Origin of the sequence: Rhodococcus sp. C3V (genome assembly GCF_029269915.1) — a bacterium.
Taxonomy (GTDB): domain Bacteria; phylum Actinomycetota; class Actinomycetes; order Mycobacteriales; family Mycobacteriaceae; genus Rhodococcus_F; species Rhodococcus_F qingshengii.
Genome location: NZ_JARJBE010000008.1, coordinates 283,231 through 340,407, shown reverse-complemented (window position 1 = coordinate 340,407; position 57,177 = coordinate 283,231). Strand labels below are relative to the sequence as shown.

At 62.1% G+C, this 57,177-nt stretch carries 54 protein-coding genes (2 of these 54 cut by a window edge); 23 read left to right on the top strand and 31 right to left on the bottom strand.

Annotated features, from left to right (window positions below):
• A protein-coding gene (locus P3G66_RS21900; protein WP_276117100.1) for a DUF2804 domain-containing protein crosses the window boundary here: on the top strand, positions 1 to 96 show its final stretch. The gene continues 924 nt to the left of window position 1, outside the view; the window shows 96 of its 1,020 coding nt (coding positions 925-1,020); the start codon falls outside the window, past its left edge; the stop codon is at positions 94 to 96.
• 88 nt (positions 97 to 184) lie between these two features.
• Here the strand turns inward: P3G66_RS21900 and P3G66_RS21895 are convergent, their stop codons facing one another.
• Positions 185 to 1,423 carry an HNH endonuclease signature motif containing protein gene (locus tag P3G66_RS21895; RefSeq protein WP_276117099.1) on the bottom strand — a complete coding sequence of 413 codons (1,239 nt, stop codon included), beginning with the start codon at positions 1,421 to 1,423 and terminating at the stop codon, positions 185 to 187.
• Between the two features lie 198 nt (positions 1,424 to 1,621).
• On the opposite strand from P3G66_RS21895, the gene P3G66_RS21890 reads away from it, so the two are divergent.
• Positions 1,622 to 1,774 (top strand): hypothetical protein, encoded by a 153-nt coding sequence (locus P3G66_RS21890; RefSeq protein WP_007733703.1) that lies wholly within the window; start codon positions 1,622 to 1,624, stop codon positions 1,772 to 1,774.
• Positions 1,775 to 1,856: 82 nt separating this feature from the next.
• On the opposite strand, the gene P3G66_RS21885 is transcribed toward P3G66_RS21890, so the two are convergent.
• The 7 genes from P3G66_RS21885 to P3G66_RS21855 all read right to left on the bottom strand — a co-directional run bounded on the left by P3G66_RS21885 (position 1,857) and on the right by P3G66_RS21855 (position 9,330).
• Positions 1,857 to 3,479 carry an amidohydrolase gene (locus P3G66_RS21885; protein ID WP_276117098.1) on the bottom strand — a complete coding sequence of 541 codons (1,623 nt, stop codon included), beginning with the start codon at positions 3,477 to 3,479 and terminating at the stop codon, positions 1,857 to 1,859.
• A gap of 9 nt (positions 3,480 to 3,488) precedes the next feature.
• The gene (locus P3G66_RS21880) at positions 3,489 to 5,666 is read right to left on the bottom strand and encodes an AAA family ATPase (RefSeq protein WP_276117097.1); all 2,178 of its coding nucleotides are present in this window, start codon (positions 5,664 to 5,666) and stop codon (positions 3,489 to 3,491) included.
• A gap of 21 nt (positions 5,667 to 5,687) precedes the next feature.
• Positions 5,688 to 6,518, bottom strand: a complete 831-nt coding sequence (locus tag P3G66_RS21875; RefSeq protein ID WP_029254795.1) for a phosphatidylcholine/phosphatidylserine synthase — start codon at positions 6,516 to 6,518, stop codon at positions 5,688 to 5,690.
• Positions 6,519 to 6,577: 59 nt separating this feature from the next.
• The gene (locus P3G66_RS21870) at positions 6,578 to 7,291 is read right to left on the bottom strand and encodes a phosphatidylserine decarboxylase (protein ID WP_276117096.1); all 714 of its coding nucleotides are present in this window, start codon (positions 7,289 to 7,291) and stop codon (positions 6,578 to 6,580) included.
• 72 nt (positions 7,292 to 7,363) lie between these two features.
• A complete protein-coding gene (locus P3G66_RS21865; RefSeq protein WP_007733712.1) occupies positions 7,364 to 8,383 on the bottom strand; it encodes a MerR family transcriptional regulator in 1,020 nt (339 codons plus the stop codon).
• Positions 8,373 to 8,825, bottom strand: a complete 453-nt coding sequence (locus P3G66_RS21860; RefSeq protein WP_007733713.1) for a hypothetical protein — start codon at positions 8,823 to 8,825, stop codon at positions 8,373 to 8,375. The genes P3G66_RS21865 and P3G66_RS21860 overlap by 11 nt, the downstream gene beginning before the upstream one ends.
• A 34-nt stretch (positions 8,826 to 8,859) precedes the next feature.
• Positions 8,860 to 9,330, bottom strand: a complete 471-nt coding sequence (locus P3G66_RS21855; protein ID WP_003941500.1) for an SRPBCC family protein — start codon at positions 9,328 to 9,330, stop codon at positions 8,860 to 8,862.
• A gap of 189 nt (positions 9,331 to 9,519) precedes the next feature.
• On the opposite strand from P3G66_RS21855, the gene P3G66_RS21850 reads away from it, so the two are divergent.
• Complete coding sequence (locus P3G66_RS21850; protein ID WP_007733714.1) at positions 9,520 to 10,911, top strand: amino acid permease; 1,392 nt, start codon at positions 9,520 to 9,522, stop codon at positions 10,909 to 10,911.
• Here the strand turns inward: P3G66_RS21850 and P3G66_RS21845 are convergent.
• The gene (locus P3G66_RS21845) at positions 10,883 to 12,136 is read right to left on the bottom strand and encodes an FAD-dependent oxidoreductase (RefSeq protein ID WP_007733715.1); all 1,254 of its coding nucleotides are present in this window, start codon (positions 12,134 to 12,136) and stop codon (positions 10,883 to 10,885) included. The genes P3G66_RS21850 and P3G66_RS21845 overlap by 29 nt on opposite strands.
• 786 nt (positions 12,137 to 12,922) lie before the next feature.
• On the opposite strand from P3G66_RS21845, the gene P3G66_RS21840 reads away from it, so the two are divergent.
• On the top strand, positions 12,923 to 13,630 hold the full coding sequence (locus P3G66_RS21840; protein ID WP_125050456.1) for a hypothetical protein: 708 nt from the start codon (positions 12,923 to 12,925) through the stop codon (positions 13,628 to 13,630).
• Positions 13,631 to 13,842: 212 nt separating this feature from the next.
• On the opposite strand, the gene P3G66_RS21835 is transcribed toward P3G66_RS21840, so the two are convergent.
• Both P3G66_RS21835 and P3G66_RS21830 read right to left on the bottom strand, forming a co-directional pair.
• Positions 13,843 to 15,303 carry a wax ester/triacylglycerol synthase domain-containing protein gene (locus tag P3G66_RS21835; RefSeq protein ID WP_007733717.1) on the bottom strand — a complete coding sequence of 487 codons (1,461 nt, stop codon included), beginning with the start codon at positions 15,301 to 15,303 and terminating at the stop codon, positions 13,843 to 13,845.
• 1,428 nt (positions 15,304 to 16,731) lie between these two features.
• Positions 16,732 to 17,880: a PucR family transcriptional regulator gene (locus P3G66_RS21830; RefSeq protein WP_007733721.1), complete on the bottom strand. Its 1,149-nt coding sequence runs from the start codon at positions 17,878 to 17,880 to the stop codon at positions 16,732 to 16,734.
• Between the two features lie 82 nt (positions 17,881 to 17,962).
• Here P3G66_RS21830 and P3G66_RS21825 point away from each other — a divergent pair, with 82 nt between their 5' ends.
• From P3G66_RS21825 to P3G66_RS21810, 4 genes are all read left to right on the top strand, one after another.
• On the top strand, positions 17,963 to 18,748 hold the full coding sequence (locus P3G66_RS21825) for an HAD-IIA family hydrolase (protein ID WP_003941506.1): 786 nt from the start codon (positions 17,963 to 17,965) through the stop codon (positions 18,746 to 18,748).
• Between the two features lie 80 nt (positions 18,749 to 18,828).
• A complete protein-coding gene (locus tag P3G66_RS21820) occupies positions 18,829 to 19,386 on the top strand; it encodes a DUF6764 family protein (protein WP_039973364.1) in 558 nt (185 codons plus the stop codon).
• A gap of 273 nt (positions 19,387 to 19,659) precedes the next feature.
• Positions 19,660 to 21,285, top strand: coding sequence for a chaperonin GroEL (gene groL, locus P3G66_RS21815; RefSeq protein ID WP_003941476.1), 1,626 nt, complete (start codon positions 19,660 to 19,662; stop codon positions 21,283 to 21,285).
• A gap of 282 nt (positions 21,286 to 21,567) precedes the next feature.
• The gene (locus P3G66_RS21810) at positions 21,568 to 23,013 is read left to right on the top strand and encodes a wax ester/triacylglycerol synthase domain-containing protein (protein ID WP_007733729.1); all 1,446 of its coding nucleotides are present in this window, start codon (positions 21,568 to 21,570) and stop codon (positions 23,011 to 23,013) included.
• Positions 23,014 to 23,284: 271 nt separating this feature from the next.
• On the opposite strand, the gene P3G66_RS21805 is transcribed toward P3G66_RS21810, so the two are convergent.
• On the bottom strand, positions 23,285 to 23,488 hold the full coding sequence (locus P3G66_RS21805; RefSeq protein ID WP_003941534.1) for a PspC domain-containing protein: 204 nt from the start codon (positions 23,486 to 23,488) through the stop codon (positions 23,285 to 23,287).
• A 145-nt stretch (positions 23,489 to 23,633) separates the two neighbouring features.
• Here P3G66_RS21805 and ppk2 point away from each other — a divergent pair, with 145 nt between their 5' ends.
• Both ppk2 and P3G66_RS21795 read left to right on the top strand, forming a co-directional pair.
• Complete coding sequence (gene ppk2 / locus P3G66_RS21800; RefSeq protein ID WP_007733731.1) at positions 23,634 to 24,548, top strand: polyphosphate kinase 2; 915 nt, start codon at positions 23,634 to 23,636, stop codon at positions 24,546 to 24,548.
• Between the two features lie 51 nt (positions 24,549 to 24,599).
• Entirely contained in the window at positions 24,600 to 25,433 is an 834-nt protein-coding gene (locus tag P3G66_RS21795) for an alpha/beta fold hydrolase (protein ID WP_042450422.1), read from the top strand.
• 4 nt (positions 25,434 to 25,437) lie between these two features.
• Here P3G66_RS21795 and P3G66_RS21790 read toward each other — a convergent pair whose 3' ends face one another.
• The 3 genes from P3G66_RS21790 to P3G66_RS21780 form a co-directional block, all read right to left on the bottom strand.
• The gene (locus P3G66_RS21790) at positions 25,438 to 27,489 is read right to left on the bottom strand and encodes a prolyl oligopeptidase family serine peptidase (protein ID WP_047268841.1); all 2,052 of its coding nucleotides are present in this window, start codon (positions 27,487 to 27,489) and stop codon (positions 25,438 to 25,440) included.
• Between the two features lie 84 nt (positions 27,490 to 27,573).
• Positions 27,574 to 28,590 carry an alpha/beta hydrolase family protein gene (locus tag P3G66_RS21785; RefSeq protein ID WP_003941485.1) on the bottom strand — a complete coding sequence of 339 codons (1,017 nt, stop codon included), beginning with the start codon at positions 28,588 to 28,590 and terminating at the stop codon, positions 27,574 to 27,576.
• A gap of 255 nt (positions 28,591 to 28,845) precedes the next feature.
• Positions 28,846 to 29,895, bottom strand: coding sequence for an alpha/beta hydrolase family protein (locus P3G66_RS21780; RefSeq protein WP_276117106.1), 1,050 nt, complete (start codon positions 29,893 to 29,895; stop codon positions 28,846 to 28,848).
• Positions 29,896 to 30,128: 233 nt separating this feature from the next.
• Between P3G66_RS21780 and P3G66_RS21775 the strand changes: the two genes are divergently transcribed.
• The 3 genes from P3G66_RS21775 (at position 30,129) to P3G66_RS21765 (ending at position 33,744) form a co-directional block, all read left to right on the top strand.
• Positions 30,129 to 31,115, top strand: coding sequence for a membrane dipeptidase (locus tag P3G66_RS21775; RefSeq protein WP_042450417.1), 987 nt, complete (start codon positions 30,129 to 30,131; stop codon positions 31,113 to 31,115).
• Positions 31,116 to 31,164: 49 nt separating this feature from the next.
• A complete protein-coding gene (gene lpdA / locus P3G66_RS21770) occupies positions 31,165 to 32,568 on the top strand; it encodes a dihydrolipoyl dehydrogenase (RefSeq protein WP_276117095.1) in 1,404 nt (467 codons plus the stop codon).
• Positions 32,569 to 32,751: 183 nt separating this feature from the next.
• Positions 32,752 to 33,744, top strand: coding sequence for an iron-siderophore ABC transporter substrate-binding protein (locus tag P3G66_RS21765; protein ID WP_019744462.1), 993 nt, complete (start codon positions 32,752 to 32,754; stop codon positions 33,742 to 33,744).
• Here the strand turns inward: P3G66_RS21765 and P3G66_RS21760 are convergent.
• A complete protein-coding gene (locus P3G66_RS21760; RefSeq protein ID WP_007735410.1) occupies positions 33,720 to 34,169 on the bottom strand; it encodes a helix-turn-helix domain-containing protein in 450 nt (149 codons plus the stop codon). The two genes, P3G66_RS21765 and P3G66_RS21760, sit on opposite strands and share 25 nt — an antisense overlap.
• Positions 34,170 to 34,287: 118 nt before the next feature.
• Between P3G66_RS21760 and P3G66_RS21755 the strand changes: the two genes are divergently transcribed.
• The gene (locus P3G66_RS21755) at positions 34,288 to 35,139 is read left to right on the top strand and encodes an SDR family oxidoreductase (protein WP_276117094.1); all 852 of its coding nucleotides are present in this window, start codon (positions 34,288 to 34,290) and stop codon (positions 35,137 to 35,139) included.
• 51 nt (positions 35,140 to 35,190) lie between these two features.
• Here the strand turns inward: P3G66_RS21755 and P3G66_RS21750 are convergent, their stop codons facing one another.
• On the bottom strand, positions 35,191 to 36,792 hold the full coding sequence (locus P3G66_RS21750; protein ID WP_003941517.1) for an MFS transporter: 1,602 nt from the start codon (positions 36,790 to 36,792) through the stop codon (positions 35,191 to 35,193).
• Positions 36,793 to 36,860: 68 nt separating this feature from the next.
• On the opposite strand from P3G66_RS21750, the gene P3G66_RS21745 reads away from it, so the two are divergent.
• Complete coding sequence (locus P3G66_RS21745) at positions 36,861 to 37,436, top strand: TetR family transcriptional regulator (protein ID WP_003941498.1); 576 nt, start codon at positions 36,861 to 36,863, stop codon at positions 37,434 to 37,436.
• A 3-nt stretch (positions 37,437 to 37,439) separates the two neighbouring features.
• Here P3G66_RS21745 and atzF read toward each other — a convergent pair whose 3' ends face one another.
• From atzF to P3G66_RS21715, 6 genes are all read right to left on the bottom strand, one after another.
• Positions 37,440 to 39,149 carry an allophanate hydrolase gene (gene atzF / locus P3G66_RS21740; protein ID WP_276117093.1) on the bottom strand — a complete coding sequence of 570 codons (1,710 nt, stop codon included), beginning with the start codon at positions 39,147 to 39,149 and terminating at the stop codon, positions 37,440 to 37,442.
• A 17-nt stretch (positions 39,150 to 39,166) separates the two neighbouring features.
• Positions 39,167 to 39,868, bottom strand: a complete 702-nt coding sequence (locus tag P3G66_RS21735) for a GntR family transcriptional regulator (RefSeq protein ID WP_019744458.1) — start codon at positions 39,866 to 39,868, stop codon at positions 39,167 to 39,169.
• Positions 39,869 to 39,944: 76 nt separating this feature from the next.
• Entirely contained in the window at positions 39,945 to 40,478 is a 534-nt protein-coding gene (locus P3G66_RS21730; RefSeq protein ID WP_192712089.1) for a carboxymuconolactone decarboxylase family protein, read from the bottom strand.
• Positions 40,475 to 41,281: an SDR family NAD(P)-dependent oxidoreductase gene (locus P3G66_RS21725; RefSeq protein ID WP_276117092.1), complete on the bottom strand. Its 807-nt coding sequence runs from the start codon at positions 41,279 to 41,281 to the stop codon at positions 40,475 to 40,477. Before P3G66_RS21725 ends, P3G66_RS21730 begins: the two co-directional genes overlap by 4 nt.
• A 97-nt stretch (positions 41,282 to 41,378) precedes the next feature.
• The gene (locus tag P3G66_RS21720; protein ID WP_276117091.1) at positions 41,379 to 42,599 is read right to left on the bottom strand and encodes an MFS transporter; all 1,221 of its coding nucleotides are present in this window, start codon (positions 42,597 to 42,599) and stop codon (positions 41,379 to 41,381) included.
• Between the two features lie 9 nt (positions 42,600 to 42,608).
• Positions 42,609 to 43,598: an LLM class flavin-dependent oxidoreductase gene (locus P3G66_RS21715; protein WP_039973481.1), complete on the bottom strand. Its 990-nt coding sequence runs from the start codon at positions 43,596 to 43,598 to the stop codon at positions 42,609 to 42,611.
• 227 nt (positions 43,599 to 43,825) lie between these two features.
• Between P3G66_RS21715 and P3G66_RS21710 the strand changes: the two genes are divergently transcribed.
• The 3 genes from P3G66_RS21710 to P3G66_RS21700 are packed head-to-tail and all read left to right on the top strand — an operon-like array spanning position 43,826 to position 45,699.
• On the top strand, positions 43,826 to 44,455 hold the full coding sequence (locus tag P3G66_RS21710; protein WP_007735401.1) for a SipW-dependent-type signal peptide-containing protein: 630 nt from the start codon (positions 43,826 to 43,828) through the stop codon (positions 44,453 to 44,455).
• A gap of 7 nt (positions 44,456 to 44,462) precedes the next feature.
• Complete coding sequence (locus tag P3G66_RS21705; protein WP_230359616.1) at positions 44,463 to 45,080, top strand: hypothetical protein; 618 nt, start codon at positions 44,463 to 44,465, stop codon at positions 45,078 to 45,080.
• Positions 45,081 to 45,090: 10 nt separating this feature from the next.
• Positions 45,091 to 45,699, top strand: a complete 609-nt coding sequence (locus tag P3G66_RS21700) for a signal peptidase I (RefSeq protein WP_276117090.1) — start codon at positions 45,091 to 45,093, stop codon at positions 45,697 to 45,699.
• Between the two features lie 352 nt (positions 45,700 to 46,051).
• On the opposite strand, the gene P3G66_RS21695 is transcribed toward P3G66_RS21700, so the two are convergent.
• From P3G66_RS21695 to urtA, 8 genes are all read right to left on the bottom strand, one after another.
• The gene (locus P3G66_RS21695) at positions 46,052 to 46,273 is read right to left on the bottom strand and encodes a hypothetical protein (protein WP_042923314.1); all 222 of its coding nucleotides are present in this window, start codon (positions 46,271 to 46,273) and stop codon (positions 46,052 to 46,054) included.
• A gap of 114 nt (positions 46,274 to 46,387) precedes the next feature.
• Positions 46,388 to 46,918: a hypothetical protein gene (locus tag P3G66_RS21690; protein ID WP_076949135.1), complete on the bottom strand. Its 531-nt coding sequence runs from the start codon at positions 46,916 to 46,918 to the stop codon at positions 46,388 to 46,390.
• A gap of 190 nt (positions 46,919 to 47,108) precedes the next feature.
• Positions 47,109 to 47,798, bottom strand: coding sequence for a GntR family transcriptional regulator (locus P3G66_RS21685; RefSeq protein ID WP_209907976.1), 690 nt, complete (start codon positions 47,796 to 47,798; stop codon positions 47,109 to 47,111).
• Between the two features lies 1 nt (position 47,799).
• Positions 47,800 to 48,492, bottom strand: coding sequence for an urea ABC transporter ATP-binding subunit UrtE (gene urtE / locus P3G66_RS21680; RefSeq protein WP_276117089.1), 693 nt, complete (start codon positions 48,490 to 48,492; stop codon positions 47,800 to 47,802).
• 3 nt (positions 48,493 to 48,495) lie between these two features.
• A complete protein-coding gene (gene urtD / locus P3G66_RS21675) occupies positions 48,496 to 49,332 on the bottom strand; it encodes an urea ABC transporter ATP-binding protein UrtD (protein WP_003941545.1) in 837 nt (278 codons plus the stop codon).
• A complete protein-coding gene (gene urtC, locus P3G66_RS21670; protein WP_007735392.1) occupies positions 49,329 to 50,435 on the bottom strand; it encodes an urea ABC transporter permease subunit UrtC in 1,107 nt (368 codons plus the stop codon). Before urtC ends, urtD begins: the two co-directional genes overlap by 4 nt.
• The gene (gene urtB, locus P3G66_RS21665) at positions 50,432 to 51,316 is read right to left on the bottom strand and encodes an urea ABC transporter permease subunit UrtB (RefSeq protein ID WP_003941514.1); all 885 of its coding nucleotides are present in this window, start codon (positions 51,314 to 51,316) and stop codon (positions 50,432 to 50,434) included. Before urtB ends, urtC begins: the two co-directional genes overlap by 4 nt.
• Before the next feature lie 54 nt (positions 51,317 to 51,370).
• The gene (gene urtA, locus P3G66_RS21660; RefSeq protein WP_007735391.1) at positions 51,371 to 52,627 is read right to left on the bottom strand and encodes an urea ABC transporter substrate-binding protein; all 1,257 of its coding nucleotides are present in this window, start codon (positions 52,625 to 52,627) and stop codon (positions 51,371 to 51,373) included.
• A 267-nt stretch (positions 52,628 to 52,894) separates the two neighbouring features.
• On the opposite strand from urtA, the gene P3G66_RS21655 reads away from it, so the two are divergent.
• The 5 genes from P3G66_RS21655 to P3G66_RS21635 form a co-directional block, all read left to right on the top strand.
• On the top strand, positions 52,895 to 53,635 hold the full coding sequence (locus P3G66_RS21655) for a TetR/AcrR family transcriptional regulator (protein ID WP_003941474.1): 741 nt from the start codon (positions 52,895 to 52,897) through the stop codon (positions 53,633 to 53,635).
• A 126-nt stretch (positions 53,636 to 53,761) separates the two neighbouring features.
• Positions 53,762 to 54,946: an ABC transporter substrate-binding protein gene (locus tag P3G66_RS21650; protein ID WP_064074216.1), complete on the top strand. Its 1,185-nt coding sequence runs from the start codon at positions 53,762 to 53,764 to the stop codon at positions 54,944 to 54,946.
• Positions 54,947 to 54,961: 15 nt separating this feature from the next.
• Positions 54,962 to 55,837 (top strand): branched-chain amino acid ABC transporter permease, encoded by an 876-nt coding sequence (locus tag P3G66_RS21645; protein WP_020906730.1) that lies wholly within the window; start codon positions 54,962 to 54,964, stop codon positions 55,835 to 55,837.
• Positions 55,837 to 56,865 (top strand): branched-chain amino acid ABC transporter permease, encoded by a 1,029-nt coding sequence (locus tag P3G66_RS21640; RefSeq protein ID WP_054781648.1) that lies wholly within the window; start codon positions 55,837 to 55,839, stop codon positions 56,863 to 56,865. The genes P3G66_RS21645 and P3G66_RS21640 overlap by 1 nt, the downstream gene beginning before the upstream one ends.
• Positions 56,862 to 57,177 carry the 5' portion of an ATP-binding cassette domain-containing protein gene (locus P3G66_RS21635; RefSeq protein ID WP_007735383.1) on the top strand. Its footprint extends 458 nt past the window's final position, so only the first 316 of its 774 coding nucleotides appear in the window; the start codon lies at positions 56,862 to 56,864; its stop codon lies off the right edge, out of view. Before P3G66_RS21640 ends, P3G66_RS21635 begins: the two co-directional genes overlap by 4 nt.

Sequence of the window (57,177 nt, the reverse complement as noted above, 5' to 3'; positions counted from 1 at the left end):
GGAAAGTTCTCCGGCACAGTAATCCTCGACGACGGTACCTCCGTGGTGGTTCGAGATCTCCTCGGATTTGCCGAGGAGGTTCGGAACCGCTGGTAGGCCGTACGTCTCCGCGAAGATGGCGGAACGCAGCATGAGCACCGGGGCATGATCGTGCCCCGGTGCTCGCGTCTCGAGTTGTTTCACTTCAGGCTGCTGTCGGTGGGCTGTTCCCGCCGATCGGCTGCTGATACGGATCGATCGACATCGGTGGATAGAACACTGTTTTCCGATCCGGCCCGATCTCCACCCGCCATTCGGTGTGGTGCATCGTCCGGTGGTGATGACCGCACAACAAGATCAGGTTGTCGAGATCCGTTGGGCCACCATCGTTCCAGTGAACAATATGATGGGCATCGCACCACCCCGACGGTGTCCCGCACCCCGGAAACGCACACCCACCATCCCGAACCGCAAGAGCCCGGCGCTGCGGAACCGTCGCCGTTCTCGCTTCCTTACCGCAGTCGAGCGGAACACCATTCGCATCCAACAAGATCCGCGTCACGGTGCAGTCGCACGCCAACATCCGCGCGGTATCGATACTGATCGGGCCCACCCAATCCGCCCACGCAAACCCGAGTTCCTCCGTGGACGGCAGGAGGTCTTTCAACGCCTTGAGGTCGGTCATGTCTTTCGCCGACGCAGTCACCGTGATGTGCGGTTTCACCCCGCCTTCGATCGGACCCAACCCCGCCCGCTCGTACCGCCGCAGTAGTTCGCAGAACCCGTCCGCACGCCGCAGCGCCGGAGTACGGGTGTCCTTCACGCCGTCCTTCTCCGGTATCGGCGCAGACAGGCTCGACAACAACGTGATCAGACGCGCCCCGTTCACCGCATCCAAATCACCCTTCACGGTCACCCGCCCGTACAAGCCTTTCGAGGCGTAGAACTCGTTACGCTCCGAATCCTCACCCACCGGAACGCCGTCCTCACGCTTGCCGTACTGCTTCTCGATCCGCCGGATCGCCGCCCGCACCGCATCGCAATCCACGATGTTCTTCGACGCCAACCCCAACAAGATCCCGCGGGCCTTGTCGACATCCGCCGGCGTCATGTTCTTCGGTGGATGCTGACAAAACGACGCCACCTGACGGGCTTTCAACGCATCAACGTCACCGCGGTGAAACGCATCGCCCACCACGGGTTCGAGCATCAGCAACCGCGCCAACCCGACCAGCAGGCTGCATTCGCCGATCTCCAGATTCGTCGACCCGTGCAACCACTGTGCGATCGCCCGAAAACCCTTCCCGCCGAGAACGTCCCGGGAAAACATTTCGACGATCAGCAACACCATCCGCGACTGCAACTCGTGCCGGGCGCGCACCAGATCCAGAACCTCACTCTTGAGGCCCTCACCATCCAGCTGCCACGCTTCCCGACTGTCCATGCTCAAAGTCTAATCGAACAAAGTTTCGAACACAAGACTTGAATCTCGAAAACTGTTCCTATGCAATAATTTTCGACAATTCCGATTTTTGGGACTTTTCGGATCTTCATTCGATTTGCGGCAGGCAATCTCGACTACCTCATTGCATGGACTCTGCTGACGCCGAGCACTCGGCATACATTCCGGCTTCATGTTGACGTGGACGAGGGCACTTGGACGCGTGGCCGCGCATGGGCTCTGTCGATTGCATTGGTTGCCTTGCCGTACTACCGCGACACGAACGAGCAGATCACGGCCTGGGCGAAACATGCGATTGCCCAGGTCGTTGACGACGTCCACACCGAACTCTGAGACCACCCAGCGTCGTTTCCGTTCTCGCAACGATCCTTGGAACTCGAGCAGGGAGGGCAACAGTCTTGTCCGCGGCGACCGATCAGTCGATCGCGCTCAGGTCCCCGTACACCGTCCGGCCCTCCAGGACGGTGGCGAGCACCGTGATGTCGGCCAGCTCGGCCGGCTCGACGTCGAGGGGATTTGCCGACAGCACAACCAAATCCGCGTAGGCGCCGGGAAAGATGGACCCGATGTGATCTTCGCTGAACAGCTGCCAAGCGGCGTTGACCGTATGGGCGCGCACGGCGGCGTCCACGGGGATCCGTTCCTGGGGTGCGACGACGCGACCGCTGGGCGAAAGCCTGGTGACGGCGTCCTGCATGTTTCGTAGCGGATTGGCGGGGGTGACGGGACCGTCGTTGTGGAAGGTGAACCGTTGCCCGGCCGCGAGTGCAGATCCTGCTGCGGCCCAGACGGATCCGTATTCGGGGCCGAACAGGTCATCCACCAGAACGTCACCCCAGTAGTGCAAGTGGTCGATGAAGATGCTGACCGTGACGCCCAGTTCCGCTGCGCGGGCGAACTGATCCGGACGCATCGCGCCGACATGTTCGAGGCGCAACCGGTGATCGGGCCGGGGGTGCTCCTTCAGAAGCTGCTCCCACGCGTCGAGAACCATGGTGATCGCGTCGTCGCCGTGGGCGTGGCACGCCATCTGCCACCCCTTGGCGAAGTAAGCGGAACTGATGTCGTGGATCTGTTCGCCGGTGTAGTTGGCATGCCCGTGCGTGCAGGCGATCCCGAGCGCACGGGTGGCTTCGGTATCGAGATACGGGAAACTGGTGGCGATGTTGCCGACCCACGGCGAACCGTCGGACCAGACCTTGATGCCGATCTGGCACACCAGGTCGTTTCCGTCGCCCGGCGACGCCTCGGTAGTGCGTGCGTCGTTGGACATCTCGTAGAGCCGCAGGCGGGTGGTGAGGAGTCCGGCGTCGGCTATCGCTGCCAGGGCGGGCCGCATCTTGGGGTCGAACGACAATTCGGCGATGGTGGTGATTCCCGCGGCGTTCAGCCGGGCGCATTCGGCCGCCACCAGTGCGGGGAAGTCGTCACCGATGGTGACTGCGTGGCCCGCGACTGCGAACACCGCAGGCATTTCGTACGCGGCTCCGTCGAGTGCGCCCGTCGCGTCGTGGCCGTACGATCCGCCGATCGGATCGGGGGTATCGCGGGTGATGCCGGCCTGCACTGCTGCCGCCGTGTTGAAATACGCGACGTGTCCCGAGTTGTGCATGATCACGAGGGGGTACTCCGGCGCTACGGAGTCCAGCCAGTCGATGGTCGGGTCGGGTAGGCCCTTCTGCAGCAACGGGTCCCAACCGTTCAGAGAAGCGCCGGCAGCACCTCGCGAACGAACAGTGTCGACGACGGCAGCAACTACGGCGTCCGCCTCGGCGATCGTGACAGGCCGGATGTCGACGACGTCAGGCCCGAGAACGATGGCTTCTTCCAAAGGGTGACCGTGTGGCTCGATGAACCCCGGCAGAACAGCGGCACCTCCGACGTCGACGACGCGGGTATCCGGCCCCACCAGTTTCTCGACGTCCGTGCGCGCGCCGACGGCTGTGATCCGGCCGCCCGTCACGGCGAGCGCCTGGGCGCGTGGTGATTCCTCGTGCATGGTCACGATGTCGCCGTGCAGAACCAGATCAGCAGCCATGGTCAGTCCTTATCGGTTGTCCGCGTACGCCTGTAGGTGTGCCACCTGCTCGGGATCGAGTGAGGGACGTACCTTCTCACGGGCGGTTGCCACGTCCGCGGCCGTCACGTCGGCCGCGTCCATGCTCCGACGCATGGCGGCGAGTGCAGCCTCACGCAGGAGAGCCGAGCAGTCTGCTGCCGAGTATCCCTCGAGATCGACGGCCAGAATGTCCAAATCGACATCTTCGGCGAGCGGTACCGACTTGCCGGAAGCACGCAGAATCGCTTTGCGAGCCTCCGCATCCGGCGGCGGTACGAATACGAGACGTTCGAGTCTGCCGGGGCGCAGGAGAGCCGGGTCGATCAGATCCGGTCGGTTGGTGGCGCCCAACACCACGACGTCGCGTAGCGGTTCGACGCCGTCGAGTTCGGTCAGCAACGCGGCTACGACGCGATCCGACACCCCGGAGTCGGAACTTTGACCACGACGCGGGGCAAGGGCGTCGATTTCGTCGAGGAAGATCAACGAGGGCGCCGAATCGCGTGCGCGCTGGAACAACTCGCGTACGGCCTTTTCGGAGGCGCCGACCCACTTGTCCATCAGCTCCGCACCTTTGACGGCGTGGACGCTGAGGTGACCTGAGCTGGCAAGGGCACGAACGAGATACGTCTTACCGCAGCCGGGAGGGCCGTAGAGGAGCACGCCGCGGGGTGGGTCGACACCGAGGCGTGCGAAGGAGTCGGGGTGCTGTAGCGGCCACAGCACCGCTTCGGTGAGGGCCTGTTTGGTTTCGACCATGTCGCCGACGTCGTCGAGGGTGACGCTGCCGATCGACAGTTCTTCGGTACTCGAACGAGACAGTGGCCGAATCACTTCGAGGGCACCGACAAGATCTTCCTGCGTGATCTCCGGAGAATCACCGGATTTGGACGCCCGCGTCGCCGCTCGCAATGCAGCTTCACGGCAGAGCGCCGCGAGGTCGGCGACCACGAATCCGGGTGCGCGCGAGGCGATGGCGTCGAGTTCGAGGGTTCCGGTGGGCACGCGGCGGAGCAGGAGTTCGAGCAACGCCTTGCGAGTTGCGCCGTCCGGCAGGGTAAGTGCGAGTTCTCGATCGCAGAGATCCTGGCCGCGAAGGCGCGCGTCGACGGTCTCCGGATGGGCGGAGGTCGCGACGAATGCCACGCCCGGGGTTGCGACGGCGCTGCGCAGTTGTTCGAGGATCAGTGCGGACACCGGTTCCGCGGTGGCCGGAAGCAGAGCGTCGATGTCACTGATCAGTAGTACGCCACCGCCGCGCACGGCAGCAACGGCGTCGACGATTCGCTGCAGGCGGGTATTCGCCTCGGTGGCACCGACTCCCGGGCCGTCGAGTTCGACCAGTTTGCGCGAGGACAGGACCGAGCGGGCCAACGTGGCTTTGCCTACGCCGGCGGGGCCCGTGATGAGGACGCCGAGGTGCGGTGAGGCGCCGAGCGTACGGAGCAGTTCTGGTTCGTCGAGTGCCAGGCCGAGCCACTCGGTCAGCTTGGCTGCCTGCGCTTGCGCGCCGACGAGGTGATCCAGCGGAACCGACGGTGCAGGCTCGATCGCGACGGCGGCCGGACTGGAAACAAGCGCACTCGGTGTCAGTGTGCCCGCCGAGCCGGAACCCCAGTTGACTGCCGAATTCGGCTGGACGCTGACCGGACCACCGGCAGGTTCGACGGCCGTGACGGTGAGCAGTTCGGATGTCCACGCGACGCCGAAGGTACGGGAAAGCGCTTGGGTGGCTTCGGAAGTGCTCGTACCCGGACCGAGATCGCGGGGGAGGAGCGAGACCGTGTCGCCGACGCTGACGACCTTGCCCAGAAGAGCTTGTCGCAGAACCGTCGAGCTGATCGAATTTGTCGCCATGGACGAGCCGGTGACGGAGACGGATCGCGCTCCGTACACCGTCACCGGACCGACCACGACGGAAGAGTTCTCGGTCAGGCCGACGTTCGACATGGTGACGTCGTCGAGAAGGATCGTGCCTGCCGGGGTTCCGGTGGATGCACGGCCCGCGACGGTCGCGGTGCCGCGGGCTCCCATGAGTGCGATGGCATCCCATTCGCGGATGCCCAACGCCGCCAACGCTTCGGGGTGCAAGCGCACGACCCCGCGGCGTAGGTCGGCGGCAGAGGTGTTGAGTCGAACGGTGAGGGCGAGTTCCGGCGAAGTCACCTCTCGAGAGTACGTCGTGGACTAGCGGGGTCGCCGCAATCCGAGACGAGCGGCCGAGCGGCGGCCACCGACGTTGGGTTGGCGTCGGATCGCGCGGCGTTCGGAAGGCTTGATGTCCCAGGTTTCGGGACGTGCTGCCACCCACCGCTTCGAGTGCACGGCAAACGGGATGTGCACCAGGTAGATCGCGATGAGAACGATCAGCAGGATGTACGGGTAGGTGATGAGTGCGGCTGCAGCCAACGTCACCAGGACGAGCAGGCCGGCCGCCATGTGCGGCGGCACGGATACCGACTTCATCGCCAGCGTCGGGATGCGGCTGACGATCAGTGCAGCCGAGAAGAGCGTCCACACGATGACGACGAAGTGCGAAGACCACCAGCCGTCACCCCACTGAGCCGTCGCGGCCAGGGGAGTGAGGGCGATGAGTGCGCCGGCCGGAGCCGGAACGCCGACGAAGTACTCACGTGCATACGCGGGGACGTCGTCGTCGTCGAGCAGGGTGTTGAAACGTGCGAGTCGCAACACGATGCTGACCGCGTAGATCAACGCGATGATCCAGCCGATGCTGGTGCCGTCCAGCAAGGTCACGTACAGGACCAGGGCCGGGGCGACGCCGAAGGAGATGGAGTCGGCCAGTGAGTCGAGTTCGGCGCCGATCTTGCTGGTGGCGTCGAGCAGTCGCGCGATGCGGCCGTCGAGTGAATCGAGGACGGCAGCTGCGCCGATCATCGCGAGCGAGGTACCGGGTTGTCCGTCGAGAGCGAATTTGACGGCGGACAGCCCGGCGCACAGCGCCAGGATGGTGATGACGGACGGCAGCAACCGCACCGCCTGGGTGCGTTTGGGCATCTTCGCGCCGGGTTGGGCTGCTCCCGGCTTCTTCACGGCTGACTTCATCTTCGGCGTCTTCACGGCAGTTGCGCGATAACTGTTTCAGCACCGATCGTGCGTTGTCCCGGCTCGACCAGGAGTGTGGTTCCGGCGGGGAAATAGGTGTCGACGCGTGAGCCGAAACGGATCAGTCCGTACGTGTCGCCGATCGGCAGGACGTCACCGACACCGGCGTAGCAGACGATGCGGCGTGCAAGCAGTCCCGCGATCTGGACAACCGCAACCTCGTGACCATCGGCGGTTTCGATCAGCATGCTGTTGCGCTCGTTGACCTCGCTGGCGTCGGCGAGATCTGCGGAGAGGAACTTGCCTGCCTGGTGAACGACCTCTTTGACCGTTCCACCGACAGGGCTGCGCTGGACATGCACGTCGAGAACCGACAGGAAGATGCTGACGCGCGGGCGCGGCTCGCTTCTGAGATTGAGCTCGGCGGGCGGAACGGCGTTGTCGACCAACGCCACCTCGCCGTCGGCGGGTGCGACGACGACGCCGATGCGGTTGGGCGGCACCCGGTGCGGGTGACGGAAGAACGTGGCGCATGCGGCGGCGGTGGTCAGACCGGCTCGGCGCACCCACTTACGGTTGCGGCCCAGAGCTGCAACTCCCAGCGGGGCCAGCACGAACGGCAGGCCGGCGGGATGAAGTGGCGGAATCGCATGGCGAACCAGATCGACGATATGTCCGATCCCGGTGGGTTGCGGGGTTCCGGGGGGTGTGGGTCGGCGTGCCACAGGCTCCTCTAACTACTCGGTAGGTCTTCTGCTGGTCGCACTGACAGTACGGGGTGGTAGAGCATCCATAGATTACGTGAACGCCTTCTCTCCTACAGGCTGTAGTGGCATCAAGTACGAGTAGTACCCGACACAGTCGCCGGTGCGTATCGCCAGCGGGAGCGTCGCACCGCTTACTCGGATCACCAGTTGCCGCCCCGGTTGGGCTGCGGCGGCGTCGCGCAGTCGCTGCCGGTCGACCAGTACTCGGAACTTCTCACGGGGATCCGTTCCGCCCGGATCCACCCGGGCACCACCGTCTTCGCCGACGCTGACGACGGCACTGTCCTCGGTGCCGTTGAGCAGGGCGGCAAGGTGGTCGCCGCTCAGTTCGACGGCGTTGTGGTGCTCGCGCAGGATTCGGTGATCGGGGAACTCTCCGTCCTCGATCAGGGGGCTGGACACCTCACCTCCCGGATACGACGCAGTCACCGTGCGCGCGGAGAAAGTCAGCGTCACGACGCCGGCGACGTCGCGCAACAATCGCGCGAAGGTGACGGGAACGACAGCGGACACCGTCAGAGCGGAGTGAACTTTCACCTCGGCGACCGCGAGCCGGAACTGATCAGTGGTGACAAACGCAGCGACGCCGTCGTGAATGTCGAGGTGGACGCCGCGAAGTATCGGGAACTCCGATTCCTCGTTCACGGCGAACAGCACGGCGTCGAGTGCGCGTCGTAGATCCCACGAGTCGATGTCCACGCCGCCGGAGATAGGTAGCGCGTCGATCAGGCGGTGGATTCGTCCCAGTTCGGCCCGGGCGTCGGCGAGACCGTCCTCGAGGTTGCGCAGATGAGCGTCGAGGCACGAATGGGGTTCCGGTCCGGTCAGGACGGCCATCATGTCGCGGATCGGAACACCGACGCGCCGCATACCGGCGATCACGCGTGCGTCGCGGAGTTGGTCGTCGGTGTACCAGCGGTAACCGGTGTGCGGATCGACGGAATGCGGGACGAGTACGCCTTCCTTGTCGTAGAACCGCAGCGCGCTGATCGGGAGCGCCGACGCCCGGGACATCTCGCCGATCGTCAAGAGGGCGGAACTAGTGGTCACGGATCAATTCTGCCCGCAGTCGCTCGATAGCGCCCCTGATCATCCGGCCGTAACCGTCGTCGGCGAGTGTGCCGACCGACGCCTCGGCCTTCGTCAGATGCTCGACGGCCTCGGCGTCGCGTCCGAGTTTGCGGTAGTCGGCAGCCAGGTTGAGGTGCAGCGATGGATAGAAACCGGCGACCTGCAGCGATGCGTGGTGTTCCTGGGCTCGCGCGTCGGTCAACGAATCGGCAGCGTCGAGGGCGCGCAGGTCCCAGCAGAGCTCTTGAGCCGGATCGTCTTGAACGTCGGCCATGTAGTGCGCGAGGGAGACGATGTGGAGCGCATCGGGGGCGGCGCTGATCTCTTCCCACACCTTCTCGAACGCAGAGCGAGCCCCGGCTCGATCGCCGGAGCTCGCCAATTCTTGTGCCTGCGCTATCTGTGTCATCACGGGATCCATGGAACGGATCCTGATGCCTCGACCAGGTCGAGGGTCAAGCAGAGGTGCGTGCAGCCGCCTCGGCCTCGCTCTTCACACGCTTCAATGTGGCATTCATGCCTTCGACGAGCTCGACCTCGAAGTCGGCGTTTCCGCCCAGGACGGTCTTGACGAGGAACTGCGAGACCTTCGACGTTCCGGTGGGAGCCTCGCGACGCTCGGTCACTTTGGTGCCGGTAGCGGTCGGCTCGAGTTCGTAGGACCAGATCGTGCGGTTCTCCGCGATGCGGAACGCCACCGACTTGTTGGGCTCGAAGCGAACGACCTTCGACGACGTCGGCCAGACCAGCAGGCCCTTACGGTTGACGTTGATCGTCTTGGCACCCTCACGCACGGTCCCGCCGATCACCTTCATGACCTTGCACTGGGGGCTCCATTCGCCCATGCGCTGCAGGTCGGCGACGATTGCCCACACATCCTGCGGTGATGCGTCGATGTCGATGCTTGCTTCGAGGGTGTTGGACACAGTCTCTCCAGTCGAGTTGATGCTACGTAAAGTTACAAACACTTTTGTCGATCGTAAGCGATCCGTCAATGGACCATGTGTGTCAGGTCACTGTACGGCCGTCCAACAGGGTCGTGCGGGAACACGCGCGGTGGTAGCGGACAATGGTTCGCGCACGTATGACGATCCATCCGACTGGAGTACCGAGAAGTGAACAGCGACGCAGCGACGCAGGATGGCCTCAAGCGAGGGCTGACAGCGCGCCATATCCGCTTCATCGCCCTCGGATCAGCCATCGGAACCGGACTGTTCTACGGCAGCGCCGAGGCCATCAAACGAGCCGGCCCGTCGGTGCTCCTGGCCTACCTGATCGGCGGTATCGCGGTCTACCTGGTGTTGCGAGCGCTCGGCGAGATGGCGGTCCGTAACCCGGTTTCCGGTTCGTTCAGCGAGTACGCGAACAAGCACCTCGGACCACTCGCCGGTTTCATGACCGGGTGGACGTACACGTTCGAGATGGTGATCGTGTGCCTCGCCGACGTCACCGCCTTCGGCCTGTACATGCAGTTCTGGTTCCCGGACGTACCGAGATGGATCTGGGTTCTGGCTGTCGTCTTCTTCATCGGCGCGATAAACCTGTTGAGCGTCAAGGTGTTCGGCGAACTGGAATTCTGGTTCACGCTCGTGAAGATCACCGCCATCATCGCGATGATCGCCGGCGGCATCGCGATCATCGTGTTCGGATTCGGCGTTCACGACACCGATGCCGGAATCAGCCACCTCTGGTCGGACGGCGGGTTCTTCGCGACGGGCTTCGGCGGATTCGTCGCGTGTTTCGCGATCGTCATGTTCGCGTTCGGCGGCACCGAGATCATCGGTATCACCGCGGGCGAAGCCGAGGATCCGGCGCAGACCATCAGGAAAGCCGTCAACACGGTGCCGGTGCGCATCATTCTCTTCTACATCTGCACCCTCGCCGTCATCATGGCGATCATTCCGTGGCAGGCCATCAACTCCGACAACAGCCCGTTCGTCCAGATCTTCGAGAACCTCGGATTGGGAACGGCCGCTTCGATCCTCAACATCGTCGTCATCACCGCAGCCCTGTCGGCCATCAACAGCGACGTTTTCGGTGCGGGTCGCATGATGTTCGGAATGTCGCATGCCGGTCAGGCCCCGCAGGTGATGAAGAGAGTCTCCGCCAACGGTGTTCCGTGGATGACCGTTGTCATCATGACCGGTGCCCTGTTGGTGGGAGTCCTGCTCAACTACCTGATCCCGGACCAGGTGTTCCTCGTCATCGCCTCGCTGGCCACCTTCGCCACGATTTTCGTCTGGATCATGATCCTGCTCTCGCAGTTCCGTTCCCGCGCTCAGATGAGTGCAGACGAAACAGCGGCACTGAAGTTTCCAGTGCCGCTGTGGCCGTACGGTCAGATCTTCGCGATCGTGTTCCTGGCTTTTGTCATCGTGTTGCTCGGCGTCATCGCCGATACCCGAGTTGCTTTGCTCGTCGGTGCCGGATGGCTGGTTCTGCTGACGGGCGCGTACTACAAGTGGGTGAAACCGGCTGTCAGCGCAGCGGATCGAAGTGGCGCATGACGGTCGGCGTCTGAGCGCCGGTCATCGAGTCGGCCACCATCTTTCCGGTCAACGGACCCAGGGCGATTCCCCACATCCCGTGACCACCGGCGACGTGCACCCGCGGCGACTTCGTGGCTCCGATCAACGGCAAGCCGTCGGTAGTGCACGGTCGTGATCCCACCCACTCCTCTTCCCGCGCAGTCCAGTCGATGCCGCTGAGCATCGGCTTGGCCGCATCGATGATCGCCTGCACGCGGCGCGGATCCAGCGGCGCGTCAGGGCTGCGGAATTCCATCATTCCGGCCACTCGGAAGCGATCGTGCAACGGAGTGCATGCGACGCGCTGGGTGGGGAAATACACAGGGTTCTTGGGGAGGTGCTCGGGCTTGACACTGAAGCTGTATCCGCGTCCGGCCTGCACCAGTTTGCGCACACCGAACGGTGCTGCGAGCTTGTTCAAGCGGGCACCGCTCGAGATGACCACGGCGTCGCCGTCGCGTGAATCACCGTGTGCACTGCGAACAGTGACTCCGCCGACCCGATCGTCGATCTGCGTGACGTCGAAACCGCTGACGATTTCTCCACCGCGTTCACGAACCGCGTCCGCCAACGAGTTCACGAACAACGGGGGATCGATGAAACGCTGATTACGCAGACGCAAACCGGCTTTCACACCCTGGCCGAGTGAAGGCTCGAGCGAGTGAATCGCGTCGTAGTCGAGGAGGTCGAAGTCGACTTCTCCGCCGGCAGCTTCGACGTGATGGAACTCGTCCACCAAGGTCTGTCGGTCCTTCTCGGACGCAAACGCGGCGAGGAAAGGATCGGCCAGGCGGGTCAGCTCTTTGACGCCACCGTCGGCGAGTTCGTCGTACGCGCCCAAGGCTGTTCGGTTGACCTCGGTGTAGACCGACATCGCTTCCTGCCACTTCGACGGCGTGCAGTGGCGCGCGAACCCGACCAGGAACCGAATCAGCTTCAGATCGGTGGTGAGTGGCACGTACACCGGGGACGACGGGCTGAGCATCGCGCGCAAGCCGTATTGGAGCACTGCGGGTTCGGGCAGCGGAAGCGTCAATGCGGGGGCCAGCCAACCGGCGTTGCCCCAGCTCGCGTCGGCTGCGACGCCGTCGCGATCGACGACGGTGACCTCGACTCCACGTTCCTGCAAGAACCAGGCCGTCGACAATCCGACAACACCCGCACCGACCACGACCACACGATCGGGGCTTTGACGAGTTCCCATGACGCACTCCTTCTACAGACTCTGCTCGAACCGAGACGCCGGTCACATCCGGCTCTTCTCCCAAGCATGAATCGCGGGGGCGGCAAAAGGACTGGCCGTTCGGCCACAGCTTCGGGGAATGCGTTGTGCGAGTGCACAGCCCTCGCTTGGGAAGCGAATCACAGTGAGTCGGTTCGTAAATGCGCTGGAACTTTTGAATTAATACTAAAGTATTAACCGTCTCTCGAATGAGCTGCGTTGTTAATACTTTAGTATTAATGTTTCGCTGAATGTTAGTTCCTTGGTATTAGTCGCGTGCAAATCCTGGATGTAAGTGGGGGCGCCATTTCAAGTTGTCGAGAGATTTCTTTCAAAAACTGTTACAAGTTCTAGTAATTGAGGTATGGTGACGGTCATCACATAAACGGCAAATCGTGAATGGCCTTCAATCGTCGATCAGCTGTTCCAACTTACCGCTCGGTGTGAGCATCCAGTGGAATGGGTGCTACCAAACCAGCTGATTGGAGGTGGTTTCTCACGGTCGGACGTCATCTTTTTCGGAATCGAGACATGATTCCCGGGTGATGTCGTATCGCTAATCTCCGTTGTCAAGATTTCGGTCGTGCATCGGTAGTGAACAAATCCTATCGTGCTGCGCACGGCCTCAAAGACTTCCCCTTCGCCGCGAAAATTCCGGTGATGCGGAGGCTGTCAATGCAGTAGTTCAACTTTACTCGAACTGCGTTTTGGCAGGAAGTGCTATCAACGCTAAAAACCGATCCCGAAAGGGAATGAGGAGTAGAAGATATGCATGTTTCAACGGCAAAACGTACGGTGGCCGCTCTAGCAGTAGCAACTGCTTCGGCGGGCATGGTATTCGCAGCAGTTGCACCGGCGTCGGCAACTGCAGGTACGACGGTGACGAGCTATAACCAGGCGTGCCGCGCTGTAAGTGTTGGGCAGACCGTGGATCAGGTAGTTCCAACCTCGGTCACGGCTAACCACGTCACTGTGAATGCCACGCCCGGGGTAAATTCATACACCCTTCAGCCCGGTTCAGCGACGACGCCCAGCAGTTCTGGCGTCTCGGGTGTCACATTCCTCGGCATTGATGACGTCAGGCTTGTCTACCGCTATGACCCAGCGACGTTCGTCGCAGGATCGGCCGCACTGGTGGCCGGTTCCGGTTCGGGCTACACAGGCACGGTCACTCTCACCGATACCGGATCGCAACTGATCGTGGACGGTGCGGATGTCGGCGTAGGCGTGACATACCAGCTTCCGAAGATTAGTTTCCAAACTCGGAACAGTGCGTTGGACGTGAAGTTCGACACTCAGGGCACCGCGGCCCAGATGTATAACTTCTCGGCGAATTACTTCCGTTTCACATCGAAGGCGTCAGTGCCTATCTTCGGGACAGTCAGTGCGCCGACCTCATGCATTCCCGCCAATGCGGTGGGTGCGACCGGTAGTTACCCGGCACTGAATTCGGGTGCGGGCGTTCTGCATCCATAGTCAATCCGGACCCCGGTGATTAGCAGCGCTGCCTGACACCCCACTCAGGCAGCGCTGTTTTGCGTAGTCTTGTGCGTGAGTGCCAGAAGTGTGTGCCGGGAGGCGCTTCCAGACCATGTGGATGCGAGTTACGTGCAGAATTACCCGCTCGACAAGAATCCCGACCTACCGCAGTGGTAGGCCGGGCTCGTAATGTCTTGGTGAATAAGGGATCAGGATGCGATGACGGTCGAGTTGCTCTCGAGCTCACGCGTCTTTGCGGCTTCCTTCAGTTCCTCGAAACTCGCGCGAAGCAACTCCAGGTAGTGGCCTAGATCTGGCATCGTTGCGGCGTCTGCAATCACGTTGAGCGTTAGGTTGCCGCCACTCGCAGCTACCATGAAGTGCCGCAGCCCGTCACCGTCGACCGGTGCTTGATTAGCGAGTACGGCAGTGCCAGATGCCCCGTTCAGGGTCAGTCCGTTGACCGAGAGCGGAATGTTACTCACCATCGTGTGCTGATACCGCGGCCCATCCGGCTTGTAGTCGTCATGGTGACGTGAATATGCCATCAACCGCGCTATCGGAGCGGGTAGGGTCTCCAACACTGTGCTCATCCGCCGGACCGCTGTGTGGGACGTACGGGCCTTCTCCGAGCGTGCAGACTCTGCGATGAGAGCGAGTCTCTTCAGCGGATCCGTGATCGTGGTGTGCATGTTCACGGACAGATTCACCAATTGGTTTGCGGACTCCCACTCCTCTTGCTTGCGCATGGACCGCGGAACCATCGCGAACAGAGAACCTCGAGGCGCTTCGCTCTTCTCGGTAAGGTATCGCGCCATCGCGCAACCGACCACAGCCAGAAGGACGTCGTTGACAGTCGCTCCGGGGACTGCGTTCTTCACATGCCGAACCTCGTTGCCTGCGAGGATGATCGGCTCCACCAATGCCGACCCGCTTACCTTGCAGTTGAAGCGGGTGCTAGTACTTTCGTAGATGCACTCGTCCCATTCTCCAGCACTCTTCGCCTCGACTACCGCACGGGCAGCAGCCCGATTGCCCGGAATGCTCTTGGCGAACTGGATAAGTTGGCCGGGGAAACTCAGCACTGATCGCGTGAAGAGACGTCCCCGTAGGAACCGTATTGCAGGTGCTGATTTCCTCGGCCGTTGCGCATCCGAAAATATGGCTTCACCCAGCATTCGGATCGCGATTCCGTCGGCCGCGCTGTGATGAGACTTGAGCACAACCGCCGTCAGCCTGCCGGGTAGAGCGTCAAGCCCCTCGATCCCCGTGAAAAAGTGCAGTTCCCAGGGTGGGCGGCTGAGATCCATTCTCGAGGTCAGCAGGGCGCTGAGCATTTCTTGAAATGGTGCCCAACCCGGCTCGGAAATCGCGTTGACCCGCACGTGGTCGCCCACATCCAGGTTGGGGTCTGGAACCCAGTACGGATGGCCGAGTCCCAGTGGCGTGTGCTGGATTCGGTGGGTGAACATGCGATTGTGTCCGAGCCTGGCGGTGACCCAATCGACGGCTTGCGCCTGCGTGAATTCTGCGGCTGGGTGCTGAGATGTTTCGAAGAAGTACACGCCGACCAGATGCTTCAGGTGGCCGGCGGACTCGTTGTAGACGAAGTCCGCGTCTCGCGGATTCACCTGTGTGACAGCCGCATCCAGCAGGTTGGGCAGTCTCATGTCGAACTCCTCACGTGGCGGGTGCCGGATCAAAGTGTCCGTGCCCCGGAACTCTCGTGGCCCGGAACTCTCGTGCCTGGAAAACTCTCGTGCTTGGAACGCGAAATGACCCCCGAGGCGAATTGGAGCCTCGGGGATCATCGAAGTTCAGAGTAGAGAAGTTGCACCAGAGAATTTACTTCTGCAGAATGGTACTTCCCAGGCCGGTCAACTCTATGGTCCCAGTAGCCCAGGCGATCAAACTGGTGATATATCTTTGCAGCATTGTAAATCACCTTTCCTTAGAGCGGCGTCGGCGTGTACGCGGACAGGGTGTTGAGATACTTCGCGAACGTACCTACTAGGTCGATTGAGCCAAATCCCACCAGATCCGACAGATAGCTCATTGAAAGATCGAACATTATTGTCTCCTCTCCCGACTACGGGGCAACGGTCGAGCCGAGGGCGGTCTGAATGCTTCCACCAATACCTGCAGAACCGCTAGCCATTAGGTTGATGGCTGCGGAGATAGACTTGAAGATGCTGTCGACTATTGCCTGCACATAAACGAACGGGGGTAGCAATGATTGCGAATCAATGCTCGTGACTGCGTCGATTATACTTGCTGTATCCACTATGCTAACGCTCCTTGCGGTAGATTTTTATCACGGTAGGAAATTCTGTTGAAGTCAGCCGAGTGGGGGTTGCCAGTCGAAGTCGACTGACGCCATGGAGCCTCTGTATACGAGCAATGAAATGATCTGCAAAATTATCGGTTCCTTGAGGTAAGGCACCATCGATCCTAGATCCATCGTTTACTCCTGTCGTTGGGTGATGTTCTGAAATGGATCAGGGTTGCGATGAGCCGGTCTCGATTAATCCGGCTAGCGAGCCGGTGGCGCCCTCGATGCCGGGCACTAGGGATCCGCTCCATACATTGTCCAGTAATCCGGTGAACAACGCAGCCGTTGCTTGAAGGAACATTGCGATCATATGAAGTTCCATCCTTTCGATAGATCTGGAAGACTTTTTGTACATCGGCGCATGCTTGTTGCATTCCACAAAGAGCAGGTTCGACTAGTGCACGGACCCTTGCGATCGTTCTGCTAAGAGATCCGTGTGGCGTTCGGGGTCTTATGTGGCGTGACGGGAATGAGGTTAGCTCGAGCAAGTCCACTTTGACTAGGAATTTGTAGAACCAAACTGAAACGTGTTTCATTTGTGCTGGTCAGGCAACCAAAATGGCCTATTTGGGCCGTGAGAGGAAGATCTTGCGGAACGCTAACCAGATTGCAAGATTGATGATTGCCGAATTGCTGGGTTTTGGGAATCGTGGCCGGTAATTATGACTTTTGGCGGACTGGTCGTTAATACTTTTGGGTGATATTTTGTCGAATACCCCCCAAAGTGGAGCGGCACGGGAGATGCTCCGATACCTTCTTCGCCGGCTCAGGAACTTCGTAGTTTGAACTGAAGCATCAGGATCAGTCGAGTGTCCGCGTCGCTCAGGTCAACCCCGCACATCTCCTTGCAGCGGCGTAATCGATTGCGGAGAGTGTTGGGGTGAACATGCAATGCTGCGGAGGAACTCGCGACATCACCGCCCTTGTCGAGGAAGGTGTGGGCCGTTGCGACGAGTTCGCTTCCATGTCGACGGTCGTACCCTTCCAGGGCGTGCATAGGTGTGGCGGTGCTCAGTCCGTCGAATATGTCGGCAACATGTAAGGCCAGTACCGACGCCAAGGTGTCGTTCATACCCGCGACAATCCCGCCGGACCGGTTGTGTCGCAGCGCGCCCAGAACATGGTCGGCGTCGGCGCGTGACAAATGGCATTCGCTGGCTGATTTCACGGTGCGGCCCACCGCAACGGCAAGTTGTGCTCGTGTGCGGGCGCGGCTGAGGAAGTCCTCCAACAGTCGGCGGGCGTTCGCTTCGTCAGCGCCGACAACAAGGTACGTCGAGTCGATCAACTGTGCGATCACGGCGTCGACGGCCAGAGTGTCCAGGTACAAGCTCAAGGAGGCGACCAACCCCGCCGGCAGTGGTCCCGTGACGGTTCCGACCGCGACCACCGTGAGCGGACCTGCCAACCGCAAGTCGTCGGCGGCGCGGAATGCGGGTTCGCCACCGCCGATCAGTGCTTGGACGCGCTGGGATTGGCGACGACGTGTGCTGTCGACCCGGTCACGCTCCGAGGCGATTCTCTCGGCCACGACAGATACCGCGGAACGAAGTATCGATTCCTGTGTGGGCGTCGGTGTTCCGGCCAGTGCGACCCAGATCGAGCCGACGGGGTGATCGTTCTCGCGAACTGCGATAACCAGTCGCGGCGTGATCGCGGGGTCTTCGAGGTCGACGTAGATGGGATCGCTCTCTCGGTGAAGCCGATCGAATACTCCTGCATCGGAGAGTAATTGGCGGAATCGGCTGGGTACCTGCCGACCGAGGATCGTGCCGATGCGAGCTTCGTCTACGGCCTGCTCGCCGCCGGAGTACGCGAGAACCGTCGAGTTCTCGTCCTCGATCGTGACGGGAGCGCCGAGCAATTCGGCCAGAGAACCGGCAACGGAGAAGAGGTCGTCGTCGCGCAGGTCCATGGGTGGGAGCCTACTGAGCGATGGACGGATTTCGGGTTTCGACGCCTCGGCAGGACCTCGATGGCGAATATAGGCTGGTGCAATGGCCGACATCGAAGGTGTTCTGTTCGATATCGACGGAGTCCTGCTCACGTCCTGGCAGCCGATCGAGGGAGCAGGGGAAGCAGTACGCGAAGTTCGGCGGCGCGGATTGGCCTGTGGGTTTCTGACCAACACCACCTCGCGCAGTTCGACACTCATCGCGCAGGGGTTGTGCGACGCCGGTATCGAGGTGGAGGCGAGCCAGATAGTTACTGCCGCCAGGCTCACGGGGGAGTACGTGCGGGCGACGTACCCGGACGCGAGGGCGTGGGTACTCAATCACGGTGACGTGTCCGCCGATCTCGAGGGAATCGAGTTCGACGACGCCGATCCCGAGGTCGTGATTCTCGGCGGCGCCGGCCCGGAGTTCACCCACGAGGCGCTGAGCCGAGTGCTCGAACTATTGCTCGCCGGAGTGCCCGTCGTCGCGATGCACCGCGGGATGATGTGGGAGACCGTAGACGGCCTTCGGATCGACACCGGAACGTACTTGCCCGGCTTCGAGGAAGTGGCGGGTGTAAACATCGCCGCAGTGGGTAAACCGTCTCTCACGGGGTTCCTGACAGCCACGGAGTTGATGCATGTCGAACCTGAGGCGACGGTGATGGTCGGCGACGATCTGATCGGGGACGTCCTCTCCTCGCAGCGGGTCGGCCTGACCGGAGTTCTGGTGCGCACAGGCAAGTTTCGGCAAACAGTGCTCGACCTCTCGGTTCAGAAGCCCGATCATGTCATCGATTCGGTCGCGGATCTCCCGGCCCTTCTCGGGGTCGTCCTCGAGGCTTGACCAGGCGGGGGTGACGGACTTCACTCGAGCGGGTACTCTCGCGCCCGAATCCAATGAACTTGTTCCACGAAGGAGTTTCTATGCCCTTGATCTCGTCAGTCTGGTTCCGTCGCTCATACTCTCGAGTCAGCGGAATTTCCAGTAGTCGGTTGGGGGGCCGCCTGGCGAGAACAGGGGCTGTGATGACTGTAGGTATGGGGCTCGCCGCCGGGCTGGCGCTGACCGGTGCGGGAGCTGCTTCCGCGGCGCCCGTCGCGTGTGTCTCGCCGCCGTCGGCAAATGACATCCAGGTCTCCGAGACCGCGAGCTGCGGCGCGCAGTCCGTCGGAGCCGGCCGCGCGCAGGCCGGTGCCGCCGAGAGCGGTACGGCAGTGAGCGTCGCCGCCGACAACGGCTACTCCAATTCATATGCCAACGGCTTCGGAACCGCGCTGGGGGCGTCTCGCGGTAACGGTCAGGCGCAGGCATTCGCGCTCGGCGGCGGTATCGCGCGGGCCGGGGCGGCTGACGGAAATGTCACCTTCGCCATCGCCGGTTACGGGGCGGGCGCTACAGCCGATGCCAATGGCGTCGACTGCGTCGGAGTGCTCTCGTTCGCGGTCAATTTGAGTAACGGACAGTTCTGCATCGCGGGCTGAGGCTCAACCTTGCACTCGGCACGCTCGAGTGCTAAAAATGCAGTTGGCACTCGCGAACCGTGAGTGCCAGGTCGAGGCAGTGAGACCGGGAACCATAGACACCCCCGGTCGTCCGTCGCGGGCACTGACTAGACCACAGGCGTAGATGGGTGACCAGGCAAATCGGTCGCCCGTGTAATGAGGTGACCGGTCAAACGGTCGCCTTGTGCCGATGAGGTGACCCGACGAGCGGTCACCTTGTGTGTCACCCCCTATCCGGAGGATCACTTCGCAATGGCAAAGATCATCGCGTTCGACGAAGAGGCACGTCGTGGCCTCGAGCGAGGCCTCAACGCCCTCGCCGACGCTGTCAAGGTGACGTTGGGCCCCAAGGGTCGCAACGTCGTTCTCGAAAAGAAGTGGGGCGCCCCCACGATCACCAACGATGGTGTTTCCATCGCCAAGGAGATCGAACTCGACGACCCGTACGAGAAGATCGGCGCCGAGCTCGTCAAGGAGGTCGCCAAGAAGACTGACGACGTCGCTGGCGACGGCACCACCACCGCTACCGTTCTCGCACAGGCACTGGTCCGTGAAGGTCTGCGCAACGTCGCAGCCGGCGCGAACCCGCTCGGCCTCAAGCGCGGCATCGAGAAGGCTGTCGAGGCTGTCACAGCTCGCCTGCTCGAGACCGCCAAGGAGATCGACACCAAGGAGCAGATCGCTGCTACCGCCGGTATTTCCGCCGGCGACCCGTCCATCGGTGAGCTCATCGCCGAGGCTATGGACAAGGTCGGCAAGGAAGGCGTCATCACGGTCGAGGAGTCCAACACCTTCGGCCTGCAGCTCGAGCTCACCGAGGGCATGCGCTTCGACAAGGGCTACATCTCGGCGTACTTCGCCACCGATGCAGAGCGTCAGGAAGCCGTCCTCGAAGACGCGTACATCCTGCTCGTCAGCTCCAAGATCTCCACGGTCAAGGACCTGCTGCCCCTGCTGGAGAAGGTCATCCAGTCCGGCAAGCCGCTCCTGATCATCGCCGAGGACGTCGAGGGCGAAGCTCTCTCCACCCTCGTGGTCAACAAGATCCGTGGCACCTTCAAGTCTGTTGCCGTCAAGGCTCCCGGCTTCGGTGACCGTCGTAAGGCTCAGCTCGCCGACATCGCCATCCTCACCGGTGGCGAGGTCATCAGCGAAGAGGTCGGACTCTCCTTGGAGACCGCAGGCCTCGAGCTCCTCGGCCAGGCACGCAAGGTCGTCATCACCAAGGACGAGACCACCATCGTCGAGGGTGCCGGCGACGCCGACGCAATCGCCGGTCGTGTCAGCCAGATCCGCGCCGAGATCGAGAACAGCGACTCGGATTACGACCGTGAGAAGCTGCAGGAACGTCTGGCCAAGCTGGCCGGCGGCGTTGCAGTCATCAAGGCCGGCGCTGCTACCGAGGTCGAGCTCAAGGAGCGCAAGCACCGCATCGAAGATGCAGTGCGTAACGCAAAGGCAGCCGTCGAAGAGGGCATCGTCGCCGGTGGTGGCGTTGCACTTCTCCAGGCAGCTCCCGCACTGGACGACCTCAAGCTCGAAGGTGACGAGGCAACCGGCGCGAACATCGTTCGCGTTGCACTGTCCGCTCCGCTCAAGCAGATCGCATTCAACGCAGGCCTCGAGCCCGGCGTTGTTGCGGACAAGGTCTCCAACCTGCCCGCAGGTCACGGCCTCAACGCTGCGACCAACGAGTACGGCGACCTGCTCGCTGCAGGCATCAACGACCCGGTCAAGGTCACCCGCTCGGCACTGCAGAACGCAGCGTCCATCGCGGCTCTGTTCCTGACGACCGAAGCCGTTGTCGCTGACAAGCCCGAGAAGGCCGGAGCGCCTGCAGGCGATCCGACCGGCGGCATGGGCGGCATGGACTTCTGAGTCCATCTCCACCTAGCTCCTAGAGCCCGGCCCACCATTCGGTGGGCCGGGCTTTTGCTCGTGCGGGGGAGGCAAGTTTCGATGACTTGGCAGCGGCAGCCGCGATGCAGATTGCGGATTCACCTAACCAAGAGGTTGCCTCCTGATCGATCGGAATCACAGGCACCTTTTCCGATTGCTGGATCCGGTGATACCCAACGATTCCGAGCAGAACCCAGAGGATCGGCATGTCAGCTCGCTACAATTCGGACATTCGTTCAGCGTCGGAATTGAGGGGCATGCATGATCTTTCGGAACTCGTTGCCAGCCGCGGTATCTCAGATGGGGCCGCGAGACGCGGAGTTCGTCTACAACGAGTCCGGCGGACATCTGAGCCACATGGTCTGCGCCTACTTCTTCGACACGACGGGCCATCCGCTCGCAGAGATGACGCACGACGACGCGGTTCGGTGGATCACCGAAAGATTCGGATACTGGCCACTGTTCACGAGTCGACTCCAGCGAGTTCCGCTGGATCTGGACTATCCCTATTGGGTCCCGGCCGATTTCGACGTCGGTGATCACGTGCACGTCCATCGTGCCCCGGTTGCCGGGTGGGCGCCGGTTCGTGAATTGCTCGGGCGCTCGCTCGGTGAGCCGATGGACTTGTCCCGGCCGCCCTGGGAGTTGCACGTCATGACCGGAGTGCACGGGATCGACGAGCTACCGGGCAATCTGACGCTGATCATGCTCAAGACCCACCACGGGGCCGGTGACGGTCTGGCGATCCGCGATCTGACCAACCTTCTGTTCTCCGGTCCGCCGAAGCCGGAGACGAAGCGTGCCGGTTCGGGGCTTTCGTCGCTGAATTTGATCGGGCGCACGGTCGTGGGTTTGCCCGGCCAGGCGATCCGTTTCGGCCGGGGTCTGTCCGTGACAAAGGTTGCGGCCGAGACGGTTCGGGAGGCGGAAGAGGCCGGAGAGCTGCCTACGTACTCGGCCGACCGCCTGCCGACCCGATTCAACGGCATGCTGGGCGGAGACATCACGATCGATTTCCTGACGCTGGACGGCGCAGACATCAAAGCGATCCGAGCGGCCGTTCCGGACGTGACGGTCAACGACATCTTCCTGACCGTCGTCGCCGGCGCTCTCGACGCATACCTGTCGGAGAAGGGCGAGAAATCAGGCAGTGGGTTGGCGGCGATGGTTCCCCGATCGATGCGGCAGATCGCCGAATGGGAATCGGCCAACCAACTGGCGCTGTTGACGGTCGATCTGCACACGGACGTCGAAGATCCGGTCGAGCGGCTGACACGAATCAGGGATTCGGCGCTGATGGCAAAGGGGCGGAGTTTGCACCCAGCCGTCCGTCGATACGGCACACGCATCGAAACGTCGCCCGCGGCTCTGCTCAGACTCACCGGTCTCTCGCGTCGGATCAACAAGCTTGACCCTTCGCACAAGGTCATTCAGAACACGACGATCAGCAATGTCCCGGTATCGGTCGACGGCAATGTCTTCGAAGGTGCGCCGGCGGTGGCAGTTCTCGGCGGGCAGGCGCCGGTCGACGGAGACATTCTGCGCCACTTCCTCATTGCTGCGCGTGGAGGTTCTCTGACGCTCAATGTCATTGTCTCGCGAGAGACGATGCCAGATATCGAGCACTACATCGAATTATTGCGGGTGGGGTTCACGGCGCTTCTGCAGGCAGTTTCCGACCAAAATCGTGAGTTGGTCGAACGATAATCTCTCGACACCTCAGCTTTACGCCGCCTGTCGTTCCCTGAGTTTTCTGATCGGCGTCATTTGCTCGTCCCAAGTGAACCACTGAACATCTTGGTTGGGCAGCGTCAGTGGCCTGGCCGTCAAGGGTCTCGAGGCCCTCGCTGCGCTCAGCGGTGGAGAGTTGAAGGCCGCCAAGTAGATTGTCGATTTCGGGGCCTGCTCGTGTTGGCGCGTAGGCCCCGAAATACCTTTTGTCGGCGCGTAATTCTCGCCATGTCAAGTGCCGGAATTCTCAACCTAACGGCATGAGCATCCAGGCGGCGAGATATACCAAAGCCGCGGTTCCACCCGTGCAAATAGCCGCGATAACGGCGAGTAGACGGACAAGATTTACGTCGGCGCCGAAGTAATCTGCAATTCCGCCGCACACTCCGGCGAACATTTTCTTGTCGTTGGAACGGGTGAAGGGGCGAGGTGTGTTGCTTTCGAATGTCATGCTTCAATTCTGAAGCGAGATCGCATCAGGCACCATCGGGGACGACCCCCATCTGCACCCTGATCTTTTGAGCCCGTCGTGTCATACCCCGGTAGTTCATCCCAGCTTCACCGAACGGTTGCTGCGGGAGACTACCTTGTCGGCGGTGACCGATTTAGCAGAACGCCGACCGTTCCTCAGCGCCTTCGCGGATCTCTCGACCGCCGTCGATCTGGCCGACACCGCCGCCTTCACCGTCGACGACAATGACGACGACGATCCGGTGCTGCTGACGTCGCCGGACGGTTTCGAGGTCGACACCTGGCGGGAGGGCTACCCGTACGACGCACGGATGCCTCGGGACGAGTACGAAATGTCCAAGCGTCTGCTGCAGATCGAACTCCTCAAGCTGCAGAACTGGTCGAAAGAAACCGGCGCACGGCACGCCATCGTGTTCGAAGGACGCGACGCTGCCGGTAAGGGCGGAACGATCAAACGATTCATGGAGCACCTCAATCCTCGTGGCGCTCGCGTCGTCGCGCTGGAGAAGCCGTCGGCTCGCGAGTCGACGCAGTGGTACTTCCAGCGCTACGTGCAGCACCTTCCCGCCGCCGGGGAACTGGTGATGTTCGATCGATCTTGGTACAACCGGGCCGGGGTCGAGCGGGTCATGGGTTTCTGCACCGACGAGGAGCATGAGCGATTTCTGCGCCAGGTGCCGTTGTTCGAGCAGATGCTCGTCGACGACGGCATCAGCTTGATCAAGTTCTGGTTCTCGGTTTCACCGCTGGAGCAGCGCACGCGGTTCGCGATCAGACAGGTCGATCCCGTGCGGCAGTGGAAGCTTTCGCCGATGGACATCGCTTCTCTGGACAAGTGGGATGCGTACACGGCGGCGAAGGAAGAGATGATCCGGTTCACCGATACCGCCACCGCTCCGTGGACCGTCATCAAGAGCAACGACAAGAAACGCGCGCGGATAAACGCGATGCGTCACGTGCTCAGTCAGTTCGATTACGACAACAAGGATTACGAGATCGTGGGTACTCCGGATCCGCTGATCGTGGGCAGCCTCGAATAGTCGGCGCGTGTGCTCTGCCCATCCGCGGCGTGGGTGGTTAGTGTGAGTTGAATGGAGACCGTACCGATCCAACTCCCCGACGGCACCGTGACCCCGATCCGTCTGTTTCCCGGACCGAACGACGACGCACCCGTGGTGGTGATGTTGCCCGGGCTCGGAGTTCCCGCCGGGTTCTACGATCCGGTGGCGCAGGCCCTGGTCGAAGCCGGCTTCAACGCGGCCATCGGTGAACTGCGCGGCCAAGGTGACAGCAAACCGCGCCCGAGCGCGTCGAGTGCTTTCGGATATCAGGAACTGGTCTCGATCGATTGTCCGGCGACGTTCGAGGTAGTGCGCGAGCGGTTCCCGGCCAGCACACCATTTCTGATGGGGCACAGCATGGGCGGCCAGATCGGGGTGATGTACGCGTCGAGGATTCGGGGCCGGCTCGGCGGACTGATCCTGGTTGCCTCCGGATCGCCGTATCACCGCGGATTCCCCGGAATCCGTGCGCCCGGACTCTATCTGGGTTCGTCCGCGATGTCGGTGACAGCCAACATTGCCGGCTTCTGGCCGGGAGACCGGGTCAACGTCGGCGGCTTCGGTCGACAGTCGAAAGTACTGATCACCGATTGGGCCCGGTTCGCCAGGACCGGTCGCATGGAACCCGTCGGTGCGGATATCGACTACGAGGAGCGGATCGCTCGCCTGACCTTGCCGGTTCTGTCGATCACGATCGAAGGGGACGATCTCGCTCCACGCCGGTCGGCAAAGAACCTGGTGGACAAGCTCTCCGGGGCCCAAGTGACGATGACGCACATCGACGAACCACTCGGTCACAACGGTTGGATACGCAATCCCACCGCTGTGAGCGAGCGCGTCGTCGCGTGGTTGCGCGACCGCTGAAAGATCAGGCGAGTTTCTGCCAGAGGAACTCGTAGGTCAGCGCAGTCTTGAAGGCCAGCTGAGCATTGTCCGCGGCGCCGCCGTGGCCACCCTCGATGTTCTCGAAATACAGCACCGGCTTGCCCAGCTCTTCCAGCCGTGCGGCCATCTTGCGGGCATGCGCGGGGTGGACGCGGTCGTCGCGGGTGGACGTCGCGATCAGGATCGGTGGGTACGACGCGGCGGCGTCGATGTTCTGATACGGCGAGTACTCCGAGATGAATGCCCACTCCTCCGGGACATCGGGGTCACCGTATTCGGCCATCCACGAAGCGCCGGCCAGCAGGAGATGGAATCGGCGCATGTCCAGCAGCGGGACCTGACAGACGATGGCGCCGAAGAGCTCGGGGTACTTGGTCAGCATGATGCCCATCAGCAGGCCGCCGTTGCTACCGCCCTGAGCTGCCAGAAGATCCGGGGTCGTGATTCCGCGATCGACGAGGTCTCTCGCGACGGCAGCGAAGTCTTCGTGCACCTTGTGGCGCCCGGCCTTGAGAACCTGTGTGTGCCAACCGGGTCCGTACTCGCCGCCACCACGAATGTTCGCAACCACATAGGTTCCGCCCTGCGTCAGCCAGGCACGGCCCAGAGAACCGCTGTACGACGGTGTCAGCGAGATCTCGAATCCGCCGTACCCGTAGAGCAGGGTAGGGCCGGGCTCGCTACGCGGACTGCGCACCACGAAGTACGGAACTTGGGTGCCGTCGGCAGAGGTGGCGAAGAACTGCTCCGTGGTGATGCCCTCGGCGTCGAAGAACGAGGGAGCCTGCTTGAGGGCAGTGGGTTCGGTTTCGCCGATCACGCCGTGCAAAAGAGTTGCAGGGGAGGTGTATCCACTCGAATTGACGAAGTACTCGTTGCTGACATCAGGGTCGGTGTCGAGAATTTCGATACTGGTCAGTTCTGGAAGCCCTTCGAAAGGTCGATCCTCCCAGCCGTTTTCGCCCGGCGTCAGGATTCGCAGCGTCGTGCGCACGTCGGTCAGGACCACCAGAATCAGATGATCGCGTGTCCAGGTGTAGTGCTCGAGCGAGGAATGTGCGTCGGGTTCGAAGATCGATGTCAGTGCTCGTGAGCCGGCAAGGAAATCGTCGTAACGGATGGCAAGCAGTGCGCCGGTCGGATATTCGGTGTCCTCGACGGCCCACACGGACTTGGTGCGGATCAACAACCACTCGTGGTGAATCGAGATCCCGGCGTCCTCGGGGACGTCCACGAGCACCAGTTCACCGTCGGGGCGAACTTCGAAATGCTGAGAGTTGTAGAAATCGACCGAGCGAGTGACGAAGTCTCGTTCGAATCCGGGCGTCGGATCGTGCGAAGCCGAGATCGCCACGTCCGTGGCCTGGCCCTCGTAGACGGTCTCGGCGCTGGAGAGGGGAGTGCCGCGTTTCCACCGCTGGGCCAGACGGGGATATCCGGAATCGGTGAGCGACCCCGGTCCGATATCCGTTCCGACGTAGACGGTGTCGATGTCGATCCAGTCGATGTCGGTCTTGGCCTCGGGAAGGTAGAAGCCGGGATTCTCGCCCTCGGGAGCGAGGAACTCGCGCTTGTCGATGTCGAACTCGCGAACGACCGCCGCGTCTGCCCCACCGCGGGAGAGACTGATCAATGCACGGTTGCGGTGTGGCCGTAGAAGTTGCGTGCCCTTCCAGACCCAGTTCTCGCCCTCGGCCTCGGCCAGGGCGTCGAGGTCGACGAGGACGTCCCATTCCGGGTCGTCGGTGACGTACTGATCGAACGTCGTGCGTCGCCACAATCCGCGAACGTGGGTGCTGTCGCGCCAGAAGTTGTAGAGGAACTCACCTCGACGGCGGACGTAGGGGATTCGCGCGTCGGTATCGAGGATCTCGCGCACGTCGCTCTGTAGTCGATCGAAGCGCTCGTTGTCGGTGAGCTGCTCCTCGGTCACGGCATTGTGCTGACGGACCCAATCGAGTGCAGACTCACCGGTCACGTCTTCGAGCCAGAGGTAGGGGTCGTCGCCGGTGGTGGGCTGCTGATCGGAAGTCATACGTCCATTCTTACTGCTCGCTCCCGACAGCACTCGACCCCGCTCCCGAAACACTGGAGCGGGGTCGAGTGAGAACGAATCGGGTCAGACGCCCAGGGAGTGAGCGAGCATCGGCCAGGAGTTGTGGAGATCGTCCTGCCAGTAGCCCCACGAGTGGGTGCCGGTCGGCTTGAAGTCGAAGGTGGCCGGGATCTTCAGGTCGCTCAGGCGGTAGGCGAGGTTGTGGGTGCAGTAGTTGACCGCTGCCTCGATGACGCCGCCGACGATTGCCTGGTTGGCGAGCGCACCGACCTGACCGTTGATCGCGGGATTGGCGAGAGTGTCGTGTGGGCCGGGGAGTCCCGAGCCGGTGGAGACGTAGAGTTCGGTGCCGCGGAGCTTCTCGGCGTTGAGGACCGGATCGTTGTCCTTCCATCCCTGACCGTCGAGCGGGCCCCACATGTTGGTGATGTCAGCTCCGCCGCGGGTACCTGTGACAAGTTCGATCGCACTCTGACCGACGGGGGTGCTGGTCTCAGCGCATCCGCTGTACGCCCCGACGCCCTTGTAGAGGCCGGGAGCCGCGATGGCGAGGTTGAGGACCGAGGTCGCGGTCATGGAGATCGCGGAGATCGACTGGACCTTGTTGGTGTTGAACTCGGCGTCGATGACGGGCGGGAGTTCCTTGGTCAGGAACGTCTGCCACTTCTGGCGACCGAGAACCGGATCGTCGTTCACCCAGTCGGTGTAATAGCTGAACGCGCCTTCGAGTGGAGTGACGACGTTGACGTTCTTGTCCTGGAAGAAGTTCATGACGTCGGTCTTGCGTTGCCAGGTCGCCGAGTCTTCGCCGCCGCCTGCACCGTTGAGCAGGTAGAGCGTCGGGCGGGGTTCGCTGCCATCTGCGGGGAGGATGACCTCGAGCGGGATGTTGCGATCCATCGCCGGGGAGAAAACCGAGATGGTGACCTTGCGGTCGCCGGTCTTGGTGTTGCTCACGACGTGCGATCCGGACGTGTCACCGCCCGCAGAAGCTGTCGCCGGACTGATCAGCATCGGCAGCACCGTGGCCACTGCGAGAGCTGCGATCACACTGCCACGCTTGAAAATTCGAGCACGCATACGTTCGGATCCTCCACCTGAATGTCTTCGGATCCGGAACGGATCGAAGTGCCTGTGAGCCCTTACTGGAACAGGTTCACTTTTTGTTATGTGTCAGTAAAGCAGAGCGGGCGCAGAAAGTGACGCGATTCGATTGCCTGACAATTGAATTGGCCCCGGAATTAACCCCCGAATTAACCCCCGAATCGGCCCAGACAAGCACTCGACCCCGCTCCCGGAAGTGCAGGGAGCGGGGTCGAGTCGGAACGATTTCGGTCAGATGCCCATCGAACGAGCGAGCATCGGCCAGGAGTTGTGGAGATCGTCTTCCCAGTAGCCCCACGAGTGGGTGCCGGTCGGCTTGAAGTCGAAGGTGGCCGGGATCTTGAGATCGTTGAGGCGGTAGGCGAGGTTGTGGGTGCAGTAGTTGACTGCTGCCTCGATGACGCCGCCGACGATCACCTGGTTGGCGAGTGTGCCGACCTGTCCGTTGATCGCCTCGTTGTTCAGGGTGTCGTGCGGGCCGGGGAGTCCGGAGCCGGTGGAGATGAAGAGCTCGGTGCCGCGGAGCTTCTCGGCGTTGACGACGGGGTCGTTGTCGATCCAGCCCTGGCCGTCGAGGGGGCCCCACATGTTGGTCACGTCAGCGTCGCCGCGCATGCCCACAACCAGTTCGATGGAGGACTGGCCGACCGGTGTGCTGGTCTCGGCGCATCCGCTGTATGCACCGACGCCCTTGTAGAGGCCCGGAGCTGCGATGGCGAGGTTGAGGACCGAGGTCGCGGTCATCGAGATCGCGGAGATCGACTGGACGCCGTTGGTGTTGAACTCGGCGTCGATGACGGGCGGGAGTTCCTGGGTCAGGAACGTCTGCCACTTCTGACGGCCGAGGGACGGGTCGTCGTTCACCCAGTCGGTGTAGTAGCTGAATGCACCTTCGAGCGGGGTGACGACGTTGACGTTCTTGTCAGCGAAGAACTCGTTGACGTCGGTCTGGCGCTGCCACGTCGCCCGGTCTTCGCCGCCGCCTGCACCGTTGAGCAGGTAGAGGGTCGGGCGGGGCTCGCTGCCGTCTGCCGGGAGGATGACCTCGAGCGGAATATCGCGTTCCATGGAAGGGGAGTACACCTTGATGGTGGCGATGCGCCCGTTGTCCGTGCGGCTCGAGAGCTTGGAACCCGTTGTGTTTGCCTTGGCAACAGTTGCCGTGGTGGTCGCCGGATCTCCGCCTGCGGACGACACTGCAGGGCTGATCAGCATCGGCAGCACGGATACTGCGGCTACAGCGGCGACCAGACGGCCACGCTTGAAAGTGCGAGCACGCATACGTTCAGAAACCTCCACCTAAAATTCCTTCGAATCCGCCCAGGAGTGAACGGTCCTTTGTTGCTGTTCCCGTACGGGAATTCATGCTGGGTACATGCTCTGTCGATAGGTACAGGGCGTGTGAGTCTTGTAAGTTCTACCGCATCGGTGCGTTATCCGCCAGTGAACCAGAGATTTGCTGAACGTACGACCAGTTTCAGGTGAATTTCCCTGATCATCGACGGGATTAGTGAGTGAACCGGACATATCCACTATGGGAACAACATTGTTGCCTACCTCTGCAGTCGAACGCGTCTGTCGAAGATCTTCTCCGATATCAGCGCCCAGCGGGGAGTTACGTTTCGGTGAACGTCGGTTACTCGCCGCAGACTCGCGCGGACTCGACGGCAATCGCCAAGAGTTTCGCGTGGCAGGCGCGGGTCGAGTTCCCGGAGATCACCCCTGTCTTCAGCGTCGACGGCGTCGTCGAGATTCAGGAGTCCGGCGGAATCGCCCTGGCCTTCGACCTGGAGGACTCGAATCCGCTGGAGGGAGACCTGGCCAACGTCTCGTACTTCTACGACCTCGGAGTCCGCTCGATGTTGCCGACGTATAACTACATGAACGCTGCCGGCTGCGGCTGCTTGGACCTGGCGGACACGGGGTTGAGTGGATACGGCCGTGACCTGGTTGCCGAGATGAATCGCGTCGGAATGACGGTCGACGGCTCACATTGTTCGGTACAGACGGGGTTGGACATCTCAGCTATCACCCAGCGAGCAATGATCTACAGCCACTCGAACCTCCGAAGGTTGTGGGAGCATCCGCGCAACATCACCGACGATCAGGCCAGAGCGTGTGCGGAGACCGGCGGCGTCATCGGGGTCAACGGCGTGGGCATATTCCTCGGCGTCAACGGACCGGATGACGACCAGGCTCGGCTGTCCGCGATGGCCGACCACATCGAAGAGGCTGTGGGACTCGTCGGCATCGATCATGTCGGGATCGGCTCCGACTTCTCCTTCGACGCCGACGACTTCCGCGAAGAGATCGAGCAGAACCCGTCGTCGTTCTCCGAGGCGTACACCGCGTGGGGGCCACTGCAGTGGACTCCTCCGGAGGACGTGCTGACACTTGATCAGGTATTGCGTGAGCGGGGCTTCGACGAGCCGTCGATCGAGGCCGTGTACGGCGGAAATTTCGCCCGAGTTGCCCGAGAAGTGTGGGCTACCGACGGGTAATACGACCATCTGGGGACAGCGAAACGATGCAGGACTACCCTGGTGAATCGTGACCTCACACTATGACGTCGTTGTCCTCGGAGCCGGCCCCGGTGGGTACGTCGCTGCTATCCGCGCGGCACAACTGGGCCTGAGCACCGCCATCATCGAGCAGAAGTACTGGGGCGGTGTATGCCTGAATGTCGGCTGCATTCCGTCCAAGGCGCTTCTCCGTAACGCCGAACTCGCGCACATCTTCACGAAAGAAGCGAAGACGTTCGGCATGTCCGGAGACGTGTCCTTCGATTTCGGCTCCGCTTTCGATCGCAGCCGCAAGGTCGCGGACGGGCGAGTCAAGGGCATTCACTTCTTGATGAAGAAGAACAAGATCCCGGAGTACGACGGCAAGGGCACGTTCGTCGACGCCAACACCATCAGCGTGGAGCTGAGCAAGGGTGGCACCGAGACGATCACGTTCGACAACGCGATCATCGCGACCGGTTCGTACACCAAGCTGCTGCCCGGCACCTCGCTGAGCGAGAACGTCGTGACCTACGAAGAGCAGATCCTCACCCGTGACCTTCCGGGTTCGATCCTCATCGTCGGTGCCGGCGCGATCGGCATGGAGTTCGGTTACGTCCTCAAGAACTACGGCGTCGACGTTACGATCGTCGAGTTCCTCGATCGGGCACTGCCCAACGAGGACGCCGACGTCTCGAAGGAAATCGCCAAGCAGTACAAGAAGCTCGGCGTCACCATCAAGACCGGTGCCGCTGTGCAGTCCATCAGCGACGACGGCAGCAAGGTCACCGTCTCGATCAAGGACAACAAGTCCGGCGAGATCGAGACCGTGGTCGTCGACAAGGTTCTGCAGTCCGTCGGCTTCGCACCGCGCGTGGAGGGCTTCGGTCTCGAGAACACCGGTGTCGCGTTGACCGATCGCGGCGCCATCGCGATCGACGACTACATGCGCACCAACGTCCCGCACATCTTCGCCATCGGTGACGTCACCGCCAAGCTGCAGCTCGCGCACGTCGCAGAAGCTCAGGCTGTCGTCGCTGCCGAGACCATCGGCGGCGCGGAGACGCAGACACTCGGTGACTACCGGATGATGCCGCGTGCGACGTTCTGCCAGCCGCAGGTCGCCTCGTTCGGTTTGACCGAGGAGCAGGCCAAGGCCGAGGGCTACGACGTCAAGATCGCGAATTTCCCGTTCGCTGCCAACGGCAAGGCACACGGTCTCGGTGACCCGACCGGTTTCGTCAAGCTGATCGCCGACAAGAAGTACGGCGAACTGCTCGGCGGGCACCTCATCGGACCGGACGTTTCGGAACTGCTGCCCGAGCTGACCTTGGCCCAGAAGTGGGACCTCACGGTCAACGAGTTGGCACGCAACGTCCACACCCACCCCACACTCAGTGAGGCACTGCAGGAAGCGATCCACGGCCTCGCCGGCCACATGATCAACTTCTGACGGCAGGGCCTTCGGCCCCGTGCGCCTTTTCGGTAGTTCGCACTACCGGAAAGGCACACGGGGTTTTTCGTCTTTTGTGTCGAGTTGTGTTGCGAAACCGCCATCTGAGGCCTTCGAGTCGGGGTGTAGGCGCGCAACGCATTAGCGTCCCGAGTCGACCATTCGGCTTTCGAAGGACCACTCATGAAAACTCGTTCCGTACTGCTCGCGGCTTGCGTCGCGCTGACGCTCTCCGCCTGTGGAACCTCAGGTGACTCCGGATCGGACACCGAAGCTTCGGGTGCCGCCGAGGCGGGGGCGTTCCCCGTGACCGTCGACCACGCCTACGGTTCGACGACGATCGACGCGGAGCCTATGCGCATCGTGACCATCGGATGGAGTGGCCAGGATGCGGTGATCGCACTGAACAAGGTTCCGGTCGCCATGGAGAGCTTCTCCGGCGACGGCATCGAGAACAACATCCTGCCCTGGGACGCTTCGCGTCTGAACGGTGCCAAGCCCGTTCTCATGACGACCAATCCCGATATCCCGTTCGAGCAGATCCTCGGGCTCGATCCCGACGTGATCCTCGCCGTCTACTCCGGCATCGACGAGGGCGAGTACAAGCGCCTCAGTGACATCGCGCCGACCGTCGCGTTCCCCGACCAGCCGTGGGATACGGCGTGGGACAAGCAGATGAGCATGATCGGTGCAGCGCTCGGACAGCCGGAGCAGGCTCAGACGCTGATCGACGAGACCGGGGCGTACTTCGAGAAGCAAGCCGCTGATCACCCACAGTTCCAGGGCAAAACCGCAACGTATGCAATGCGCACCGACGAGGGCCTGATCGTCTTCTGCGGCACCGACCCGCGGATCCGTCTTCTCGGCCAGCTCGGGGTGAAGACCTCGCCCGGTGTCGACGCAGTGTGCACTTCCGGCGACAGTTCGGTGTCCGTGGGCATGGAATCCATCGACACACTCGACGCCGACGTCTTCATTCTCGTCGACGCCGACGGCACCAACCTGGACAAGCTCATGTCCTTCGGTCCGTTCGCGAACATGACCTCGGTGTCGAACGGCCGTCTGGTTCGTCTGGTCGGAATGGACTACGCGATGGCTACGTCCGCTCCGACGGTGCTGAGCGTTCCCTACGCATTCGACGAGTTCATCGCTCAGCTCTCGGACAAGTTGAGCTGATTCCGGGCGTCGTACGACGCTTGTGACGCAACGATTTTCGGCACCTGCGATTCGAGTAGTTCGATCAGGGCCGTGATCTTTGCGGCGACGTCGGCGCCGAGTTCGGTCAGGCTGTATTCAACTTTGGGCGGGATGGTTTCGAGTACCTCACGGTGCACGAGGCCATCCCGCTCGAGTGTTTGCAGGGTCTGCGAGAGCATGCGCTCGCTGACTCCGTCGACGCGTCGGCGCAGGGCACTGAACCGGTACGGGCCCTCGTTCAATGCCGCCAGCGCGAGTGCGCCCCAGCGTCCGGTTGCATTCTGCAATGCCGCCCGAGAGTTGCACCCGCGAGCGAAGACGTCAGCCTCGAGCGTTGGGTCCACGACGTCGGCATTCGGATCAGGGGTCTGGGCAGCACGTGAAGGTGAGTCGGTGCTGGTCATGAACCCAGGCTACTACTGCACGATCCCATAGCGCTAACTCGACGTGTTGCACTTACGAAAAATAAGTGCATGATGGTTGCAGAACGCATTTACTCTTCAACCTGGATCGGGAGTTCGCATGAGCATTGCAGTCACCGGCGCAACCGGAAACCTCGGACAACTGGTAGTCGAGTCGTTGATCGAGCGGGGAACCGCCGCGTCCGACATCGTCGCAGTGGTCCGCAATCCACAGAAGGCGGAAAGCCTCGCCGCCCGCGGAGTAGTTTTACGCCAAGCGGACTACGCCGATGCCTCGGCGTTGGAAACCGCATTGGCGGGCGTCGACAAGCTGGTGCTGATCTCGGGAAGTGAAGTGGGGTCACGGCTCGCGCAACACACCAACATCATCGACGCGGCGAAGGCTGCCGGCGTCGGATTCATCGTCTACACGAGCATCTTGAATGCTCAGGACACGCCGATGAAGCTTGCTGCCGAGCACAAGGCGACCGAGGACGTGCTCACTCGGAGCGGTATTCCGTTCGCGCTGTTGCGCAACGGTTGGTACTGGGAGAACTTCACCAACGACCTTGCCGGTGTGATCGAACGCGGCGCACTGGTCGGTGCGGGAGCGGAAGGCAAGATCGCGGCTGCGGCGCGTGCGGATTACGCCGACGCCGCAGCAGTAGTCGCGACCACCGATGGTCACGAAGGTGCAGTGTACGAGTTGGGCGGTGACGAGAGGCTCACCTATGCCGAATTGGCCGAGAAGATCAGCGAGTTTGCCGGCAAGCCCGTCGCGTACCAGTTTGTGGACGCGGAGGCATACGAAGGCATTCTCGAGAGCGTCGGACTGCCTGCACCGGTTGCGCAGATCCTCGCCGATTCCGATGCTGCAATTGCCAAGGGGGCGTTGGACACCGAGTCTGGTGACCTGCAGAAGTTGATCGGCCGCAGCAGCACTCCGGTGACTGAGGTGTTGAAGAAGGCCTGACCTGCTGTGCGCCTTTATTAACCGCGGGCGGTTAATAAAGGCGCACAGGGGTTACCCCATGTGGACTGCACCCTCGGCGGGCAGATCACCCTTCTTGGCGCGGACCAGAACCAGCACTACCGGCGCGATGATCGCCAACAGGATTGCCGCCCAACCGAATGCGGCCGAGTATCCGGATACCTCGGCGCCGAAGAAGTAGTCCGTCATCGAGGCGACGAAGTCCTGCACCGGCTGGGGGAGTAGCGCCAATTGGTCACCAGTCGGGATGGTCGCGTTCGACATGTCGACAGGAATGCCTTCCGGCGGGATCGGCGCCGCGTTGTCGGCGGTGAAGGCCGACTTGGCCGAAGCGTAGATCGTGGTGAACAGTGCGGTTCCGAGTGCGCCGCCGATCTGCAGGGTGGCGTTGACCAGGGCACTGGCAGCGCCGGCGTCGTGGTCGGGGACACCGATCAGTGCGAGGTTCTGCATCGGCACCATCAGCAGACCCAGTCCGAAGCCGAAGATCGCGAGGCCGGGGAACACGTGCGTCCAGTAGGAGCTGTGTACCTCGATCTGGGTCAGCATGAGCAGTCCTACTGCTGCCACCAGCGGGCCGGCGACCATGAGCGGCTTGGGGCCGATCTTGGTGGACAACTGCGCTGCGATGGTCGACGCCAAGACGATGAAAAATGCCATCGGCAGCGATCCGACGCCGGCCATGACCGGGCTGAATCCGAGCACGATCTGCAGGTAGAACGTCAGGTACAACGTGCCGCCGAGCAGGGCGGCGCCCACCAGCATGGAGCCGATCAGAGCAGCGCCGCGATCACGATGCCACGGAACGCTCAGCGGTAGAAGCGGATTCTTGCTGCGGCTCTCGACGACCACGAAGATCGCGAGGAAGACCAGACCCAGTGCGATGAACAGCAAAGTGTCCGCCTGACCCCAGCCGTGCTCGGCGCGTGTGAATCCGTAGACCAGTGAGCCGAGCCCCAGGGCGATGAGGACAGCGCCGGGAAGGTCGTAGCTCGTGTCGCCGTGCGCTTTGGTTTCCTTGACGATCGGGACGGCCGCAGCGATGGCGATCAGCGCGATCGGGATGTTGACGAGCAGGCACCAGCGCCAGTCGACGTACTGCGTCAGCACTCCACCGAGGAGAAGGCCGATAGCAGCGCCACCGCCGGAGATCGCGCCGTAGACGGCAAAAGCCTTGGCGCGCTCCTTCTCTCCGATGAAGGTGGTGGTGAGCATCGACAGCGCGGCGGGCGCGAGCAGTGCTGCGAAGACGCCCTGGCCGGCGCGGGCGATGAACAGTTCGATACCGCTCTGCGCGATGCCGCCGATGCCGGAGGCAACCGCGAAGCCCGCCATGCCGACGATGAAGGAGCGCTTGCGGCCCCAGTAGTCGGCGATACGTCCGCCGAGGAGCAGCAGCGCACCGAACGCCAAGGCGTACGACGTGACCACCCACGCGCGGTCAAGGTCGCTGATGCCCAGTTCCTCCTGGGCTGCCGGTAGGGCGATGGAGACGATGGTGCCGTCGAGCACCACCATGAGTTGAGCGAACGCGACGATGCAGAGCACCAGCCAGCGACGTTGATGATTCGGATTCTCGGAGACAGCCGGGATCGGTGGCAGAGTGCCGCCGTCGACGTGGGACGTGGTGGTCATTGGAAAAAGGTATTCCAGCCTTCTCGGGTGAGTCAAACGAAATAGTTCGTTCGGTTACCATCATCACTATGGCTCCCACTGACGTGACCGCGACGAAACAGCGAATCCTCGACGCTGCGCAAGAAGAATTCGGCACCTACGGGCTTGCCGGTGCGCGCATCGATCGGATTGCGAAGAACGGAAACGCCAGTAAGGAGCGCCTCTACGCCTATTTCGGTGACAAGGTCGCGTTGTTCCACGCGGTGCTCGACGTCGACTTCGAGCAGGCGATGGAATCCGTCGAGTTCACCGGTGAAGACATGCCCGCGCATGCTGTCGAACTGTTCGACGCAATGCTCGGCAAACCACAGATTCAACGGATGATGATCTGGGGTCAATTGCAGGGTGAGGCACCACGGATGAAGAAGTTGGCCGAGGAACATTCCAGCTGGGTTCCGCGAATGGCCACGATCCGCAAGGCTCAAGAAGACGGCCTCATCTCGAAGCACTGGGACCCCCAGGACCTGATCACGATGCTGTTCGGCCTCGTGTTCGGCTGGGTGGTGGCCCCCGGTGTGGCCGACAACCAGAACGTCGACGCCGACGAGATCGCGCGCCGCCGTGAAGTGGTGCGCGAGGCCGTCACTCGAATCTGCAAGCCGTGACTGTCAGCGAGAGAGGTACGCGGCCCAACCGCCGTAGTCGGTGATGTCAGCTGCGCCGTTTACGGCGTCATGAGTGCAGCTGAAACCGACTGTCGTTCTGCCGTCGGATAACTCGACGCTCGTGAGCGCCATCGGTGCAGGCAAGGCGGCGAGGAACGTTCCCAGCCCGGCCGGTGAGATTCGGAAGATCTCGCCGACGACCGGTGCGCCGAGTCCAGGGCCACGGCGTACCAGGCCGGGCTTCGGTGGCGTCGTGTCGAGAGCGAAGAGCCGGTAGGCATCCGAGGTCGTGACGGTTTCGACGTACCGCGCGCCGAGGTCGACCAACTGTGTGTTGAGGGGTTGCCCGCGCAGGTGAGCGCCGAATACTGCGAGGTCGATTCCGGTATCGACGAGGGTGGGTGAAGGCACACCGCCGAGTCGCGCAGCGAGGTCGATGGCGATCTGGTCGTCGAAAGCGGGTACGACGAACATGACGCCGAACGGGTGATCTTCGGCAGTGCGGTGTCCGGGCGCCGCGACGGCCGCCATGTCGAGCAGGTTGCAGAAGTTGGTGAAAGTTCCCATCCGGCGGTTGATTCCGAACGGATCCTCGGTCACGGCGGCAATCGTCGGGTGTTCGGTGGTGGTGGGAAGCAGTAGGGCGTCGAACCCGGCGAGGAGTTCCCGGGCGGCAGCCTTGGCGCGGGTGAGAGCATCGAGATCGTCGACTAGCTGGTATCCGGTGGGGTGCTTCGCACCGAGCACGATGTCGGACACCGCGGGATCTGCTCCGGCAGGACGAGTTTCGAGGAACTCGCCGGCAGCGGCGTACCGCTGCGCCACCACGGCGCCGTCGTAGAGCAATCGGGCCGCGTCGAGCAGTCCGGATGTGTCGACGGTCTCGGTCTCGGCGCCGCCGGCTACCAGAGCTGTCACAGTGTCCTGAAATGCTGCTGTATACGACGGGCTCAGTTGAGCGAGATCCTCGATTCGGGGGACGGCGACGCGGGGATTCGGCGCCGCCGCGAGACGAACGTCGGAAGGCCAGACGCGGCTGCGGGGATCCCGAGGTTCGTGGCCGATCATGATTGCCGCTGCCGCGGTTGCCGATTCGAGGTCGTCGGCAAATACCGTCAGAGCGTCGTAGTCCACGCAGGCGGGCACTACTCCGTGGGCGGGGATGACGCCGAGCGAGAGCTTGAGTCCGTAGATCCCGTGGAACGCTGCCGGCACCCGGCCCGAACCGGCAGTGTCGGTGCCGATTCCGATGTCTGCAATTCCCAGCGCGACAGCGACGGCGGATCCGGAGCTACTACCGCCCGAGATCAACTCTTCGTCCCAGGCGCAGCGAACGGCTCCGTACGGACTGCGCGTTCCGACCAGTCCGGTGGCGAACTGGTCCAGATTGGTCTTCCCCAGAACAACAGCCCCGTGCTCGATCAACCGCGCAACGGCACTGGCGGTTTCGTCCGGCGAATACGCGAATTCGGGGCACGCCGCTGTGGTCGGCAGACCGGCGACGTCGACGTTGTCCTTGACGGCGACCAGACGCCCAGCCAGAGGAAGATGCTCGCCCGCGGCGATTCTGGCTTCGACCGAAGCGGCATCGGCAAGCACATCTTCCTTGCGGCGCAACGTGATCCAGACTTCGGGGCGATCTACTTCCTCGATCCGCTGGAATGCCTGCTCGACCCGGGCTGTCGGGGTGAAAACTTCTGCTGCGATGGTCATGGTGTGTACTGCTCCGATCAGTCCGTGATGTTGGCGAGTGAGAGCGCGGTGATCGCGCGGGTCACCCGGTCGAGGACGACGTCGAGAGACTCGCCGATGTGCTGGTGCAAAAGCGTGCGGGCCTCGGGCAGATTGCCGGCACGTAGTTCTTCGAGGATTCGAATGTGCTCCGCGATCGAGGTGTCGATGCGGCCGTTGACCATGAAGTCGTACATCCGAACGTGCCGGATACGGGAATTCACCGACAGCAGCGACGCGACCAGTTCATTGTTTCCCGACGCCCTCAGTACGGCGACGTGGAATTCCTCGTCCAGTTCGACGAACCCCGGTTCCTGAGCGGGCGGATCGAGAGCCAGGGCACGCCACCGCACCAATTCGTCGTCGAGGATTGTTCGGTCGTGCCGGATCGTCGGATCTGCGATCGCCCGGGTAATTCCTTGTAGTTCCAGCGTGATTCGGAGTTCATACAGATCTCGGATCCGCGGGATACTCGGGCGCACGGCGGAGAACCCGTACTCTTCCCGGCGCAGGAGTCCATCGGCGCACAGCATCGTCAACGCTTCCCGTACTGGTGTGCGAGAAATGCCGAAACGCGTGGAGAGTTTCGGTTCCGTCAGGCGCTGATCGAACCCGATAGTCCCGTTGACCAGTTCGGTGCGTAGTTCCCGGTAGACCACCTCACGCAGTGGCTCCGGCGCCGTATTCATCCCTGTCGACATACCTGTATACGCTATTGATCAGGTGTTTCGTCCAGATGTCTTCGGGTTAGAGCTGAGTTACGGCCGCCGCGGAACTTCAGGAGAAGTCGCGCTGAACCCGCAAGGTTCCGATCGTGGTGGCCAGGCCGTCGTACTGAGTGACCAACAAGGTGAATTCGATCAACCGACGATCGTCGAGATGCTGCGAGAGCGTTCCCCACGTGTCGTCGGTGACGTCCTTGGTGGTGACCAACTCGTCGACCGCAGTCAAGATCGCACGGTGACGCGGACTCAACTCGGAAGCGCCAGGGCCCTCGATGATTCGGGACAGTTCTTCTGCGTCGATTCCGGCTTTGCGGCCGAGCCTGATGTGGTGATCCATCTCGTAACCGCAGTCCCGCAGGTGCGCGACCCGCAGGATGATCAGTTCGGTGTCGTGGCGAGAGATCTTGCCGCCGGGCATGAGTGAGCCGGAGTAGTGCAGCCAACCGCGGAAGAGTCCGCCCGTGCGGCCCAAGGTGCTGAACAGATGCGCGTCGGGTGCTCCGGCAGCCTTCGACAGGACACGCCAGATTCCCCAGTTGATCGGACCGAGGTCTTTGAATCGGCCGGGCGGGATGCGGGGGTTCATGCGACTCCACGGATGTGAGAGGGACGGAGGTCGATAGCTCGTTGCGCGATGTGGCGAACCGCGGCGCTGCGGCGGGGCGCGTGTACGCGTGACTTCCGGCCGACGATACCGCGCTCGAACGCGTCGACGGCGTCAGCGACGGTCGTGGTGCCGACGCTGGCGAGGGTTCCGCGTGCTCCGTCGAACGACAGTGCGGTGGTATCGGTGTCGATGTCGCCGATGTACGCGACGCCCACCTTGGTGCCGAGGTGTTTCATTTCCAAGCGCAACGCGTCGCCCAACGCTTCGACGCCGGCGCGCGAAGCACCGAACGGTCCGCGAAACGGATGCTTGGCGGCGCCGTGAGCCGAGGCGACCACCAGGGCGTAACCGTTTTCGTGACTGATGTGGGGACCCGCTGCGCGCAGGGTGTAGTACGTGCCCATGAGGTTGACTTCGACGGCGCGGCGCATGTCTTCGACGTCTCCGCCGAGGATCGACGAGTTCGCCTCGACGCCGGCATTGGCGACGACGACGTCGATGCCTCCCAGCTTCTCAGCGATGTAGTCGACGCCGCGAGATACCTGCTCGGGGTCGGCGACGTCGCACAACTGCCACGGCGCGCGGCCGCAGGAAGTGGCGACTTGCTCGAGAAGTTCCGGCTCGAGGCCGAGCAGTCCCACGGACGCACCACGGTCGTACAGGCGTCTGGCCAGCGAAGAACCGATATTGCGGGCAGCGCCGGTGATCAGGATGCGCCGACCCGTCAGATCGTCGCCACTGCTCTTGGCCGATTCGGCCTTGCCCGCCTCGCTCTTGCCCATGTGCTGTGTCCCTACGCAGTTACCTTCTGGTCCTCCGACGCTAACACCGCCGGGTAGCTGCGACTGCAAGTACCGCCAACTCCGTCCGAACGGGTGTTCAGACCGATGCGGCTTCGAGACGCGGATGTGACGAGGAAGCCTGGGTCGACCGCAATCGACGGAATCGGACCACGGCAACGACGGCGGCAACAGCGGCGAGGATCACCAACGGCAGTGACGGACCCATCGTGGGTTCGATGACAACCAGTAGCACCGGCAGTCCGAATCCGAGATAGGTGCCGACGTAGAAGATCCCGGTCAAAGCGCCCCGCGAGGCCGGGGGAGCCAGCGACTCGAGGTCGAGCAGTCCCTCACGCAGACACAGTCCGTAGGCCGTACCGAGGACGAGCGCGCAGACGATGAACAACCCGAGCGCGGGGTGTGCGCCGCCGACGGCGACCAGGCAGTATCCGAGCGCCGCCAGTGCGGCGCCGACCGTGCCGGCCTGAGGACCCCAATTGCGATGGCGCGCAGCGGTTTGAACCAGGATTCCAGCACCCAGAGTCAGCGCCGCCGCGAAACCCGGAAGGAGAGGACCTGAGTAGCGGTCCCCGAGCCTGGCCGTCATGGTCACGAAAGAGACTGTTGCGCTGGCGAACACCCACGGCGCCAACGGAAGTGCCCAGAGCAGCGCATTTGCGACGGAGCGCTCCGCGCCGTCTGGCGCATTTGCGACGGAGCGCTCCGCGCCGTCTGGGACGGGTGTGATGGTCGCGGCTTCTACGGAAACAGGTGTACGACTCCACACAGCTGCCGCGGTAACCGAACCCACCGACAAGAAGGCCGAGACGACAAAGGGCGTAGCGAGTGGGAAGGCGGCAAATTGTGCCAACAGACCCGAAAACAGTGGTCCCAGTGCGAAACCCGAGGTGAGTACTACGCCCGCCATCACGGTTCCGGACTTGCCGCGAAGGTCAGCCGCCCACGCGGTACCGGCGCCGATTGCCAGACCGGCACCGATACCGACAACGAGGCGCCCGACCATGAGCCCGGGCGCGTCGTGCCAGAGAAGAAGAATCAAGGTTCCGAGCGAGGCTATGAGCGCTCCGGGCAGGACGACTACAGCTCGGCCGACGCGATCCGACAGTGCTCCACCGGTCAACAGGCCGGGTAGAAGTCCGAGCGCGTAGATACCGAAAACACCGTCGAGCACGGTATGCGAAAGGCCCTCGTCCACCCGGAGAACCGGGATGAGCGCAGCAAAGTGGTTGGCGGCCCAACCCGTCGAAAGTAGAACTGCCAGTACCGAGATGAACCCGCGACGGGATGGATCGCCCATACCGGCAGCTTAGGCGGGTACCAGATCGCTCACGTCGGCGAGGAGTTCGAACGTGCGCAACCAAGCCTCGCGGTTGGTGCCGGTCGACACCGTGATCAGCTCGTCGGCCTGTGCATGCTCGGTGAACTCGTCGAGGTAGGCGCGGACCTCCGTGGGCGTGCCGATGGCGCTGTACTTGGTCATCTGCAGAACCTGCTGACCCGCGGGGGAGTCGAGCAGCATGTCCGCTTCGTCGTCCGTGAACTTGCGTCCGCGTCCGAGAAGAAGGCTGACGCGCGAACGCTTGGCCGCGAGGAAGTCCTGCTGAGCCTGCTCATGGGTGTCGGCGGCGATGACGTTGACGCCCGCGATGACGTACGGCTCCGCCAACTGCTCCGACGGCTTGAACTCGCGTCGATAGATCGCGACGGCGTCGCGCAGGGCGTTGGGGGCGAAGTGCGAGGCAAATGCATACGGCAGGCCGAGCATCGCGGCGAGCTTGGCTCCGAACAATGACGATCCGAGAATGTAGAGCGGAACGTGAGTGCCCTTACCGGGAACGGCATTGATTCCGGGGACGCGCGAAGTGTCGCCGAGGTAGCCCTGAAGCTCGAGTACGTCCTGCGGGAAGCTGTCCGAAGAACTCGGGTCGCGTCGCAAAGCCTGCATCGTCTTCTGATCACTACCGGGCGCGCGACCGAGACCGAGATCGATGCGACCCGGGTGCAGAGTCTCGAGGGTGCCGAACTGCTCGGCGATCGTCAGCGGCGCGTGGTTGGGCAGCATGATTCCACCGGCGCCGAGGCGGATTTTGCTGGTGTGCGCGGCGACGTGGCTGATCAGAACGCTGGTGGCCGAAGACGCGATGGAACCCATGTTGTGGTGCTCGGCATACCAGATTCGCTTGTAACCCCACTCCTCGGCACGCTGCGCCAAGGTCACGCTGGCGTCGAAGCTGTCTTTGGCGGTTTCGTTGTCGCCGATGTGGGCGAGATCGAGGATGGAAAGTGGGACGGCCATGAATGTGGTGCCTTTCTCAGCGAATAGAACGCAAACGTCGTTGGAAGGTGCAACCATCTGGCCGGCTTTCCTATTTCCGCCTGGTCAGCGCCCACGGATGGTGGCGAGGCGGACAAGGCGTGAAGTTCTTGTCTCGATTTCGGTCATTTCGGATATTTCGGATGAAATTGGGGGCTAGATTTCCCGAATCGGAGGTTCTTTCGCATTCCAAGTGAATCGAGACCAGCATGGCCACTGATCGGAAGGCTGTAAACAAGCGCAAAGTACGTGCATTACTTGCCGGAGGACTTGTCCTCGGTATCGGCGCCGCTGTCACCTTGGCGGCGTGGACAGACAACGTTTTCGGCGACGCGCAGTTCAAGACGGGAAGTTGGAATCTCCAGGGCAGCTTCGACGGACTGACGACCTGGGGTGAGTATCAAGTGGACGCTTCCGCCGGCCACTTCCAATTCAGCACGGGATTCGACGCACTCTCACCCGGAACGACGGTATACGCGCCGGTAGCGCTTCGGATCGGTCCCACGGCCAGCACTTCCGGCGCGACGGTACAACTACTCGGTGCAACGGGCGGTGATACCGACCTCAAACCCGCCCTGCGGTACTCGGTGTATCGAGGTGTCCCCTCCACGACCTGCACGGCAGCGGGAATTGGAGCAGGAACAGCATGGGTAGGCACGACAGCCAGTCCGGTGGCCTTGACGGCAGGTTCGGGTTCGGATGTCACCTTGCTAGGCACGGGCGTGCCGGTGGAACTGTGCTTCGCGGTCACGCTGCCTGCCGGAGTCGACCCTTCGATCGTGTCGGGCAAGAACACCGGGCGCTTGCTCTGGCAGTTCACCGGCCAGTCCACCCCCTGACGCCTGCGTGGTCACACGGCGAATGCGTCAGGTGTACGCACTGGCGGCCTCGGGACTCGTCCTGGGTATCGGTGCAACCACCGTGGCGGCCAGTTGGGTGGACAGCACGATGGGCGATGCATCGTTTCGCACCGGAACATTCGGAATCGAGTCGAACGTCGGCGGCGGATGGTCGTCGCATTCATCCAGTGCCCCTGGCGTTTTCACGTACACGCCCTCGGCGCTCCTGATTCGCCCTGGTGCGTTCTCGTACGGCCCGATATCTCTTCGAACAGTGCCGGTCTCGCCGGCAGCATCCGTCACTCTGCAGGCGGCCACGGTTGCCGGCGACTCCACTCTGGCGTCGGCGCTGCGGTATCGGGTGGTCAAGTCGACGACCTGTGATGCGTCGGCCTTCTCCACGGGAACACCACAATTCGTGGTGGGAAGTGCGACGGTGTTTCCGTCGCTCTCAACTGGTTCCGCAGTCGGGGCCATCGCGCTACCCACCGGTGGAGCGTCCCCGGGCGCCGCGGTGGCGCTGTGCTTCGAGATTTCGCTGCCCGCAACCTCGGCTAATTGGAGCAACTCGGCGCTGACCGGTAAAACGGCGACTCCCACTTGGCAGTTCAGTGCAACACCCTGAAGGAGCTGCAATGCCAACACATGCCCGGGCAACACATGCCCGGACGAAGAAGCGTTCGGTCCCCACGATCATCGGGGACTGCATCCTTCAGGTTCTTGCAGTCGGTGGGGTCATCTGTATCGCTTTGGTGATCTGTGCCTTCGTTTTCGACATCACACTGATCATGTTCAAGACCGGATCGATGTCGCCGACCATTCCAACCGGATCTCTGGCAGTTGTGCGGGAAGTACCGGCAGATTCCGTCGAGGTGGGCGACGTCGTCACCGTCGATCGGGGAGTGTCCGAACTGCCGGTGACCCACCGGGTCGTCTCCGCTCGTACCCAGGACAACGGCATCACGATTCTCGATCTCAAGGGTGATGCCAACGCTTCGGCTGATCCCGCGGTATACGAGGTCACCACGGTCCGAAAGGTGCTCTGGCACGTTCCGGGATTGGCGCGGGTGATCGTCTACTTCTCGAATCCTCTTGTGCTGTGGGCGATCACGCTGACCATGGCCGCTTTGGTGGTCGCGGTATTCTGGCCGCGCAATACCGATGACGACGATGATGCCGACTCGGCCGACCCGAAAACCGAACCCATTCAGGTTCTTCTACCGCCAGACGGCGGTAGACAATGAAGCGTCGCCACCTGTTTTCAGTCATCGTATTGGCAGTTGCGGTTGTTTTGGGCTCTGGTTTCTCGTCTCACCCACTCCTCGGAGAGACAGAAGCGGCGTGGACAGACTCCGAGTACGTTACCGGCCCGATTTCCACCGGTTCATGGACGACGAGTGGGTACGGCAGAGGCGCCGGCGGGCTCGGGTTGTCCAGTGGCGGAATCGTGATAGATCTTTTCGGCAGTTCGATGTTCGAAGGTGTCTCACAACAGAACACGATTGGAAAGGACCTGGACACAACCAATCTGGTGGTTGCAAAGCTACTGGGCGTCAACTCGTTGTCCCGGACCGGATCGATCTCGTCGTGCGCTGCCTACTCGGTCGGGCAGCCTGCGAGCGGCCGCTGCCAGTCGGCAATTGTTTCGGATACCGATGCGACGTCGACACTCACCTCGATGACCGTGACAGTGAACTTGCTGTCTCTACTGGGGGTTGATCTGGTCAGTGCGCCGATAGTCACTGTGGCATCGCCGATTACGGCAGGGGCTGCGTGCGATACCTCGAACAGGGCATCGGTATCGGCGAGTAGCCCCACGAATCAGGTGACGGTGGGATCTCGCGTCCTCACGATTCCACAGCCTGCCGAGAACGCATCGGTGACGGTAGCAGGGGCGGACGCCACTGTGAACGCCGCTGGCTTGGCGACGATTCAATACACGAACATCAAGCTCGTGAGCACGCGAACGTCCACGGCAACAACGGCGCAATCGACGCTGAGCGTGAGTCTTTCGATGGCAGCTTTTGCGATTCTGGGGGCGCAGATACTGGGCACCACAAACGTGACATTCAATCTTGTAACGGCCCAATGCGGAATTGGCAGCGCGACATACCCGGTCACGCCGCTGAGCCTCCCAACCGGATTTGCTGCGCGTGCGGTCAGCCCGACGTCTACTTCGGTGAGCGAACCCCCGTCATCGACGACTTCTTCGACCACGGCAGCTGAGACCACGGCAGCTGAGAACACGGCAGCTGAGAACACGGCAGGGATGACGACCACCGCGTCTGTGCCGACACCGACAGCAACCCCGACATCGACAGCAACCCCGACATCGACAGCAACCCCGACAACGACAGCCGCACCAACTACGAGCACACCGGCTCCGGCGGATCCAATCGGGACAGCGATCCACGGCCCCGCCGATTCGAGTATCTCCGCCTTCACCACGGAAGACGGACTCACCTGCGACGTTGCTCCTGATGCGGACTACACGAGCGAAGTTGCAGTCGAATGCTCGGACGGCACAACGGGTACGGTGCCCGGTTCTGTACTCGGCCCGAAGCCAACCGTACCGGGGGAGTATCTGCTGGTCCCCCTGACGAGAGACCACGTCACCGAAGTCTTCACCCTGAAGTCAGCGACACGACGCTGATCAGTTCCGCACAGCGTTGGCCATGGCGGCCAACGAGAGGGCCTGCCGAGCGCGGTCGAGGACAACCGCACGAGAGATGTCGATGTGCGACACCAGTGCCTCGTGTGCTTGCGGAATCTTGCCGTCCAGCACCAGTTCGACGACGGAGATATGTTCCTCCACCGTGGCCTTCATACGGTCGGGAGTCAGGTAGTCGAACATCCGCACGGGGCGCAGCTTCGAGTTGACGGCCTGAAGAGCGTCGACCAACGCGTGGTTTCCGGACGAGGCGAGGAGCGCGATGTGGAACTCCTCGTCGAGCGTCACGAAACCGGCGTCCGGTACCGGCATCTGTTTGAGAAATGCGTACCACTTGTCGAGTTCGGAACCGAGCGCGTCTCGATCATGAGCGGGGGCCTCACCGTCGAGTACCCGCCGAAGTCCGTGTACCTCGAGGAGTATGCGCAGCTCGTAGAGGCCACCCAACTCGTCGAGGTGCGGTCGGTACGGAAAGAGGCCGTGTTCGTCGCGCTCGACCAGCCCGTCGGATTCCAACTTTGCGAGCGCTTCGCGCACCGGTGTTCGCGAGACACCGTAGAGATGGGCCAGGCGTTCCTCGCCCAGTCGTTCGGATGGCGCGATCTGACCCGACATCAGATCGCTCCGGATCGACCGATAGACCTGCTCGCGCAGCGGCGGGCGCACACTCATGTCAGATTGCCATCGCTCGACGAACCGCCTCGGTGGACGTGGTGCCGCCCTCACCGGTCGAGGTCACGTGTCCCGCCGCGAGAATGCTGTAATGCTGCGCAGATTGGAGCGCGAAACCGATGTGCTGCTCTACGAGGAGGACACCGAGATCGCCGCGTTCGGTGAGTTCCATGACGGTCCTTTCGATTTCGGCGACCACGTTGGGTTGAATGCCCTCGGTCGGCTCGTCCAGAATGAGGATCTTGGGCTCGGTGATCAGGGCGCGAGCGATGGCAAGCTGTTGTCGCTGCCCACCGGAGAGAAGTCCCGCGCGACGGTCGAGGAGCGTGGTGAGTGCGGGAAACAGATCCAATGCCTCTGCGATGAGTGCCTTTCCGCGTTTGCGCCCGTCGGCGACCACCCGAAGATTCTCGGCAGTTGTCAGTTGTCCGAACGACTGCTGGCCCTGGGGTACGTAGGCAAGTCCGCGAGCGACGCGGGCGCTCGGCCGTAGACCGGTGATGTCCTCACCGTTCAGAAGTACCTTTCCCCGTGTAGGTTTGATCAGACCGACGGCGGCGCGCAGCAAGGTGGTTTTACCCGCACCGTTGTGACCCATGACTGCCGCAACTCCGTCGTTGGGAACCAGCAGGGATACGCCGTGGATCACTTCGGTGCGTCCGTAGCCGGCGCGGATGTCGACGAGCTCGAGCATGATTCAGTCCTCCGGGGTCGGTTCGGTGTCGGCGCCGAGATCGGTTCCGGCAGCGGCTGTGCCGAGGTAGACCTCTTGCACCTTGGGGTCGGCTTGGACCTCCGCCACAGTTCCTTCGGCAAGCACTTTCCCAGCGGCGAGCACTGTGACGGACGTGGCGAAGGATCGCATGAAGTCCATGTCGTGCTCGACTACGACGACGGTTCGCGCACCGCCGATGCGCCGCAGAAGGTTCCCGGTCTCCTCGCGCTCCTCGAGGCTCATGCCTGCGACGGGCTCGTCGAGCAGGAGCACGGAACAGTTCTGTACCAACAACATTCCGATTTCGAGCCACTGCTTCTGTCCGTGCGCCAGAATGCCTGCGGCGGTGTCCCTGAGGTGCTCCAACCCGGTTGTCTCCAGCGCCTCTTCGATCTCGGGAAGCACACCTTTGCGTTTTCTGAGCAGGTTCCACGGTGATCGGCCGGCTCCGGCCGCGATGTCGAGATTCTGCAGCACCGAGAGCTCTTCGAAGACGCTTGCCGTCTGGAAGGTTCGCCCGACGCCGAGGCGGGCGATCTTGTGAACCTTCTTGCCGAGCAGTTGCTCGCCGGACTTCGTGATGGAACCCGTCGCGGGAACGAGTCCGGTGATGGCGTCGACCAACGTTGTCTTTCCAGCCCCGTTCGGGCCGATGAGAAACCTCAGGTCGCCCTGCATGAGGGTCAAGTCGACGCCGTCGACGGCCTTGAAACCGTCGAAGCTGACCGAAAGATTTCGTACTTCGAGGTACTCGGACGACATTCCGGCGTTGCCGCCCAGTGCCGGTGTGGGTTCGCTGGTGGCGGTTGTGTTGGTCATGACGACACCTCCACTGGTTCGGGTTGGGAGACCTTGACCGGTGGGTCGGCCGGGGTCTCACGCTTCTTGCGGTGGCGCATCAGGGCGAACAATCCGGCCACACCTGCCGGGAAGAACCCGACCACGACGATGAACATCAACCCTTGTGCGTAGATCCATCCCGAAGGGAGTTTCTCCGAGAATGTCGACTGCGCCCACGCGACGCCGATCGCACCGAGTACCGGACCCAGAAGCGTTGCGCGGCCACCGATCGCGACCCCGATGAGAAAGGCGATTGACGGAACGATCCCGACGTCGGCGGGGGAGATGATGCCCACGATCGGAACGAACAGCGCACCGGCGATACCGGCGAGGAACGCCGCGGTCACGTAGGCGACCAGTTTGATGTTCGCCGGATCGTATCCGAGGAAACGTACGCGCTCCTCTTGATCGCGGACGGCGACGAGGAGTTCGCCGTATCGGGAGTTCATCAGCTGGCGAATCAGAGCGACCGATGCGAGAAGAACTCCGGCGGCGATGAAGAACAACATCTGCTTGTTCGCCGGATCGTTGAGGTTGAAACCGAAGAACGTGCGAAAGCGGTTGAGGCCGTTGCTGCCACCGATCGACTGCTGGCCGATCAAGAGGATCGCGAAAGCCGCGGCGAGTGCTTGCGAGAGGATCGCGAAGTACGCGCCCTTGACTCTCCGCTTGAACACACCGAGTCCGAGGAGAAAGGCAACAGCGGCCGGCAGGAAAAGGATGGCGAAGATCGCCACGAATGGCGAGGCGAACGGTTGCCAGTATCCCGGCAGTTCGGTCTTGCCGGCGATGGACATGAAGTCCGGGACCGCGTCGCCCTTGAGTTCGGCATCGGCGATCTTGAGGTGCATCGCCATCACGTATGCGCCGATTCCGAAGAAGACGCCCTGGCCGAGCGTGAGCATTCCGCCTCTGCCCCAAGCCAAGCCGATACCGACAGCGACTATGGCGAAGCACAGGAATTTGGCCAACAGTGACAGCCTGAAGTCCGAGAGCACAGCCGGAGCGACGGCGAACAGCACGATCGCGGCAAGTGCGAAACCGCCCCACACCCGAATTCGGGAATTGTTCAGGATGCTCATACGAGGCTCCTCGTCTTGACTGCGAACAGGCCCTGCGGCCGAACTTGAAGGAAGACGACGATGATGACGAACACAATCACCTTCGCGATCGACGCTGTCGTCGAGTACTCGATGAACGAGTTCAAGATGCCGAGGGCGAAGGCTGCGATCACGGCTCCCTTCATCTGACCGAGACCGCCGACGACAACAACCAGGAAGGCGTCGATCAGATAGGACTGGCCGATGGTCGGGCTGGTGGAACCGATGAGCGTCAACGCGACACCCGCGACGCCGGCGAGCCCGGAACCGAGGAAGAAGGTCGTGATGTCCGTACGACGAGAGGAGATTCCGCTCGTCTCGGCCAGATCGCGATTCTGGACGACGGCCCGGATGCGTCTACCCATCGACGACTGCTTCAGTGCGACCGAAAGTGCGATCACCGCTGCGATCGCCAACACCAGAATGAAGATGCGGGTTTTCGGCACCACGGCGCCGAAAATATCGACCCCGCCCGAAAGCCAGCTCGGCGCCGAAACATTGACTGCCGGCGCGCCGAAGATGTCGCGCGCCAACTGCTGAAGGATCAATCCGACGCCGAATGTCACCAACAGGGTGTCGAGGGGTCGGTGGTACATCCGCGATACCAGGACCACTTCGAGCACGACACCCATCAGTCCGCCGACGACGAAACCGACGAGCAGAGAAATGATCAACGATCCCGTTGCATTCGAGATCACTTGCTGCACTACATATGCGGTGTACGAGCCGGCCATGATGAACTCGCCGTGTGCCATGTTGATGACACCCATCTGCCCGAACGTGAGAGACAACCCCAACGCTGCCAACAGGAGAATCGATCCGATACTCAAACCCGTGAACAACTGCCCGATCACAACATCCATGACAGACGCTCCACCTCTCTACTCGTCGATTCCGTCAATTCCGCCTTTTGTCGATCAGCTACCGAGCCCCTCAGCCCAGGGGTAGTTCTTCAGGTACGGATCCGGCTCGATCGGCTGTCCCGAATCCCAGACCGTGTAGATCAGTCCGTCGGAACGGATTTCGCCGATCCGGGCAGTCTTGGTGATGTGGTGGTTGTCGCCGTCGATGGTGACGAGTCCTTCGGGCGCCTGGAAGGTCACACCGTCGGCGTTGTCCTGAATATCCTTGACCGCAAACGAGTTGGCCTTCTCGACGGTGTTCTTCCAGAGGTAGACGGAGGTGTATGCCGCTTCCATCGGATCGGACGTGGGCTTGTCCTGGCCGAACTTTGCCTTGTACGCCGCGACGAACTTCTTGTTCTCGGGGGAGTCGATGGTCTGGTAGTAGTTCCACGCCGTCAGCTGGCCTTCGACGTTCTGGACTCCGATACCACCGACCTCTTCCTCCGCAATGGAGACGGAGACGACGGGCATGTCGGCAGGCTTCAGGCCGACATTCGAGTATTCACGGAAGAACGCAACGTTGGAATCGCCGTTGAGTGTGTTGAACACGGCATCGGCGTCGGCTGTGCGGACCTTGTTCACGATGGTGGAGAAGTCGGTCGAACCCAGAGGCGTGTAATCCTCGCCCTTGATCTCGATGCCGTTCGCTGCCGCGTACGCCTTGATGATGCGGTTGGCGGTCTGCGGGAACACGTAGTCGCTGCCGACCAGATACAGCGACTTGACGCCCTTCTCCTTCAGGTAATCCAGAGCCGGGATGATCTGCTGGTTGGTCGTTGCGCCCGTGTAGAAGATGTTCTTCGAATCTTCCAGTCCCTCGTACTGGACCGGGTAGTAGAGCAAAGAGTTGTTGTCCTCGAACACGGGCAGCATGGCCTTGCGGCTCGAGGAGGTCCAGCCACCGAAAACTGCTGCGACGCAATCGCTGCTGATCAGTTTCTCGGCCTTCTCGGCGAACACTGTCGGCTCCGACGCGCCGTCCTCTGCCACGATCTGGATCTTCTTACCCAGTACACCGCCGGAATCGTTGATCTCCTGCACCGCCAACGAGATGGAGTCGCGGACCGTCACTTCACTGATGGCCATGGTGCCCGAGAGTGAATTCAGGGAACCGACCTTGATCGTGTCCCCCGAGGTGTCGACGCACGACGTAGCCGTCGAATCTCCCGATGCGGTGTCTGTTGCCTTGCTTCCGCAGCCGGTGAGAACCAAGCCCAGCGCGGCGAGAGCGGCCGGCGCGGCAAGGGTGCGCTTCGAGAAGGTTCGCATGTACGGGCCTTTCGTGTCGATGGCTCTGGCAGACAATGGCTCTGACAGATCTGTATCCGGAGTGCGTATACAACGCTGTATTCGTCGAGTGCTCAGAGTAGGTGGAAGTTGTTGCGGTGGAATGACTGTCGGTGACAAGTGTGTGTCCGGTGTTTCGATTGCGTATCCAGGACCTCACACCGCAGGTCAGCGAGGGTGCGGTGTTAGCATCGACGAGAAATTGATCAAGCACTCGCTTGACGATCGGAACGTCGGAAGGATCTTCTCGTGCGCTCGACCCGACGGGACGAAATACTCGCTCATGCGGCCAAGCTGTTCAGTGAGCGGGGAATCGCCGCGACGACCGTGCGAGACATCGCCGACGAAGTCGGGATCCTCTCCGGCAGCCTCTATCACTACTTCGACTCCAAGGATGCGATAGCCAACGAGATCGTCGTCCGGTTCCTCGAAGATCTCAACGTCCGGTACGAAGACTCGATCGAACCGGAAGGTTCGGCTCGAAATCGCCTGGCCACGATGGTGTCGGTGTCTTTTGCCTCGGCGGTGGATCACCCGTATGCCACGGAGGTCTATCAGGGAGAAGCCATACTTTCGTCGCAACCGGCGGACGCGCCCATCACCATCCTGGTTCAGAAGGCACACAGCTACTGGCGATCGGCTATCGCTCGCGGAATTGCCGACGCGGAGTTTCGGGAAGACATCGATCCCGAACAGTTTCACCGTCTCCTGCGTGAATCCGTCTGGTCCACCGTCGCGCAGTATCGCCCGCAGCTTTCCGAATTGGCCGAAGATCTGCAGCGCAATCTGATTTCGGTTTTCCTGGACGGCTTTGCCGCACGTTCCGTCGACGGCGAGCCGGTGGCACGCATTGCGCGGCGCACGGCGAAGAAGGAAGCGCAGACCGAATCTCCCGACTCGGACCTTGCCGAACTCCGCTCTGATGTCGACGAATTGAAGTCCGTCATTCGCGAACTCAGCTCGTCGATCCGGCAGCTGCAGAAGCCGTAACACCGCAGTTCCTGCGCGTGTAGTTCGGATTTTGACTATCAGTGTGACCCAGTGCATACTTCTGTCCACACTCGTAAATCAAGCGCTTGTTTGATTTACCAAGCACAGTTTGGACGGGAGTTCGATGTGAGACTCGGAAAGGCGATCGCCGTCTGCGCGGCAGTGGTCCTCGGGGCGAGCGCGTGCGCATCTGCCGGTGTCATTCCCGAAGACACCATCGTCATCGGTTTGGACGAGGACTCCACCGGGCCCGGTGCGTCGTACAGCACGATCGCCGGCAAGACGGTGCGGATGACCGTCGACCTGATCAACCAGGCGGGCGGAATCAACGGTAAGCAAGTCGAATTGGTTGTCGAGAACGACGAGAGCAGTCCCACCAAAACCCCGTCGATCATTCGGAAGTTGGTCGATCACGGGTCCAGTGCGGTCATCCTCGCCACGGGCAGCGGGTCGGTGCTGCAGGCCAAGTCGATTCTCCAGCAGTCGAAGATTCCTGCGATAGCTCCGGTCGTTCTCAGCGACGCCTTTGCCTCGGCGCCCGACAACGACTTCTCGTTCATGATTCCGAACTCGTTGAAGCAGTACGCCCAGGTGTACTGCGGGGCTTTCGAGAAGATGGGGTACAAGTCCCTGGGAATTCTCGGTGACGCGAGTGCGTCCATCGACGGAATCATCAAGACCCTGCGGCCGGCGCTCGAGAAGTGCGCGAGAGTGACGGGCGTCGAAAAGGCGCCGGTCGATGCCGCGGACATCACCGCACAGGTCTCACGTCTCGCGGAAACCGAACCGGACGCGATTCTGGTCGCCAGTATCGGCGGGCACTTCGAAATCCTCGCGCACAACACCTTGTCGAAGGTCACCCCGCAGACGCAACGCTTCTCACTCGCTTCCATCGGAAACCAGCCCGCATCTTGGGCTTTGGCGGACCCGAAGGCGTTGAGCGGCATGGTGTACATGGGCTCGCTCAGTGAGAACAACCCGAGAACCGCCGAACTGCGTCGCAAGGTGCAGGCGGTGAAGGGGCCTGATTATCAACTGACCGCCTACGACGCACAGGCGTACGACGCCGTCATGATGTTGGCCGAGGCAATCGAAATTGCCGGCGACCACCGAGATCGGACGGCCGTTCGTGATGCTCTTCAACAGGTTTCGGCACTTCCCGCCAGCTTCGGCCAGGACGGATTGACACTGTCGTTCTCCTCGCAGGATCACCTGGCTCCGGACAGCCTCTGCGGACTGGTGCTCGTCGAATTCGGTGAGGACAACAAGCCTGCCCGTCCGTGGGATTCCTACCAGCCCCCGTGCGGATAACCGAGGAGCCTTGACATGACAGACGCACAACTGTGGCTCGCAGCCATCGAGATCGGTGCCTTCTTCTCGCTGATAGCCCTCGGAATGTATCTCGTGGTGGTCGGCGCCGATTTCTTCAACTTTGCGATGGGCCCGTACGCGATGGCTGCGGCCATGGCGTCGAGTTGGGTCGCGATCAATTACGGGCTCGCTCTCTGGATTGCCATGCCGCTGGGGATCGCGGTGGCAGTGGCGTTGTCGATTCTGACGGAAAAGCTTGTGGTCAAACAGGTTCAGAAGCGCTCGGGTCGTGGGGAACTACCGGCGTTGGTGGCGGTGACCGCGGTCCTGTTCGGGATCCAGCAGCTCGCCGGCACTGTCTTCGGCCGAACACCACTTCCCGGGCAGAAGATCTTCGACTTCGATCCGATATCGGTGCTCGGTGCCACCGTCGACAGTTCGACCGTTGTACTCGTCGTCGGAACTGCCGTGATCTTCGTCGGTATCGGACTGTGGCTGAACCGGTCCACCTCGGGCCGTCTACTTCGCGCCGTCGGCGACAGTCCGGATGCCGCCCGCGTCCTGGGCTTGCCGGTGGATCGGGTACGCCTCATCGCGTTCACCCTCGCGGGTGTGATTGCCGCCGTCGCCGGACTTCTGTTCGCTCCCAAGGCCGGTGTTCAGTTCACGAGCGGTCTGTCATGGACGCTGACGGCATTCATCGCACTCGTCATCGGTGGTACCGGCCGAAGTTGGGCTCCGCTGATCGGCGGAATGGTGTTGGGCGTCGTCCAGGTATTCGCCCCGTACTACTTCGGTGCGAGTGCTGCTCAAACCGCGATTCTGTTGATTGCCCTGGTGTTCTTCGCTTTCCGTCCGGAAGGCTTGCTCTCGAGGAAGGTTCGCGTCTGATGGCCTCGCTTTCTACCAGTCCGCTGACGTCAAATCCGCCCACTACATCCGGCCGTTCCCGGACGAGGATGCTCGCCCTGTCACGAGAAGCGCTGATCACCGTGGTCGTGGTTGCTGCCGTGCTGCTGTGGATGGGGCCGAGTCTGTACCGGCAGGATCTGGTGTTCCTCGCTGCGACGTATTCGCTGATCGCACTCGGCATGTACGTGCCATTCGTGCTCGCGGGATCACTGTCGATGGCGTACAGCGCGTATGCGGCGATCGGCGCGTATGCCGTTGCGCTGATCTCGGTTCGGACCGGGTTGTCGATGTGGTGGGGATGGATTCTCGGCGCCCTCGCCGCTGCAGCGGTTGCAGTACTCCTCAGCTTGGCAACACAGAAACTCTCCGGCTTCTACCTTGCCGCGGTGACCTTGTTGTTCGGTATCGCTTTCGAGCACTGGTTGATCGACGGGCCGAGTTTCACCGGCGGGTCGGCCGGGATCTCGGGTGTCGAGACTGTGACGATGTTCGGCTGGGAGCCACCGCGCTATGTGTTGGTCGTGTTCGCGATCTTGTTCGTGTGTCTGATCGCGGTCGCTGTGGATCGACTCCGGAAATCGGTGTGGGGGCTGATGTTGCAAGCTGCCCGCGACAATCGTAATGTCGCACGGTCTTCCGGCGTCAATCCTGCGCACCTGACCGTCGTGGCGCTGGCGATCGGTGCTGCGATCGCGTCGACCGGCGGATCGCTGTTCACCGTGTCGGTGCAGGCTGTCACTCCTGAAACCTTCACTCTCAGTATTGTTTTCCTCGCAATCTTCATGCCGATCATCGGCGGTCGCGGTTCGGCGTGGGGTGCTCCGCTCGGTGCATTGATCGTGGTGATCGTGACGCTGAATATGCCCGGGTACCAGGGAAGTGGCGAACTCCTGCTTGCCGGAGCCGTCCTGGTGATCCTCATCGTCGCGCCTGGTGGGGTGATCGGGTGGAGTCAGAACGTTCTGGGTCGAATGAACCGTCTGTACAAGGAGCGTGGCAATCGATGACTCGGCTACTCGAAGTGAGCGGGCTCCACAAGTCCTACGGAGGCGTCCGCGCTGTCGACGATGTCTCGTTCAGCGTCGGACCGGGAGAGGTGATCGGACTGGTCGGCCCGAACGGGGCAGGCAAGACCACACTGGTGGACTGCATCTTCGGCACTCAGCAAGCAGACTCCGGAACCGTCGCGCTCGCGGGTGCTCCCTTGACCGGGCCGTCGGAGCGCCGTGCACGGCAAGGGCTCTCGCGCACGTTTCAACATCCGCAGCTCGCGGCGGAACTCGACGCCGTCGACAACATCATCCCGGGACTGTACGGGC

Bases quoted from the DNA above. Each gene is read 5' to 3' on its own strand.
- P3G66_RS21895 (WP_276117099.1), bottom strand. From the start codon at position 1,423: ATGGACAGTCGGGAAGCGTGGCAGCTGGATGGTGAGGGCCTCAAGAGT.
- P3G66_RS21885 (WP_276117098.1), bottom strand. From the start codon at position 3,479: ATGGCTGCTGATCTGGTTCTGCACGGCGACATCGTGACCATGCACGAG.
- P3G66_RS21875 (WP_029254795.1), bottom strand. From the start codon at position 6,518: ATGCCCAAACGCACCCAGGCGGTGCGGTTGCTGCCGTCCGTCATCACC.
- P3G66_RS21860 (WP_007733713.1), bottom strand. From the start codon at position 8,825: ATGGATCCCGTGATGACACAGATAGCGCAGGCACAAGAATTGGCGAGC.
- P3G66_RS21845 (WP_007733715.1), bottom strand. From the start codon at position 12,136: ATGGGAACTCGTCAAAGCCCCGATCGTGTGGTCGTGGTCGGTGCGGGT.
- P3G66_RS21840 (WP_125050456.1), top strand. From the start codon at position 12,923: ATGCATGTTTCAACGGCAAAACGTACGGTGGCCGCTCTAGCAGTAGCA.
- P3G66_RS21835 (WP_007733717.1), bottom strand. From the start codon at position 15,303: ATGAGACTGCCCAACCTGCTGGATGCGGCTGTCACACAGGTGAATCCG.
- P3G66_RS21830 (WP_007733721.1), bottom strand. From the start codon at position 17,880: ATGGACCTGCGCGACGACGACCTCTTCTCCGTTGCCGGTTCTCTGGCC.
- P3G66_RS21825 (WP_003941506.1), top strand. From the start codon at position 17,963: ATGGCCGACATCGAAGGTGTTCTGTTCGATATCGACGGAGTCCTGCTC.
- P3G66_RS21820 (WP_039973364.1), top strand. From the start codon at position 18,829: ATGCCCTTGATCTCGTCAGTCTGGTTCCGTCGCTCATACTCTCGAGTC.
- groL (WP_003941476.1), top strand. From the start codon at position 19,660: ATGGCAAAGATCATCGCGTTCGACGAAGAGGCACGTCGTGGCCTCGAG.
- P3G66_RS21810 (WP_007733729.1), top strand. From the start codon at position 21,568: ATGATCTTTCGGAACTCGTTGCCAGCCGCGGTATCTCAGATGGGGCCG.
- P3G66_RS21805 (WP_003941534.1), bottom strand. From the start codon at position 23,488: ATGACATTCGAAAGCAACACACCTCGCCCCTTCACCCGTTCCAACGAC.
- P3G66_RS21795 (WP_042450422.1), top strand. From the start codon at position 24,600: ATGGAGACCGTACCGATCCAACTCCCCGACGGCACCGTGACCCCGATC.
- P3G66_RS21790 (WP_047268841.1), bottom strand. From the start codon at position 27,489: ATGACTTCCGATCAGCAGCCCACCACCGGCGACGACCCCTACCTCTGG.
- P3G66_RS21785 (WP_003941485.1), bottom strand. From the start codon at position 28,590: ATGCGTGCTCGAATTTTCAAGCGTGGCAGTGTGATCGCAGCTCTCGCA.
- P3G66_RS21780 (WP_276117106.1), bottom strand. From the start codon at position 29,895: ATGCGTGCTCGCACTTTCAAGCGTGGCCGTCTGGTCGCCGCTGTAGCC.
- P3G66_RS21765 (WP_019744462.1), top strand. From the start codon at position 32,752: ATGAAAACTCGTTCCGTACTGCTCGCGGCTTGCGTCGCGCTGACGCTC.
- P3G66_RS21760 (WP_007735410.1), bottom strand. From the start codon at position 34,169: ATGACCAGCACCGACTCACCTTCACGTGCTGCCCAGACCCCTGATCCG.
- P3G66_RS21755 (WP_276117094.1), top strand. From the start codon at position 34,288: ATGAGCATTGCAGTCACCGGCGCAACCGGAAACCTCGGACAACTGGTA.
- P3G66_RS21750 (WP_003941517.1), bottom strand. From the start codon at position 36,792: ATGACCACCACGTCCCACGTCGACGGCGGCACTCTGCCACCGATCCCG.
- P3G66_RS21745 (WP_003941498.1), top strand. From the start codon at position 36,861: ATGGCTCCCACTGACGTGACCGCGACGAAACAGCGAATCCTCGACGCT.
- atzF (WP_276117093.1), bottom strand. From the start codon at position 39,149: ATGACCATCGCAGCAGAAGTTTTCACCCCGACAGCCCGGGTCGAGCAG.
- P3G66_RS21735 (WP_019744458.1), bottom strand. From the start codon at position 39,868: ATGTCGACAGGGATGAATACGGCGCCGGAGCCACTGCGTGAGGTGGTC.
- P3G66_RS21730 (WP_192712089.1), bottom strand. From the start codon at position 40,478: ATGAACCCCCGCATCCCGCCCGGCCGATTCAAAGACCTCGGTCCGATC.
- P3G66_RS21725 (WP_276117092.1), bottom strand. From the start codon at position 41,281: ATGGGCAAGAGCGAGGCGGGCAAGGCCGAATCGGCCAAGAGCAGTGGC.
- P3G66_RS21720 (WP_276117091.1), bottom strand. From the start codon at position 42,599: ATGGGCGATCCATCCCGTCGCGGGTTCATCTCGGTACTGGCAGTTCTA.
- P3G66_RS21715 (WP_039973481.1), bottom strand. From the start codon at position 43,598: ATGGCCGTCCCACTTTCCATCCTCGATCTCGCCCACATCGGCGACAAC.
- P3G66_RS21710 (WP_007735401.1), top strand. From the start codon at position 43,826: ATGGCCACTGATCGGAAGGCTGTAAACAAGCGCAAAGTACGTGCATTA.
- P3G66_RS21700 (WP_276117090.1), top strand. From the start codon at position 45,091: ATGCCAACACATGCCCGGGCAACACATGCCCGGACGAAGAAGCGTTCG.
- P3G66_RS21685 (WP_209907976.1), bottom strand. From the start codon at position 47,798: ATGAGTGTGCGCCCGCCGCTGCGCGAGCAGGTCTATCGGTCGATCCGG.
- urtE (WP_276117089.1), bottom strand. From the start codon at position 48,492: ATGCTCGAGCTCGTCGACATCCGCGCCGGCTACGGACGCACCGAAGTG.
- urtD (WP_003941545.1), bottom strand. From the start codon at position 49,332: ATGACCAACACAACCGCCACCAGCGAACCCACACCGGCACTGGGCGGC.
- urtC (WP_007735392.1), bottom strand. From the start codon at position 50,435: ATGAGCATCCTGAACAATTCCCGAATTCGGGTGTGGGGCGGTTTCGCA.
- urtB (WP_003941514.1), bottom strand. From the start codon at position 51,316: ATGGATGTTGTGATCGGGCAGTTGTTCACGGGTTTGAGTATCGGATCG.
- urtA (WP_007735391.1), bottom strand. From the start codon at position 52,627: ATGCGAACCTTCTCGAAGCGCACCCTTGCCGCGCCGGCCGCTCTCGCC.
- P3G66_RS21645 (WP_020906730.1), top strand. From the start codon at position 54,962: ATGACAGACGCACAACTGTGGCTCGCAGCCATCGAGATCGGTGCCTTC.
- P3G66_RS21640 (WP_054781648.1), top strand. From the start codon at position 55,837: ATGGCCTCGCTTTCTACCAGTCCGCTGACGTCAAATCCGCCCACTACA.